The sequence below is a fragment of the Cellulomonas sp. ATA003 genome, from assembly GCF_031582905.1.
Lineage (GTDB): Bacteria > Actinomycetota > Actinomycetes > Actinomycetales > Cellulomonadaceae > Pengzhenrongella.
Window position 1 is genome coordinate 856694 of the sequence record NZ_CP133990.1, and the last position, 56874, is coordinate 913567.

General features: G+C 72.6%; 51 protein-coding genes and 8 pseudogenes (2 of these 59 only partly in view). 19 read left to right on the forward strand and 40 right to left on the reverse strand.

The genetic code is table 11. The features are described from left to right. On the forward strand, positions 1-2833 hold the 3' portion of the coding sequence (locus REH70_RS04290; protein WP_310752576.1) for a helicase-related protein. It extends 533 nt beyond the left edge of the window; the window shows 2833 of its 3366 coding nt (coding positions 534-3366); the start codon falls outside the window, past its left edge; the stop codon is at positions 2831-2833. A 5-nt stretch (positions 2834-2838) separates the two neighbouring features. Here the strand turns inward: REH70_RS04290 and REH70_RS04295 are convergent, their stop codons facing one another. Genes REH70_RS04295 through REH70_RS04305 form a run of 3 tightly spaced genes read right to left on the reverse strand, consistent with a single transcriptional unit; the run spans position 2839 to position 6619 of the window. Continuing rightward, positions 2839-4500: an Hsp70 family protein gene (locus REH70_RS04295; protein WP_310752578.1), complete on the reverse strand. Its 1662-nt coding sequence runs from the start codon at positions 4498-4500 to the stop codon at positions 2839-2841. A gap of 11 nt (positions 4501-4511) precedes the next feature. After that, on the reverse strand, positions 4512-5309 hold the full coding sequence (locus REH70_RS04300; protein ID WP_310752580.1) for a hypothetical protein: 798 nt from the start codon (positions 5307-5309) through the stop codon (positions 4512-4514). Positions 5310-5344: 35 nt separating this feature from the next. After that, entirely contained in the window at positions 5345-6619 is a 1275-nt protein-coding gene (locus REH70_RS04305) for a hypothetical protein (RefSeq protein ID WP_310752582.1), read from the reverse strand. Positions 6620-6794: 175 nt separating this feature from the next. Between REH70_RS04305 and REH70_RS04310 the strand changes: the two genes are divergently transcribed. Beyond that, complete coding sequence (locus REH70_RS04310) at positions 6795-8480, forward strand: NERD domain-containing protein (RefSeq protein ID WP_310752584.1); 1686 nt, start codon at positions 6795-6797, stop codon at positions 8478-8480. Between the two features lie 336 nt (positions 8481-8816). Here the strand turns inward: REH70_RS04310 and REH70_RS04315 are convergent, their stop codons facing one another. The 9 genes and pseudogenes from REH70_RS04315 to REH70_RS04360 all read right to left on the reverse strand — a co-directional run bounded on the left by REH70_RS04315 (position 8817) and on the right by REH70_RS04360 (position 16530). After that, on the reverse strand, positions 8817-9080 hold the full coding sequence (locus REH70_RS04315; protein WP_310752586.1) for a hypothetical protein: 264 nt from the start codon (positions 9078-9080) through the stop codon (positions 8817-8819). 69 nt (positions 9081-9149) lie between these two features. Beyond that, positions 9150-10043 (reverse strand): ABC transporter permease subunit, encoded by an 894-nt coding sequence (locus tag REH70_RS04320; protein ID WP_310752590.1) that lies wholly within the window; start codon positions 10041-10043, stop codon positions 9150-9152. Then, positions 10040-10977 (reverse strand): annotated as a pseudogene (locus REH70_RS04325) (ABC transporter ATP-binding protein). Before REH70_RS04325 ends, REH70_RS04320 begins: the two are co-directional and overlap by 4 nt. 99 nt (positions 10978-11076) lie before the next feature. Further along, positions 11077-12051, reverse strand: a pseudogene (locus tag REH70_RS04330) (NAD(P)-dependent alcohol dehydrogenase); the annotation flags it as partial. Continuing rightward, entirely contained in the window at positions 12020-12781 is a 762-nt protein-coding gene (locus tag REH70_RS04335) for a DUF4386 domain-containing protein (RefSeq protein WP_310752592.1), read from the reverse strand. The gene REH70_RS04335 and the pseudogene REH70_RS04330, both read right to left, overlap by 32 nt. Position 12782: 1 nt before the next feature. Next, on the reverse strand, positions 12783-13079 hold the full coding sequence (locus tag REH70_RS04340) for a hypothetical protein (RefSeq protein ID WP_310752594.1): 297 nt from the start codon (positions 13077-13079) through the stop codon (positions 12783-12785). Between the two features lie 118 nt (positions 13080-13197). Further along, positions 13198-13590 carry a LuxR C-terminal-related transcriptional regulator gene (locus tag REH70_RS20365; protein WP_396134723.1) on the reverse strand — a complete coding sequence of 131 codons (393 nt, stop codon included), beginning with the start codon at positions 13588-13590 and terminating at the stop codon, positions 13198-13200. After that, positions 13564-16117, reverse strand: a pseudogene (locus tag REH70_RS04355) (helix-turn-helix transcriptional regulator); the annotation flags it as partial. The pseudogene REH70_RS04355 and the gene REH70_RS20365, both read right to left, overlap by 27 nt. Positions 16118-16293: 176 nt before the next feature. After that, entirely contained in the window at positions 16294-16530 is a 237-nt protein-coding gene (locus REH70_RS04360; protein WP_310752598.1) for an FIMAH domain-containing protein, read from the reverse strand. Between the two features lie 248 nt (positions 16531-16778). Between REH70_RS04360 and REH70_RS04365 the strand changes: the two genes are divergently transcribed. Further along, positions 16779-17552, forward strand: coding sequence for a hypothetical protein (locus REH70_RS04365; protein ID WP_310752600.1), 774 nt, complete (start codon positions 16779-16781; stop codon positions 17550-17552). Between the two features lie 152 nt (positions 17553-17704). Beyond that, positions 17705-17914 (forward strand): annotated as a pseudogene (locus REH70_RS20370) (NERD domain-containing protein); the annotation flags it as partial. A 53-nt stretch (positions 17915-17967) separates the two neighbouring features. Here REH70_RS20370 and REH70_RS04370 read toward each other — a convergent pair. From REH70_RS04370 to REH70_RS04390, 5 genes are all read right to left on the reverse strand, one after another. After that, positions 17968-18222: a hypothetical protein gene (locus tag REH70_RS04370; RefSeq protein ID WP_310752602.1), complete on the reverse strand. Its 255-nt coding sequence runs from the start codon at positions 18220-18222 to the stop codon at positions 17968-17970. Between the two features lie 74 nt (positions 18223-18296). Beyond that, positions 18297-18800: a superoxide dismutase family protein gene (locus REH70_RS04375; RefSeq protein ID WP_310752605.1), complete on the reverse strand. Its 504-nt coding sequence runs from the start codon at positions 18798-18800 to the stop codon at positions 18297-18299. A gap of 494 nt (positions 18801-19294) precedes the next feature. Beyond that, a complete protein-coding gene (locus tag REH70_RS04380; RefSeq protein WP_310752607.1) occupies positions 19295-19579 on the reverse strand; it encodes a hypothetical protein in 285 nt (94 codons plus the stop codon). A 42-nt stretch (positions 19580-19621) separates the two neighbouring features. After that, on the reverse strand, positions 19622-20074 hold the full coding sequence (locus REH70_RS04385) for a hypothetical protein (protein ID WP_310752609.1): 453 nt from the start codon (positions 20072-20074) through the stop codon (positions 19622-19624). A 22-nt stretch (positions 20075-20096) separates the two neighbouring features. Further along, the gene (locus REH70_RS04390) at positions 20097-20741 is read right to left on the reverse strand and encodes a methyltransferase domain-containing protein (RefSeq protein WP_310752611.1); all 645 of its coding nucleotides are present in this window, start codon (positions 20739-20741) and stop codon (positions 20097-20099) included. 227 nt (positions 20742-20968) lie between these two features. On the opposite strand from REH70_RS04390, the gene REH70_RS04395 reads away from it, so the two are divergent. Continuing rightward, entirely contained in the window at positions 20969-21790 is an 822-nt protein-coding gene (locus REH70_RS04395) for a ThuA domain-containing protein (protein WP_310752613.1), read from the forward strand. Next, positions 21787-22950, forward strand: coding sequence for a Gfo/Idh/MocA family oxidoreductase (locus REH70_RS04400; protein WP_310752615.1), 1164 nt, complete (start codon positions 21787-21789; stop codon positions 22948-22950). The genes REH70_RS04395 and REH70_RS04400 overlap by 4 nt, the downstream gene beginning before the upstream one ends. Positions 22951-23026: 76 nt before the next feature. On the opposite strand, the gene REH70_RS04405 is transcribed toward REH70_RS04400, so the two are convergent. Beyond that, a complete protein-coding gene (locus REH70_RS04405) occupies positions 23027-23821 on the reverse strand; it encodes a MerR family transcriptional regulator (RefSeq protein ID WP_310752617.1) in 795 nt (264 codons plus the stop codon). 77 nt (positions 23822-23898) lie between these two features. Here REH70_RS04405 and REH70_RS04410 point away from each other — a divergent pair, with 77 nt between their 5' ends. Further along, on the forward strand, positions 23899-24252 hold the full coding sequence (locus REH70_RS04410; RefSeq protein ID WP_310752619.1) for a nuclear transport factor 2 family protein: 354 nt from the start codon (positions 23899-23901) through the stop codon (positions 24250-24252). Positions 24253-24559: 307 nt separating this feature from the next. Here REH70_RS04410 and REH70_RS04415 read toward each other — a convergent pair whose 3' ends face one another. Next, complete coding sequence (locus tag REH70_RS04415) at positions 24560-25816, reverse strand: calcium/sodium antiporter (RefSeq protein WP_310752621.1); 1257 nt, start codon at positions 25814-25816, stop codon at positions 24560-24562. Between the two features lie 94 nt (positions 25817-25910). Between REH70_RS04415 and REH70_RS04420 the strand changes: the two genes are divergently transcribed. Further along, positions 25911-26834, forward strand: a complete 924-nt coding sequence (locus tag REH70_RS04420; RefSeq protein WP_310752624.1) for a pseudouridine synthase — start codon at positions 25911-25913, stop codon at positions 26832-26834. 18 nt (positions 26835-26852) lie between these two features. On the opposite strand, the gene REH70_RS04425 is transcribed toward REH70_RS04420, so the two are convergent. From REH70_RS04425 to REH70_RS04435, 3 genes are all read right to left on the reverse strand, one after another. Continuing rightward, positions 26853-27395, reverse strand: coding sequence for a hypothetical protein (locus REH70_RS04425; protein ID WP_310752625.1), 543 nt, complete (start codon positions 27393-27395; stop codon positions 26853-26855). A 396-nt stretch (positions 27396-27791) separates the two neighbouring features. Next, positions 27792-29072, reverse strand: coding sequence for a M20/M25/M40 family metallo-hydrolase (locus REH70_RS04430; protein WP_310754138.1), 1281 nt, complete (start codon positions 29070-29072; stop codon positions 27792-27794). After that, positions 28975-30987 carry a cryptochrome/photolyase family protein gene (locus tag REH70_RS04435; RefSeq protein WP_310752627.1) on the reverse strand — a complete coding sequence of 671 codons (2013 nt, stop codon included), beginning with the start codon at positions 30985-30987 and terminating at the stop codon, positions 28975-28977. Before REH70_RS04435 ends, REH70_RS04430 begins: the two co-directional genes overlap by 98 nt. A gap of 115 nt (positions 30988-31102) precedes the next feature. On the opposite strand from REH70_RS04435, the gene REH70_RS04440 reads away from it, so the two are divergent. The 3 genes from REH70_RS04440 (at position 31103) to REH70_RS04450 (ending at position 34538) form a co-directional block, all read left to right on the forward strand. Next, positions 31103-31360 (forward strand): type II toxin-antitoxin system prevent-host-death family antitoxin, encoded by a 258-nt coding sequence (locus tag REH70_RS04440; protein ID WP_310752629.1) that lies wholly within the window; start codon positions 31103-31105, stop codon positions 31358-31360. Further along, complete coding sequence (locus tag REH70_RS04445; protein ID WP_310752631.1) at positions 31345-31743, forward strand: PIN domain-containing protein; 399 nt, start codon at positions 31345-31347, stop codon at positions 31741-31743. The genes REH70_RS04440 and REH70_RS04445 overlap by 16 nt, the downstream gene beginning before the upstream one ends. A gap of 416 nt (positions 31744-32159) precedes the next feature. Beyond that, positions 32160-34538, forward strand: coding sequence for a hypothetical protein (locus tag REH70_RS04450; RefSeq protein WP_310752633.1), 2379 nt, complete (start codon positions 32160-32162; stop codon positions 34536-34538). On the opposite strand, the pseudogene REH70_RS04455 reads toward REH70_RS04450, so the two are convergent. The 6 genes and pseudogenes from REH70_RS04455 to REH70_RS04480 all read right to left on the reverse strand — a co-directional run bounded on the left by REH70_RS04455 (position 34438) and on the right by REH70_RS04480 (position 40935). Then, positions 34438-35932: pseudogene (locus REH70_RS04455) on the reverse strand (amidase). The gene REH70_RS04450 and the pseudogene REH70_RS04455 sit on opposite strands and share 101 nt — an antisense overlap. A 50-nt stretch (positions 35933-35982) precedes the next feature. Then, the gene (locus REH70_RS04460; protein ID WP_310752635.1) at positions 35983-37266 is read right to left on the reverse strand and encodes an MFS transporter; all 1284 of its coding nucleotides are present in this window, start codon (positions 37264-37266) and stop codon (positions 35983-35985) included. Continuing rightward, positions 37259-38182, reverse strand: coding sequence for an ABC transporter substrate-binding protein (locus tag REH70_RS04465; protein ID WP_310752637.1), 924 nt, complete (start codon positions 38180-38182; stop codon positions 37259-37261). Before REH70_RS04465 ends, REH70_RS04460 begins: the two co-directional genes overlap by 8 nt. Positions 38183-38462: 280 nt before the next feature. Further along, a complete protein-coding gene (locus REH70_RS04470; protein ID WP_310752639.1) occupies positions 38463-39389 on the reverse strand; it encodes an ABC transporter permease in 927 nt (308 codons plus the stop codon). Continuing rightward, entirely contained in the window at positions 39386-40165 is a 780-nt protein-coding gene (locus tag REH70_RS04475; RefSeq protein WP_310752641.1) for an ABC transporter ATP-binding protein, read from the reverse strand. The genes REH70_RS04470 and REH70_RS04475 overlap by 4 nt, the downstream gene beginning before the upstream one ends. After that, the gene (locus tag REH70_RS04480; RefSeq protein WP_310752643.1) at positions 40162-40935 is read right to left on the reverse strand and encodes an isochorismatase family protein; all 774 of its coding nucleotides are present in this window, start codon (positions 40933-40935) and stop codon (positions 40162-40164) included. Before REH70_RS04480 ends, REH70_RS04475 begins: the two co-directional genes overlap by 4 nt. Before the next feature lie 225 nt (positions 40936-41160). Here REH70_RS04480 and REH70_RS04485 point away from each other — a divergent pair. Beyond that, positions 41161-41937, forward strand: a pseudogene (locus REH70_RS04485) (GntR family transcriptional regulator); the annotation flags it as partial. A gap of 56 nt (positions 41938-41993) precedes the next feature. Here the strand turns inward: REH70_RS04485 and REH70_RS20375 are convergent. Continuing rightward, positions 41994-42158 (reverse strand): hypothetical protein, encoded by a 165-nt coding sequence (locus REH70_RS20375; RefSeq protein WP_396134724.1) that lies wholly within the window; start codon positions 42156-42158, stop codon positions 41994-41996. 41 nt (positions 42159-42199) lie between these two features. Here REH70_RS20375 and REH70_RS04490 point away from each other — a divergent pair, with 41 nt between their 5' ends. The 5 genes from REH70_RS04490 to REH70_RS04510 all read left to right on the forward strand — a co-directional run bounded on the left by REH70_RS04490 (position 42200) and on the right by REH70_RS04510 (position 45455). Then, the gene (locus REH70_RS04490; RefSeq protein ID WP_310752647.1) at positions 42200-42478 is read left to right on the forward strand and encodes a type II toxin-antitoxin system Phd/YefM family antitoxin; all 279 of its coding nucleotides are present in this window, start codon (positions 42200-42202) and stop codon (positions 42476-42478) included. A gap of 26 nt (positions 42479-42504) precedes the next feature. Continuing rightward, positions 42505-42759 carry a type II toxin-antitoxin system RelE/ParE family toxin gene (locus REH70_RS04495; protein ID WP_310752649.1) on the forward strand — a complete coding sequence of 85 codons (255 nt, stop codon included), beginning with the start codon at positions 42505-42507 and terminating at the stop codon, positions 42757-42759. 35 nt (positions 42760-42794) lie between these two features. Further along, a complete protein-coding gene (locus tag REH70_RS04500; protein ID WP_310752651.1) occupies positions 42795-44126 on the forward strand; it encodes a plasmid pRiA4b ORF-3 family protein in 1332 nt (443 codons plus the stop codon). Positions 44127-44199: 73 nt separating this feature from the next. Beyond that, a complete protein-coding gene (locus tag REH70_RS04505) occupies positions 44200-45129 on the forward strand; it encodes an NADP-dependent oxidoreductase (protein WP_310752654.1) in 930 nt (309 codons plus the stop codon). 80 nt (positions 45130-45209) lie between these two features. Then, positions 45210-45455 carry a hypothetical protein gene (locus REH70_RS04510; RefSeq protein ID WP_310752656.1) on the forward strand — a complete coding sequence of 82 codons (246 nt, stop codon included), beginning with the start codon at positions 45210-45212 and terminating at the stop codon, positions 45453-45455. Between the two features lie 46 nt (positions 45456-45501). Here REH70_RS04510 and REH70_RS04515 read toward each other — a convergent pair whose 3' ends face one another. From REH70_RS04515 to REH70_RS04555, 10 genes and pseudogenes are all read right to left on the reverse strand, one after another. After that, positions 45502-46086 (reverse strand): zinc-binding dehydrogenase, encoded by a 585-nt coding sequence (locus REH70_RS04515; protein ID WP_310752658.1) that lies wholly within the window; start codon positions 46084-46086, stop codon positions 45502-45504. Between the two features lie 95 nt (positions 46087-46181). Further along, positions 46182-46337 (reverse strand): annotated as a pseudogene (locus REH70_RS20380) (alcohol dehydrogenase catalytic domain-containing protein); the annotation flags it as partial. Next, on the reverse strand, positions 46301-46528 hold the full coding sequence (locus REH70_RS04520) for a hypothetical protein (RefSeq protein WP_310752659.1): 228 nt from the start codon (positions 46526-46528) through the stop codon (positions 46301-46303). The pseudogene REH70_RS20380 and the gene REH70_RS04520, both read right to left, overlap by 37 nt. Before the next feature lie 59 nt (positions 46529-46587). Next, positions 46588-47652, reverse strand: coding sequence for an Lrp/AsnC family transcriptional regulator (locus REH70_RS04525; protein WP_310752661.1), 1065 nt, complete (start codon positions 47650-47652; stop codon positions 46588-46590). 11 nt (positions 47653-47663) lie between these two features. Next, positions 47664-48581: an alpha/beta hydrolase gene (locus tag REH70_RS04530; RefSeq protein ID WP_310752663.1), complete on the reverse strand. Its 918-nt coding sequence runs from the start codon at positions 48579-48581 to the stop codon at positions 47664-47666. 202 nt (positions 48582-48783) lie between these two features. After that, positions 48784-49890: pseudogene (locus tag REH70_RS04535) on the reverse strand (M24 family metallopeptidase); the annotation flags it as partial. Then, a complete protein-coding gene (locus tag REH70_RS04540; RefSeq protein ID WP_310752665.1) occupies positions 49880-50782 on the reverse strand; it encodes an ABC transporter permease in 903 nt (300 codons plus the stop codon). The pseudogene REH70_RS04535 and the gene REH70_RS04540, both read right to left, overlap by 11 nt. Further along, on the reverse strand, positions 50779-51741 hold the full coding sequence (locus REH70_RS04545; protein WP_310752666.1) for an ABC transporter permease: 963 nt from the start codon (positions 51739-51741) through the stop codon (positions 50779-50781). Before REH70_RS04545 ends, REH70_RS04540 begins: the two co-directional genes overlap by 4 nt. 43 nt (positions 51742-51784) lie before the next feature. Further along, complete coding sequence (locus tag REH70_RS04550) at positions 51785-53434, reverse strand: ABC transporter substrate-binding protein (RefSeq protein ID WP_310752667.1); 1650 nt, start codon at positions 53432-53434, stop codon at positions 51785-51787. After that, a complete protein-coding gene (locus REH70_RS04555; protein WP_310752669.1) occupies positions 53434-54642 on the reverse strand; it encodes a membrane dipeptidase in 1209 nt (402 codons plus the stop codon). Before REH70_RS04555 ends, REH70_RS04550 begins: the two co-directional genes overlap by 1 nt. A gap of 231 nt (positions 54643-54873) precedes the next feature. On the opposite strand from REH70_RS04555, the gene REH70_RS04560 reads away from it, so the two are divergent. Next, on the forward strand, positions 54874-55479 hold the full coding sequence (locus REH70_RS04560; RefSeq protein WP_310752671.1) for an ATP-binding cassette domain-containing protein: 606 nt from the start codon (positions 54874-54876) through the stop codon (positions 55477-55479). Continuing rightward, positions 55392-56648 (forward strand): ABC transporter ATP-binding protein, encoded by a 1257-nt coding sequence (locus REH70_RS04565; RefSeq protein ID WP_310752673.1) that lies wholly within the window; start codon positions 55392-55394, stop codon positions 56646-56648. The genes REH70_RS04560 and REH70_RS04565 overlap by 88 nt, the downstream gene beginning before the upstream one ends. A gap of 18 nt (positions 56649-56666) precedes the next feature. Here REH70_RS04565 and REH70_RS04570 read toward each other — a convergent pair whose 3' ends face one another. Further along, on the reverse strand, positions 56667-56874 hold the 3' end of the coding sequence (locus REH70_RS04570) for a DUF2252 domain-containing protein (RefSeq protein ID WP_310752675.1). 995 nt of this gene lie beyond the right edge of the window; only the last 208 of its 1203 coding nucleotides appear in the window; its start codon lies off the right edge, out of view; it ends in the stop codon at positions 56667-56669.

Below are 56874 nucleotides of genomic sequence, written 5' to 3' on the forward strand. Positions count from 1 at the left end.
TGACCCCAGATTCTGGCTCCAGCAAGCGCCGGCCTCGGCCGCGGATATTGCCCTGACGCTGACGTGGACCAAGTTGCGCAAGCCTCTGAGCAACGTGCTTTACTCGTTCCAGGCATCGAAGACCATCTTTCGGGCGTACCAGTTCATCCCCGCGTTGAAAATGCTTGGCTCGCCGACCGGGCGGCTCCTTATCGCCGACGAGGTCGGCCTCGGCAAGACCATCGAGGCCGGGATCGTTTGGTGCGAGTTGGAGCAGCGCTCGCCGCTGCGGCGGACACTCGTCGTCGTGCCGTCCTCTCTGACTCTCAAATGGCAGCGGGAGATGCGCCGAAGGTTCGACCGGCAACTCGACGTGATCAAGCCCCGCGAGCTCGATGGGCTTGCGGACCAGTTGCTCGACGGCGAGGACCCCGAGTTTCATGCCATCGTCTCCCTGGAGTCCCTTCGCGCGGCGACAGACACCTTGGAGCGGCTCACCAAAGTTCGCCCGCGATTCGACCTCGTCATCGTCGACGAGGCACACGCGCTTCGGAACGTCGGGACACGGTCGAACGTGCTTGGCGGGGTCCTATCTGACTGGGCGGACCACCTGTTGTTTCTGTCGGCCACGCCGATAAACCTCCGATCGGACGACCTCTACAACCTGTTGACCCTGCTCGACGACGGAATGTTTCCCGACGTCGACGTCTTCCGCCAGCAGCTCGAACCAAACACGCACCTCAACGCCGTCGCACGCCTCATCGCCGAAGACGCCGAGCCGGCGGCCGCCCGGATGCGCCTCAACGCCGTGGGCAGCACGTCGTTCGGCCAGACCATCACGGCCCGACCGGACTTCGAACGGCTCCGATCACTGCTCGAGTCAAGCCACGGCCTCTCGGACGCCGAGCGCTCCGAGGCGAAAGCCCTGGTCGCGGAGCTCAACACCCTCAGCACGGTCCTCGCCCGGACGCGCAAGGTCGATGTTCCCGACGCCAAGGCGGTCCGGGAGGTGCACGAGGTCCGCGTCGAGTGGACTGCTGCGGAGAAGGACTACTACGACAACATCGTCGGCTACTACATGAGCCGCGCTCTCGCTGCAGGGACGCCTCCAGGGTTCGCCATGCAGATGCCGCTGCGCCAGGCGGCGAGCTGCCTAGCGGCTAGCCAGGAAACGTTGCGCACGCGAGACGTCGCTCTGTTCCGGAGTTCCATTGATGACGCTGACCAGGAGCTCGAGGACCAAGAGTTCGAGGACCTGCACGGCGTCCCAGTGCTCGCCCGGTCACTCGGGCCAGACTCCAAATTCGAGACCCTGCTTACCAAGCTGCTCGACCTGCGCCGGCAGGGCATCAAGCAGGCGATGATCTTCTCCACCTTCCGAGGAACGATCTCCTACCTAACAAGCCGCCTGAGTGCCGAGTTCACCGTCCGAGCGATGCACGGCGGCGTGAAAATGGAGGACCGCCAAGCCATCATCGATGACTTCCGCGCCGGGAATTTCGAGGTTCTTGTGGTGAGCGAGGTCGGTTCGGAGGGCCTCGACTTCGAGTTCTGCAACGTCCTGGTCAACTACGACCTCCCGTGGAACCCGATGCGCGTCGAGCAGCGCATCGGTCGTCTGGACCGGTTCGGGCAGCAGCACGAGAAAATCCTCGTCATCAACATGCACATCCCCGGCACGATCGAGTCGGACATCATCGCGCGCCTATACAACCGCATCGACATCTTCCGCAACTCCATCGGAGACCTGGAGCCGATCCTGCGCGACGAGTTCCGGGATGTTGCCACCAGGTTACTGGACCCGGCATTGACCCCAGAGCAGCGGCTTCGCCGCGCGGACGAGGTCGCGCTAGCCATCGAGACCCGCAGCGCTCAAATCAGGAAGCTCGAGACGGAGCGAGCGACGCTGACAACGATCGACCAGCTCCGGGTTGACGGGATGACAGAATCCGGCCCTGCCGACGGCCGCTACGTCGGCGCGAGCGAGATCGAGTCCCTCATCGATCGGTTGGTCCGGTCGACCGGAGCGACACTCGGCCCCGCGCGTCGCAAGGGCGTGCATGTCCTGCGGGGCAACTCGGAACTGGCCGAGCGATTCTTCCAAGTCCGACGGCGCCAGCGGAAGGCCGACATCGGGAGCAAGTACCCCGTCGCCAACCTTGAGGGACGGCTGCGTGCGGGCGAGGCATTAGAGATGACGTACGACGCCGAGATCGCCAGCCGTCACGACGTCGAGCTGCTTTCGGCTCGGCATCCTCTCGTGGACGTAGCACTGGCAACGCTCGAGTCCGACGACCTCCACCTGCGCCGATTCGGTCGGGTGGCCGTACCCGGCGTGGCGCGCGGGCGGCGGTTCGCCGTCCAGGTCGACCTTGTCGAGACCACCGGCGTGCGGCCGACTCGCGAGCTCGTCGCCACCGCCATCGATGTCGACCAAGGCACCGTGTCGGATAGCGTCGGCAGCGCGGTATTAGCCGCTCTTGCCGCAGGCACGCTTCGCGACGCGCCAGCGGAGGGGTGGGACGGCGTCCGGCGCTTTCACCGGCAATTGGAGTCGGCTTCGTGGGCGCGCCTTGCGCCCGAGGAGGAGCGGCGCCGACTCGACAACGATGCCCTTGTCGCGGCGCGTGCCCAGTCCCGGCGCGAGTCGCTGCTCGTCAAAGAGCGCCGGGCGCAGGCAAGCCTCGAGACCGTACGCGCAGACGGCCGCGACCCGCGCGTGATCCGTATGAACGAGGGGCGCCTGCGCAACATTCGAGCGGAACTCGAAGCCCTGGAGTCGACCGCGGCGGCAGACCGGGACATGTCGATGTCCGTGCACACAGTCGCGCTGCTGGACGTCGCCGGAGCCTGAGGCGGCTACTTCGTGTCCCAGGCGCGCCGGTCGTCGGGTACCCAGCGTGTCTTCTCCACGCGAACGGAGAGCTTGCCGTGCCCGGCACGGAGTGCCGGCCAGCGCTCGATTCGTAGGCTCTGCTGCTCACCGCGGCCGTCAACGATGCCCATCGTCCCGTCTGGTGCCAAGGTGAATCGCGGGTTGCCGAAACCGAAATTCACGCGAAGGCCCTCGGTCTGGACACCGTTGGAGTCCCGCATGGCGACGACCGAACCGTCGAGCGCCACGACACGCAGCGTCGCGTATCCCGACCGCGGGAGCCTGCCTGCTTCGGCGGGCTCGTGCGCGGTCGCTCCGTCCGGCCACGAGTACGACAGCCGCATTTTGCTCTGCGCCTCCCACCATCGATAGAAGGGCGTGTGCGCCCGGTAGAGGGTGATCGGCGCGCGGCCCGGGATGTCGAGGACGAAGTCAAACCCAGGAAGGTGGAGGTTCACCTGCTCGTATGAGACATCCTCGGCCAGCCCCGTCGCGATCGCTTCCTGGGAGGTGAAGCCCGAGAATGTATGGATCTGCGATGCCGCGAGCCGGTCACTGAGGAAGCGCGCGACTCCAGGGATGCGTGACATCCCCCCGACGAGGACCACGTGGTGCACCGTCTGCAGCAGCTCGTCCATCGCCATGGCCCTGAGGCCGACCGTTGTCACGAGATCCTCGCGGGTGGTTCGGTGCTCCCAGGTGAGGAGAGCGGCTCGCAGAGTGGACTCCACGAGTCGCCAGGCGCGGTCCAACTGGGGCCGCAGGCAGTCGTCGAGCTGCCCGACCGTGTAGGTGAGCCGAGGCAGGTCGACATCGCGGTAGTCGAAGTAGACGTCCGCGACATCACTGTCTGTGAGCGCGATCTTCACTTCAGTTGCTGCGCGTGCGATGTACGCGCGGGCCACGGCCGGTTGAGGCAGATCCGCGACGGTCACGCCACGGTCGGCCAGCATGGACTCCAGGTCTTCGGCGATCGTCTCGTCGAGCTTGTCGCCGGCCTCGTCCACGCCGTTGGAGGCGAGCACGTAGATCTGGGGGTCGCGCGCCGGCCCGGTCGTGACGTCGAGAATGGCCACGTCGAGCGTGCCGCCGCCCATGTCGAAGATCAGGACCCGATCATTGTCGAGGTACCTGCGCGCCCGGTGCTGCTCATTGATCCACATAAGCCCGGCTGCGATCGGCTCGTCGATCAGGGTCGACGCACCCACGCCGAACCCGGCCTTCTTCGCGAGATCGAGAAGGCGGGTGCGCTGGTCGGCGTCCCACATCGCCGGGCAGCCGAGCCTGACCCTTCCCTCTTCGGTGATGTCCAGCTGGTTGTCGCGGCTCCGCTGGGCGACCTCGACAAGTATTGCGCTGATGACGTCGTCGGTCCTGGCGGTCACCGAGCCGTCCAGGCTGGTGATCGTCTCCTGCCGGCGTGTGATGGCACGCTTGACCGAGCGGATGAGCGTGCCAGGGCTTCGCCGCTCGGCGTGCTCACCCGCGAGGAATTCGCCGGCATCACCGGTGGTCACGACGGAGGCGAGCCACGGGTCGCTCTGGCCGATCGGCACGACGGCGGACCTTCCTGCGGCGTGGCCCTCGGCAACGAGCGTGGTGCTCGTGCCGAAGTCAATACCGACCGTGTACGAGTGTGCTGTCACGTCCAGTCTCCCTAGGCCACCTGCTCGACCAGCGCTCGGGCGAGCACGATCTCGCCGTCAGGTCCAGCCCATGTGTACCCGCAGTGTCTGACAACGACTGCCACTCCTGCCGGGGCAGTAGGCCCTACCAGGTCGTGCTTGTCCGGTTCGTACTCAAGCGTCGCGCCGACCTCACCCAAAGGCAGCAGTCCGTGCCGTGCAGTCATCGCGCGGACGCGCGCCGTGACGCGCTCGGCCGGCTGCTGGTCGATCGACTTCTCGACGTAAGTGGCCAGCGCCGCAAGCCCTCGCATGGCGTCGATCTGTGCCTGACGCGTCTGCGAATCACGGAGCCGGTCCGTGGCATCACCAGCCGTACGAAGTCGCTCCTCGGCCGCCTCCAGCCGCCGTTCTGCACGCTCGGCCCGCTCGCGAGCGACTCGCGCATCGTGGAGTGCCGCGTCCTGCCCCGAGTGTGCGCGGGCCGCATCTGCTTGGAGCGCCTTTCGGCCGGGCTCATCGCGGAGCGCCGACATCCACGTTCTCAGTACGCCGTCGTCGGCGGCGGCCCGGCCTAACGCTGCGTCCACCGTGGCGGGGAGTGCAGTCTTTGCGAGCACTACCGGCGCAGCGAGCAGATGCATGACCCGCCGGCGGGTGATCGCCTCCTCCAGGGCCGTTACGTACCGCGGGCGTACGACGGAGGACTGAACTGCCGGGTGATCGAGGAGCGGGCCGATGAGCCCGTCCGCTGCGGCTATCAGGTCATCGGTGGTGACGTCGCTCCACCACCGCGAGTCGCTGGCTGCCGCGGCATCGGCGGAGTTCACCGCAGCGATTAGCTGCGCCCGCCCGCCCGCTTTCGTTAGGGGAGCGCCGCGCTCCTGCGAATGAGCTTGTCCCTGTCGCTGACCGGCAGGCTGCTCCACCGGGCCGAGTTGACCCGCACTATCTTGGCGGCCGCGGCCACGAGCGCCTCGACCCGATCGTCGCCCTCCGGCAACGCTTCGGAGAGGGCAGCGCGGACGATCGAGCCGAGGTCCAACTGGTCCACCCGCTCGCTTCGCAAGACACGGTCGATCAGCCGACCGAATGCTACGAGACGGTCCTTTCCTCCCCGTTGATGCGCACTGCGCGCCTCGTCCGTGGCGCGGTCCAGTAACGCGCCCGCCCCACCCGCGCCGATCAGGTGGACGACGTCGACCTTGTCGATGAGCTTTGAGTTTCGCGCGATCCCGAGCATGAACATCTTCTGCCCGTTCTGGAGGCGGGGCCAGGCAACCTCAAGCACTTCATCTGCGATCGCCGCGAGGGCGGCGCCACTTTCCAGCGCACGAAGGCCCGCCGCGGCGCAGACGCGTCCGGCGTCCTGCCCCGTTAGAACTGCGAAGAGTGCCTGGATTGCCGTCGGCTGCTCCATGATGTGAGGCTCGAGGTCCGTGATCTTGACGTCGAGCGGACGCCCACGAGCGAGGCGGAGTAGGTCTTTCCCCGTGTCGCGGGCCCCGAACTCGCCAGTGCTCCCACGGTGCTCGTCGCCGCGTGCCGCGTCGGGAGTCTCGCGAGGCGGCTTCGACGCCGAGCCGACAGCTGCCTCCGGGATTGCTCGATCGACGGAGGGAGAAGTCAGTCGATCAACGGGCGCCGCTTCCGGGAGGGGCTTCGGAGCCTCGTCGAGTGGGGGTGGCGTCGCCGACGCTTGACGAAGCCGATAGGCGCGCTGGGCTCCGTCGCCGATGACCCGGACGTCGGGACGGGACTCGAGCGCTGCTCTGGCCTTCTTCCATGCGGAACGCGCGTCCACGGCGTTGATGCCTGCGGCCGTGAGCGACTCGATCAGTTGCCGAGACGTGCGAGCGCGCTCCTGGGCGACCATAAGGGCAGCGAAGACCTCCGACGGGTCGGCGACGAGCAACCGCTGGACCTCGTCCGGCTCCGTCGCAAGCCGGTGTTGCAGCCCGCCGGCGACCATGCCGAAGAAGCGGCCGCCGTCCGCGGAAATCCCGCCCGGCCGGACCTCCTCCTCCGTTCCGTCCGGCCACCTGACGAGCCAGGCGCCACCGCGCTCGGACACGACCTCGCCGATCCGACGAACGGCCCGGTCGGGGCCCCGTTCGACCATCACGCGCTCGCGATTCACAGCCGGGACTCTACCGATCGCGGCTGCACCACCAGGACTGTGCTCGCGGCACGTCACGGCGACGCCTGGGTGGGGACGGTGTCCGTAAGCCCGCGAAGGCGGTGCCGTGAGACGGCGGGCGGAACAGCGCGAGCGGTCGCTCGCGCCGAGCTCCTTTTCCGCTACACATGGACTCGTGCCGCGCCTCTTCCCCGAACACCCGCGCTTCCCCGCCGATTACGGTGCCGAGCGAGCCGTTTGGCAAGCGCTCCACGATCAGTTGCCCGATGACGCTGCTCTCTTCGCCGGTCGGCGGCTTCTCGCCAACGGGGAGGAGCGCGAGCTCGACCTGGTCGTCGCATGGCCGGGCGTCGGCATCGCGACGATAGAGGTCAAGGGTGGCCACATCACCCACGAGGCCGGCGCGTGGTTTCAGGGAAGTGGGTCGAACCGACACCGGATCTCTCCGGTTGAGCAGGTCCAGGATGCGCGGCACCTCCTGACGACGATGCTGAGCCGACGGCGCCTTGCCGCCGCCTACGCACGCACTGCGCACCTCGTCTCCTTTCCCCAGTTTCGCGTGCCCCGGGATTGGGAGATTGCCGAGGCGCCGCGGGAAATCGTCATCGACCGCGACGACCTTCCGACGGCCGCGCAGCGTGTCAAGCACGCCATCGAGCATCAAGGCGCCGGACATCGGCCTCTCGACACGCCCGCGCTCGAGGGGCTCGTCGACCTCCTGGCCGGCACCATGCCGACGCAACTGGAACTGCTGTCGGAGGCAGCAGCGCACGAGGACCGGGTCGAGCAGCTCACGCGGGACCAGGCGCGCATTCTCGACATGCTCCGTGACCACCCCCGGCTCCGTGTCATCGGCGGGGCGGGCAGCGGAAAGACTTGGTTAGCTCTCGAGCAGGCGCGGCGTCGGGCCAAGGCCGGCGAGCGCGTAGCACTCCTCTGCTACTCACGCGGCCTAGCTCGTTACCTCGAGCGAGTGACAGAAAATTGGCCGCGTCACCAGCGACCCGCGTACGTTGGGTTGTTCCACGACCTGCCGAGGAACTGGGGCGCCGAGGCAGGGGCCGACGACGACTCCGACTACTGGGAGATTCGGCTGCCCGCCATGCTTGGTAAGCTCGCCGCCGGACGCTCCCGATCCGAACTATTCGATAGCGTTGTCGTCGACGAAGCGCAGGACTTCGGTGAGCAGTGGTGGATCTCGCTCATGCAGTGCCTACGCGACCCGCACCACGGTGGCCTCTTCGTGTTCATGGACGAGGCGCAGCAAGTGTTCGGCCGGAGCGGCGCCGTCCCGATCGCCGCCCCGCCGATCGTGCTCGACGAGAATCTGCGGTCCACCAAGCAAATCGCCCAGGTCTTCGGTGCCTTCACCGACGACCACGTCCGACCGCGCGGTGGCGCCGGGCCTCGCGTGCGGCTCGTCGAGGCTTCTCCCAACGAGACGATCCGCGCGGGCGATAGCGCAGTCGAGGCCCTGCTCGACGAGGGGTGGCGACCCGGCCAGATCGCGCTCCTGACGACCGGGACGCGGCACGAGGCTCAGCGGATCGCCGTGGAGCACTCGAGCCATCAGGCCTACTGGGGCGCCTTCTTCGACGAGACGGACGTCTTCTATGGCCATGTCCTGGGCTTCAAGGGCTTGGAGCGCACAGTCGTCGTGCTTGTCGTCAACGGCTTCCGCGACGAGGAGCGCGCCCGCAAGCTGCTCTACACCGGGCTGTCGCGAGCGAGGGTGCTCTTGGTCGTGGTCGGACCGCGCCAGGAGATCGAGCGGCTGGGCGGCCCGGCCGTGGTGCGCCGCCTCCGTGATGCGGAGGAGTGGCCGCTGCAGGACGAGGACCACGCCGACAACGAGGCGTAACGGGCATCGTGTGGCGCGCTCGCGTAGGGAGAGGCAAGCCCGCCGGACCGGGGCAGCGGGGCGCCGACGGAGGCCCCGCGGCGCATGCCGACGCCCTCACCGCGACGCGGCTGGACCTGGGCAACCCTGACCTGCCGCCCAGGGCCCAAGGAACTGCACCGGGTTCTACGGTCATAGCCCGCTGATTCAAGAGCGGCTGGCGCGTCGCCCAGTTGGAGGCCGAGTGGTCTAGGCTCCCTTTCGGCCCGACGCGGTGAGCCGCACGTGCCGAGCCGCGGCGTAGGCGGGAGCCAGCCTCGACTACGGTTCGGCGGGGCGGCACGGGTGTTGACCGCGTCAACGGACGAGCCGATCGAGCCACACCGAACCCGTCGGTAGGCCCGTATTCCCGCTGGTCAGGGCTTCGAGAGGCGTGGTGCAGGACGACTCCAGCGGATTCGATTCCCGCCAACTCGACGCCACAGGGCCCACGAGATACCGGCCGATGCAGGCGACGGCGGCGGTGACGATGTTGCTGGCCGCGCGAGCAAGGCGAAGCGAACCGCTCTGGCTCTCCGAGGGAGCCACCCGGTCGACCGCCTGCTCGCTGAAGGCCTCCACCGGTTTCGGCTGAGGCCTTCAGTAGTGACGAGTAGTGCGGTGTGCCAGCTGCCCCGTCAGCAAAGGCTGTCACGCGTCCCGGCGGCGCAGGCTCACGGCCCCCGCGACGAGAGGGACGACGGCGTACAGAGCGATGGTGACGAGCCCCTCCTGAGCGCTGAGGGCGACCCCCTGCACGGAGGTGCCGCTCGCGGCGATGAAGGCCGAGGAGGCGGGCAGCGGCAGGTAGCTGACGAGGGTCTCGACCCAGTCCAGGCTGATGAAGCTCAGCAGCCCGGGGAGGACGAGCAGGACGGTCAGCGCGAGGGTGACCGTGGCCGCGGTGGACCGCAGCAGGGTGCCGAGGCCGAGCGAGAAGAGTGCGGCGGCGACGAGGAAGTAGACCGTGCCGCCGAGCACCCGCCAGGTGGCGGCATCGTCCAGGGCGGGGACGAGGTCGTACTCCGACAGAGCGGGCATGGTCACGAGGTAGGCCAGGACCGCGCCGATGAGCGTGACCGCGGTGGTGAGCACGACGAGGGCGATCCCCTTGGCCGCCAGGACGGGCAGGCGGGCGGGGACGGCGGCGAAGGTGGAGCGGATCATGCCGGTGGAGTACTCGCCGGTGATGAACAGCGCGCCGAGGACGGCGATGGTGAGCATGGCGATCTGGAAGCCGCCGGAGATCACCTCGGCACCGTGCATCTCCGCCAGGGCAGGTGCCATGACCGGGTCGTCGGCCATCGCGCCCAGGGAGCTCGCGGCGGCCAGGGAGATCAGGGTCATGAGCGCGGCGGTGACGCCCAGGGTCCACCACGTCGAGCGCAGCGAGAGCAGCTTGATCCACTCCCCGCGCATGACGCCGGCGAACGTGCTGTGGGGCGTGCCGTCGGCAGGGGCGACGGTCGAGGCGGTGCCGGCGATGCCGGCGATGCCGGCGGTGCCGGCGGTGACCTCTGGCGAGGTCGTGGCGAGCGTGCTCATCGGTCCTGACCCTTCACGGCGGTGGTGGCGGTGGGCTCGGAGCGGTACTCGACCGCGTCCTGGGTGAGGCTCATGTAGGCCTCCTCGAGGCTGGCGCTGCGGGGGGCCAGCTCGTGCAGCAGCAGGCCGTGGGCGAAGGCGAGCTCGCCCACGTGGTCGGCCGTCACGCCGCGGACCTCGAGCGTGCTGGGCCCGGGGAGGTGACGGCGGCGCCCTGGGCGGTGAGCAGCGCCGCGAGCTCGGTGGCGCGCGGGGACCGGACGCGCACGCCCCCGCCGGAGACGGAGTCGATGACGTCCTGGACGGGGCCGGCGGTGATGATGCGGCCCCGCCCGATGACCAGGAGATGGTCGGCGGTCTGCGCCATCTCGCTCATGAGGTGGGAGGACAGGAAGACGGTGCGGCCCTCGGCGGCCAGGCCCCGCACGAGCTGACGGACCCACTGCACGCCTTCGGGGTCGAGCCCGTTGACGGGCTCGTCGAGGATGAGCGTGCGGGGGTCGCCGAGCATCGCCGACGCGATCCCCAGGCGCTGGCCCATGCCGAGGGAGAACCCTCCGACGCGCCTGCCGGCCACCGTGTGCAGCCCGGTCATGTCGATGACCTCGTCCACCCGTGACGCCTTGATGTGGTGGGTGGCGGCCATGGTGCGCAGGTGGGACCGGGCGCTGCGCCCCGGGTGGACGGCCTTGGCGTCGAGCAGCGCGCCGACCTCGCGCAGCGGGGAGCGGTGGTGACCGTAGGGCTTGCCGTTGACGGTGACGCTGCCGGAGGTCGGCCGGTCCAGGCCCATGATCATGCGCATGGTGGTCGACTTGCCGGCGCCGTTGGGCCCGAGGAACCCGGTGACCGACCCCGGCGGGATGGTGAAGCTGACGGTGTCCACGGCCGTCGTGTCGCCGTAGCGCTTGGTGAGCTCGCGTGCCTCGATCATGACCGGTGTCCTTCGGGGTGGGGGTGGGTGTCGCGGCGGGCCTGCTGGTCCTCCTCGGCGGCGTGACCGCCGAGCGGGGTGGATGCGGACGACGACGCTGCCGCGCTTGCGGCCGGTGTCGGTGAGCCGGTGGGCGGTGGCGATGTCATCCAGGTCGACGGTCGCCTCGCGGACGGGCTGGAGGTGCCCGGCGTCGGCGAGGTCCATGAGGTGGGCGAGGTCGTCGGCGAGGTACGGCCCGGGGGTGACGACGACGCGGTGACCGGAGCGGCGGGTGTGCCAACCGGCGGTCAGCAGGCCGGCGAGGTCGGCGACGACGAGCAGGAGGGCGCCGCCCGGCGTGAGCAGGTGCCGGGCGCGGGGGTAGGGGAGGTTGCCCACGCAGTCGACGACGACGTCGTACCGGCCGGGCGCGGCCGTGACGTCCTGCCTCGTGTGGTCGACGACGCGGTCGGCGCCGAGCCGGGTCACCAGGTCGGCGTTGCGACCGCCGCAGACCGCGGTGACGTGTGCGCCCGCGTGCTTGGCGAGCTGGACCATCGCGGTGCCGACGGCGCCCGAGGCGCCGTTGACGAGGACCGTGGCCCCCCGTCGCAGGTCGACCTGCTTGAGGTAGGCGCGGGCGGTGATCCCGCCGAAGACGAGGGTGACGGCGTCCTCGACGTCCATCGCGACCGGCTTGAGCGCGATCGCGCCGCCCTGAGGCACCACGGCGTACTCGGCGTGCCCACCGAACCGGGCGCCGAGCATCGCGACGACGTCGTCGCCGGGCGTGAAGCGGGTGACGGCCGCCCCGACCGCGGCGACGGTCCCGGCGGCGTCCATGCCGAGCACGGGGCGCCGGGGTCGGCGCACCCCCAGCGTGAGCACGCTGGGAAGCCACAGGCCGGCCGGCACGTCCAGCGCGCGCGCCCGGCGGTCGGCGGTGCTGACGGTGCTGGCCCGGACCTGGATGAGGACGTCGTCGTCACCGACGACCGGCAGGGGGACGTCCTCGACGTGGACCACGTCGGGGGCCCGAACCGGTGGTGGACCGCGGCCCTCATCGGGGCACCGCCACGGCCGGCGCGCCACGGAGGGCAGGGGCGGTGAGGATCGGGACAGGCCGGAAGCCCTTGACCATGAGGTAGACGCCGAGGCTGAGCTCCCAGAAGAAGATCCCCGGCAGGGCGATCGCGCTGAGCACGCTGAGCTGCTCGTTGACCCCGAACATGGTGAGCAGGTTCGCGACGAGCAGGAGCGGGGCGCCGACCAGCCCCAGGAGCGGGATGACGCGCGGCACCAGCCCGGACCGGTACATCAGCGGCGCCAGCACGAGGGCGTTGGCGACCGCCATGCCCGGCCCGAGCAGGAAGGCCCAGTCGTGCACCGCGATGAGCCCGCTCGCCACGGCGACCTGCGCCCCGGGGTCGTCCACCCCGGCATCCCCGGCGGCCTGCTGACGGAGGGTCACGACCGCCAGCGTCGTCAGGATCGCCGTGAACAGCACCGAGGCCTCGATCAGGCGGGTGGCGACGAAGCCGAGCGCGAGCGTGCGGTTCTGCCGCTTCACGACGGGGTACAGGACGACCGCCGTGCCGACGCAGGCCAGGATGTTGACGATGTCGAGGACCGCGGCGAGGACGATCCGGTCGTCGACGCCCGCGCCGAGGACGTACGTCGGGTCCAGGGCAGGGCCGGTCAGGAGCGCGGCGGGGATGGAGCTGAGGAACGTCAGGACGTACAGGGCGCCACCCAGGAAGGCGGTCCGCCGCAGGAGGTCCGGCGAGGGAGGTGCCGGCAGCGCCGGCGCGTGCGTGGTCATGTCAGTGCCCTTCGGCGTGGGTGGAGGAGGTGGCCGGTGACGCGGGTGCGTCGTCGTGCTCGGCGGTGACCTGGGTGACGGAGACGATCGGCAGGCCGACGTCACGCACCTTCTGCAGCAGCCCGTGCAGCGCGGCCTGATCGGGGACGGCGCCCCGGATGGTGGTCGTGCCGTCGTCGGTGCTGACGACGTCCAGGCCGTCGAACCAGGCCGACCAGCGGGCTTCGAGGCGGCCCCGGACACGGATGGCGTAGGTCGGGTCGCCGGGGTGGCCGGTGGGTGCGGATGAGGAGGTCATGACGCCCTTCCTGCCTGCGTGGTGCGGTGTGCTCGCACGCTAGGAAGGAGGTGGGTGAGGGCGGATCACCACCCTTGGTGATCCTGTGGGTGATCCTCGAGGGCGCGCTCGCGGCGTCTTAGCGGGGACCCGGCGCGCCGGCCGAGGTGAGGAGCCCGAGCTCGTGAGCGCGGCGCACGGCTGCGCGGCGGCTGTTGACGCCGAGCTTGGTGTAGATGCTCTTGGTGTGCGTGCGCACCGTGTTGACGCTGACGACCAGGGTGCGGGCGATGTCGGGGCCGTCGAGATCCGAGGCGAGCAGGCGGACGACGTCGATCTCGCGGGCGCTGAGCGGGTCCACGAGGGCCCGGGTCGGTGCACCGGTCGGCGTCGTCGGGCGGGCTGCGGCCAGGATGCGGCGCGTGTGCGCCGGTGCGTCGGCTCGGGCGGCCAGGGCCCGGAGCAGGGCGAGCACGGGCGCGCCCTCGTCCAGGAGCAGGCGGACGTAGCCGGGGTCGTCCGCCCGGGTCACGGCGTCGGCCAGCGTCGTGACCGCTGCCCGGTCGTCGCCGGCGATCTGCTGAGCCACGGCGCGCAGCACGAGCACCTCCACGACGGTGCCCGCGCGTCCGCCGCCGGCGGCGGCCACCTCGAGGCGGTCCAGCAGCCGGGTGGCGTCGTGCAGCCGCGCGCGGTCGCCCTCGCGGGCCCGGGCCAGGAGGAGACGGACGACGGTGAGGTGCGCGAACTCGTGGACGTAGGCGAGGTCGTCGTCGGCGGTCACGTGTGCGGCGCGCGCCCACGCCTCGGCCGCCGCGAGGTCACCCGTGCGGATCCGGAGCCGTGCCCGGACCGCAGCCAGGGGCGCACGTCGGGGGAGAAGTCGGTGGTGAGCACGGGCTCGGCCTCGTCCAGGAGCAGCACCGCACCGGTGATGTCGCCGTCCGCCTCGCGCAGGCGCGCGGACTCCAGCAGCCAGCGGTAGGCGTTCTGCGGCAGGCCCGCGTGCTCGCCCAGGTCGTGCGCGGACTGCAGGTGAGCCCGGGCGGCGTCGAGGTCCCCCTGTTCACCCAGCACCCGGGCGAGGCCCACGTGCATGTCCGCGGTGCCGCGCAGGGAGGGTCCTGGGCGGTGCCCAGTCGCAGGCCCGCCGCGAAGGTGGCGGCGGCGTCCGCCAGGCGGCCCTGGGCCACCTCGATGTCGGCCCGCGCCAGGGAGCACCCGAGCACGTCGGGCAGGTTGCCCGCGCGGCGCAGGTGGTCGATGGAGTCGCTGTACCACCGGTGGGCGTCGTCGAGCCCCCCGCGGTACCAGTGCGCCAGGCCCAGCAGCCCCGCCGCGCTGCCCCGGACGACGTCGTTGTCCGGTCGCGCCAGCTCGAGCACGCGGTGGGCGTGCCCGAGCGTCGCCGTGAGGTCACCGGTCAGGAGCGCCTGGGCCGCGCGGTACATCGCCACCGCGGCGGGGAGGTCGGCGTACGCCGCGGCGTCCACGATCACCGGTCGCTCCTCCGCGGGGCCGGCGACATCGGTCCTGGCGGTCAGCCAGTGCTCCACCTCCGCCAGCCGGCGGTCGACGCCGTCGAGCTCTCCGCGGACCATCAGCGCGCCCACGTAGCCGACGTTCAGCACGGGCCGCACCCGCAGCACCTCGTCCGGGATCGCCTCCATCCGTGCGCGCAGCGTCGCCTCCTGCCGGTTCCGGCTCAGGGTCGGGAGGGCGAGCTCGAGGAGGTCGGCGGCGCGCTCGAGGTCGCCGCCGGCCACGGCGTGCCGGAACGCTTCGTCCGGCTCGCCGTGGGCCTCGTACCAGCGGCTGGCGCGGGCATGCAGCACGGGGACCAGGTCGGGCTCCTCGTCGAGCAGGCGTGCGCGCAGGACGTCGCCGAACAGGCGGTGGTAGCGGTAGGCGTGGCGTCGGTCGTCCAGCGGCACGACGAACAGGTTCTGCCGCTCGAGGGAGGCGAGCACGGCTCGCGACCCGTCGCGGCCCACGACGGCGTCGCACAGGGAGGCCTCCATGCGGCCGAGCACGCTGGTGTGCAGGAGGAATCGTCGGACCGGCTCGGGCTGGCGGGCCAGGACCTCCTCGAGCAGGTAGTCCACGACGAACCGGTCGTCGCCGGCGAAGCCGGCGATGAAGCCCGACACGTCCGGCCGCCCCTGCAGGGACAGCCCCGCCAGCTGCAGGGCGGCGATCCACCCCTCGGTACGGTCCGCCAGGGTTCCCACGTCCGAGGCGTTCAGCTCCAGCCCCATCACGTCGGTGAGGTAGGACGCGGCCTCGCCGGTCGTGAAGCGCAGGTCGCTCGCGCGGACCTCGACCAGGTCGCCGCGGGCTCGCCAGCGGGCCAGCGGCAGGGCAGGCTCGGTGCGCCCGGCGAGGACGACGTGCACGTGCTCCGGGAGGCGTTCGAGGAAGGTGGTGACCTGGCCGCGGACCTCGACCGACTCCACGACGTGGAAGTCGTCCAGCACGAGCAGCAGGTCCTCCCCGACGGCCGCGAGGTCGTTGAGCAGGACCGGAAGGACGGCATCGACGGGTGTCTGTGCCGCGGTGAGCAGCTCCTGCGCGCGGGCGGTGACCTGCGGTCGGACGGCGTGGAGGGCGGCGACGACGTAGCGCCAGAACACGACCGGGTCGTCGTCGGACGGGTCCAGCGACAGCCAGGCCGCTCCGGCGGTCGCCGGGTCGGTCTCCAGCCACTCGGTGAGCAGGGTCGTCTTGCCGAAGCCCGCGGGGGCGGAGACGACGGTCAGGGGCGCCAGCGCGGCGTCCGCGAGGCGGTGCAGGAGGCGGGGCCGTTCGACGTGGGCCCGGCGCCGCCGGGGGACGCGGATCTTGCTCTCGAGAACGAGGTCGGTCATCGCCGTCTCCGGTCGGCCCCTCCGCAGCGCCTCGGACGCGGGCCGGGTGCCGGGCGCCGACGCACCGGGGGAAGGCTCCGACCGTAGTCCTCGAGGCGGCAACGCGGCACGGGTCTGGGCCGATCGGACGACTGCATCGGTTCTTCGCCGGCGACCGGTGGGACCGCGCCGTGCGCGCGGCGCTGCGCACATGGCGCCGAGCGCTGGCTCCGTGGCGAGGCGGTGGTCGACGACGGCGTCGGGCGGTGACCATGGAGCGGGAGCGTCGGCGGGAGGTCGCCTGCCGGCCGGTGCGCCCGGCCGAGGACGGGTGACGAGGGGCTCCCCACCCGACGTGCGTCGGGTGGGGAGCCCCTCGTCGTGGCGGGTCAGGACAGCGTGTCGATGACCCCCTGGAGGCGCTCGGTGAGGTCCGCTCGCGCGGCCGGGGTCACCCGGTCCGTGCGCTGGGGCCGCTCGAGGCGGTCCAGCGCCTTGTCGAGCCGCATGACGACCTGCTTCGTCCGGTCACCGGCGAGGTGGTGCTCGGCCTGCCGGACGGCGGTGTCGAGCTGGCGGGCGACCGGACCGGCCACGTCACCACCGGCCACGTACCTGTCGAGCACGTCGCCCCTCAGGTAAGCCCGCCGGAGCGACCGGCTGGTGAACAGGGCGGTTCTCCTGGGTGGCGTGCACCGGAACGCCGCCACCTCCACCAGCACGCCGCCTTCGCGGGTCCTCAGCGTGCCCGCACTCACTCATGGCCCCTCACGAACCGGCGTGAAAGCCCCCGTGCCGGCCCGGTCGGTGCTAGCGTCCCGAGCGCCCAGGCGGGGACGAGCGTCACGCGTGCGTGACGTAGGGAGGTGACTCCGTGAGCATCGACACCCGGTCCCGAGCTCAGATGATCCCCGCGCGCGTCGTGGCCGTCGTCCTCGCCCTGTTCTCGGCGGTGATCCTCATGGGCCTCATCGACCTCTTCACGCTCCCCGGATGGGTGGATCAGAGCTTCGTCTGGGAGGTTCCGCTCGAGGCGAGCTGGGGGTCGCTCTTCACCTTCTTCCTCGCCGGCGGCTATGCCTGGGTGGCGATCAACCCTCGCGCTCCGTGGCCCGCCCTCGTGCAGCTGGCGATCAGCGGACTGGCGCTCCTGGTCGGCGCGACGGCCGGGGCGGACTGGCGACCGCTCGCCCTCGCGGTTGGCGTCGGCGTGTCGGCTCTCGTCCTCTGGCGGCTCGTGGGGAGGCCGGCTCCCGAGTTCGGCGGGCGTCCGTCGGTGCACTGGGCGGTGCTCGCCGTCGCGGCGCTCGGGGTGCCGCTCTGGTGGCCGTACGCGCTGACGGCCTTCGCACAGTCACGCGCGGGCGTCCTCGGCAGCATCACGCAGGGCATCGAGCACTGGCCGGTGCAGGGCGCCGTCGGGGTGGCCGTGGTCCTCGGATCGCTGGTCCTCGCGATCTGGGACGACGGACGTCCGCTGCTGCGGGTCGCGGTGAGCCTGACCGCGGTCTACATCGGCATGGCGGAGCTCGCCTACCCCGACCGGGCCGGCGCGATGGACGACCGGCTCTGGGGCATCGGCGTGACGCTGTGGGGGCTGCTCATCGCGCTGGTGTGCGTACCGCGCCGCGTCGACGAGACCTCCTGACGAGGCCGGCTGCCTCTGAGCCGGAGGAGTTGAAGGACATCCGCTGCGCCGCTTGACCTTGACGCAGGGTCAGCCCTCGACGCGGGGCTCATCAGGTCCCCACCGAGGACCACCATGCGCGGTGCTGCAGACGACGAACACCAAGGGGAACGATGCCCCGCCTCTACCCGGACGATCCACTCTTCCCGGCCGACAACGGCGCCGAGCGCGCCGTCTGGCAGGCGCTGCGAGACCAGCTCCCCGACGACGTCGCCCTCTTCGCCGGCCGGCGTCTGCTGGGTGACGGTGAGGAGCGCGAGCTGGACCTCGTCGTGGCGTGGCCAGGTGTCGGACTCGCGGCCATCGAGGTCAAGGGCGGCCACATCACGCACGAGGCGCCTCGACCGCGACGGCCTCGCCGAGGCCGCCCGGCGAGTCAAGCACGCGATCGAGCGAACAAGGGTCCGGCCACCGACCACTCGACGAGATCGAGCTCGAAGGCCTCATCGACTTCCTCGCCGGGGCCATGCCGGCCCAGCTGGAGCTTCTGTCCGAGGCGTCCGCCCACGAGGACCGGGTCGAGCAGCTCACGCGCGATCAAGCGTGCATCCTCGACATGCTCCGTGACCACACCCGTGCCCGTTCCTCGAGCGTCGGCGACACCTGTGGGGTCACCATCGAACGGGTGCATGACCGCATCCTCCGGCCCGTGATCGCGCGCCCGCCGGTGGAACCGAACCATAGGCAGCCGGCGCCGCGAACCGGTCAGAAGTGAACGGGCAGGCAGGCGATCCTGGCGCCCGCCCCGCCGTCCGGGGCGGTCGTCATGGCGTGGACGACGACGGAGTGGGCGGCGCCGTGGGCGATGGTGAAAGGGACGTCGGCGATCGCCAGAGCGGTGCCTCCGGGGGTGATGGAGAAGTCCAGCCAGACCTCCGTCTGGTCGGAGACGGTCACCGGCGGCTGCCCCGTCGAGTTGTAGTGCGGACCGGCTTCCATCGGGTCGCCGGCGACGCAGTGGCCGACGTGCACGTGGGCGCCGTACGCCTGTCCTGCTGAGTCGCGGTCGAGCCCACGCAGTCGCAGCACGACGGTGGTTCCTCGGGAGGTCCGCCAGGCGGACACCGAGCCGTGCGCGCCGTCCGTCGGTGTGGTCATGGTCGGCTGCAGATCGGTGAGCTGCCCGCGGTCGTGGACGAGCGGATCGTGCGCGACCGCCGGTGCGGTCACCGCGAGGGCTGGTGCGGCGAGTACAGCGACAGCGAGCATGCGAAGTGAACGACGGACGTGCATGGTGATGTCCCCCGGGTACGTACGAAGTCGGCGGCTGTGCCCTCTGTGGGCGGCCGCCGCGGCTCATGGCCAGTCAGATCTCGCGGCGAAAGGCGGCGGCACAATCTCGTCGCACCGCTGCGACGACGACCCGGGGCTCGCTGATGCTGCGCCGTCGCAGCAAGGAAGCGACCTTCAGTGATCGACATGACTCGACGGGCCCCGTTCTACTCCCATCCCGATGTGGACACAAGACTCGACTGCACCCACGACCCAGCTGTCGCGGAGCGTGCCGCGCCGCTGCTTTCAAGAATGCGATGGTTACCGGTCGCCGAGGGGGCACGCATTGTGGAGGATTATGGCCGGCGGGATGAAGGACGAATACATGCACGGCGCCTTCCTCGGCCGTGCGGGACGTGGGACCACCGGACCACATCACAAGACGGAAGGTGCTCCCCGCAATTCGCTCGTGCCGGCAGAGACGGGCTTGGTCAGCGCCGTCCCGCCTTGGCGAGCTTCTCGTCCCGCTCCTTCTGCTTCGCCGCGGTCATCGTCTGCTCGCCCTGGAGCGTGGTCCGGGCGATCCACTCGAGCACGCCGTCTGCGACCACCCCGTCGAGCACCCCGACGACGATCATGAGGGCCGTGACGGCCGAGGAACCGGTGCGCGCCGTCCACACGACCATGCCCACGGTCGGTGCCAGCGCCAGGCTGGTCGCGAAGATCGCGACCCACACGTGCAGCGCGATGTTGCCGTTGGCGTCGTTCGGGCCCACCGGACGTCGGGGTCTACTCCGGGAAGGCCCCGACGGCCGAGGTCAGGATCGCGGCGCCCGACGCCGCCCCGAGCGTCGCGGCGGTCGTCGCGACGAGGTACGGCACCGCCCACCAGGCGCCGCTGAGCACCAGGAACGGGACGGTGACCAGCAGAACGCGGGGAGGAAGACCAGCACCATCGCCCACTGCCGCCCGCGGACGTCGGAGCGCACCGAGGTCTCGTCCTGGCCGACGACGTTCTGCCAGACGGCGGATCCGTCCTGGCTGTCCACGTTGCAGCCGCTGAGCGCGAGCATGAACGCGACGATCAGCCCCGAGAAGGCGGCGACCGGTGCGGCGTCCCCGTTCAGCAGGGCGAGTGCGCCGATGACGGCGCCGGTCCAGACCGCCGTCGAGCTCTCGAGGGCCCGCCACGGGTCACGTCGCCTACCACGACGACCGAGTGCCGCACTGCTCCTGGTGGCCGGCCGAGGCGGCGCATGCGTGGTGGCCACCAAGGTTCGCCTCCGGCCGACCTCAGCTCGCCGGCCGATGCGCCTTGCCGAGGACGTGGGGGGCTGCGGGTGAGGCCTGCCCGGGAGGGAAGTGGAACCGGTCGACCTCGTCGATGACGAACCCCGCGGCCGAGATAGCGGCCTCGGTGTCCCGCCCGGTGTGGCAGCCGCCAACCAGGTGTGGCCACACGGTGGCGTCGACGACCCGCTGCACCGTCCGCAGACGACCACCGTCGGGCGCGGCGACGTGCTCGTAGAACCGCAGCTGCCCGCCCGGCCGCAGCACGCGCCACATCTCGGCGAGCACGGCGTCCTGGTCCCGGACGGAGCACAGGACCAGCGAGGCGACCACGGCGTCGACCGATCCGTCCGCCGCGGGGATGTTCTCGCCCGGAGCATCGACGACCTCTACTGCCACGGGCGCCTGGGCGGCTCCTTCGCCGGCCAGTCGACGCAGGTGCGGCTCGGGCTCCAGCGCCAGCACCGTGGACACCGTGGGCGGGTAGCGCACGAAGTTCAGCCCGTTCCCGGCGCCGACCTCGACCACCCGACCGGACAAGCCCGCCAGCAGCCGCTGCCGGTGCTCCCCGACGCCCTGGCGGTCCATCTCGGGCGACAGCCGGCTGTAGAGGCGGGCGAAGACGGGGTGACGACGAAGGGTTGGCACGGTGTGACCCTCCGGCTGCCGGACCGACGCGTCAAGCGTCCCACCGGGTCGCTGCTCCCGGGTGGTCTGCACCGGAACGCCTAGACCTCCGGCAGGACCGGCCGGCTCAGGACGCGACGCTCACGCCGAACCGCTGCGCGAGCCCCCGGAACTCCGTACCGTCCAGGGTCGCTGCCCGACGTGTCGGGTCCGGCGTGCCGACCCCACCGATCCCCTGGAGCCAAGTCGTGACCGAGCCCGGTACCCCCTCCGGCCGTCCCATCCGCGTCACGGTGTGGGGCGAGAACCGCCACGAGCAGGTGGAGCCGCGCGTGGCGGAGATCTACCCCCGCGGCATGCACGGGGCCATCGCTGAGGGGATCGAGGAGAACCTCGGTCCCGGCGTCGTCGTGCGCACGGCGACGCTGGACGACCCCGAGCACGGCCTCACCGAGGAGGTGCTCGCCGGCACCGACGTCCTCACCTGGTGGGGGCACGCCGCGCACGCAGAGGTGGCCGACGACGTCGTCGAGCGGGTGCACCGGCACGTGCTGTCCGGCATGGGCCTGATCGTGCTCCACTCCGGGCACTGGTCGAAGATCTTCACGAAGCTCATGGGGACCACGTGCACGCTGCGGTGGCGCGGCGCGCACGACCGGGAGCTGGTCTGGACGGTCAACCCCACGCACCCCATCGCACGCGGCATCCCGCACCCCATGATCATCCCGGAAGACGAGATGTACGGGGAGTTCTTCGACATCCCCGCACCGGACGAGCTGGTGTTCCTGTCGACCTTCACCGGCGGAGAGGTGTTCCGCTCCGGCTGCACCTTCCGGCGCGGTCACGGCAAGATCTTCTACTTCAAGCCGGGCGACCAGGAGTACCCCGTGTACCACCACGAGGGCGTGCGGCGCGTGATCTCCAACGCTGTGCAGTGGGCCATGACAGATCTGCCCGAGCGGGCCTATCCGACGCTGCTGCGCTACGACACGGAGGACTTCTTCACCGGTCACGGCTACGGCGGACCGGTGCCGGACGCACCCGGCGAGGCAGCGGAGTCCCCGGCATGAGCGCCGTTCCCACGTTCGCCACCGTCCCGTCCTCGCCGCAGGAGCCGCTGCCGGTCGTCGCCGTCGGCGCCGGGGCCATGGGGCGCGCCTGGCTGGCGACCCTCAGCGACTCGCCCGAGGTCGCGCTGGTCGGGATCGTCGACCTGGACCTGGACGCCGCCCGCCGCGCGGCGACCGGCCTCGGCCGGCCGGACCTGCCCGTCGGGTCGGACGCCGTGGCGCTCGCAGAGGGAACCGGCGCCCGGGCGGTCATCGACGTGACGGTCCCGGCCGCGCACCACCCGGTGACCACGGCGGCCCTGTTCGCCGGGCTGCCCGTGCTCGGGGAGAAGCCCGTCGCCGACACCCTCGCCCGCGCCCTGTCGCTGGCGGCCGCGGCGGAGACGACGGGGCAGCTGTTCATGGTCAGCCAGTCCCGCCGGTGGAACCCCCAGCTCGCCGCACTGAAGGGCATGGCCGACGACCTGGGTGACATCGGCGCCGTCACCACGGAGTTCTTCAAGGCCCCCCGCTTCGGGGGTTTCCGGGACGAGATGGCCCATCCCCTCCTCGTCGACATGGCGATCCACGCCTTCGACAGCGCCCGGTACCTGCTCGGCGCCGAGCCGGTCGCGGCGTACTGCGAGACGTGGAACCCGCCGTGGAGCTGGTACGCGGGCGACGCCAGCGCCAGCGTGCTGTTCGAGATGGAGGGCGGGGCCCGGTACGGCTACCACGGCAGCTGGTGCGCGCCCGGGGCCGAGACGTCGTGGAACGGCTCCTGGCGGGTCAGCGGCGCGCGGGGCACCGCACGGTGGGACGGCGACGACGAACCGGTGATGGACGCCGACGTCCCACCCACCGACCGGCCTCGCTCGCCGCACGAGGGGATCGCCGGGGCGCTGGGGGTCTTCTGCGCGGCGTTGCGCACCGGTGAGCCGCCGATGGGGGAGGTCCACGAGAACACCATGAGCCTGGCCATGGTCGAGGCGGCCGTGGAGTCGGCCGCGACCGGCCGGCGGGTCCTGGTCGACGACGTCCTCGCCCGCGCCCACGAGCGTGCGGTGGCCGAGGAGACCCATCCCCAGGTGCGCGAGGTCCTGCGGTCCTGGTCGTCGGTCCGCTCGGCGCTGGCGGGGACCGCTCACCGCGGGCCCGGTGGTCCGGCGGCAGGGGGCTGACCCCCGACCGACGCAACCGATCCGGCGGAGCGGCACCGCGGGCGAGGCGTCCGGGGGCCGCTCTCGGGGCCCGTCGTCAGGCGCGCGCAACCCGGAACACCGGCCAGCCGATCTCGGTCCGCCAGGCCGACGCGTCGGGCGTGTCCCGCGGCCCGACGAGGTACGCCTCCCGCACCGGCCCGGCGACAGCGAGCGTGTTGGCCACCACCCAGGCGCCCAGCTCGCCGTAGGTGACGTCGATGTCGTCGTGCTCGCCGACGTGGGTCGCGACGGCGAGCTCGACGGCGGGCAGCGTCACCGGGTGCACGCGTCCGGCTCGCGGTGGCCGCGCCGCCGGCCGGTACACGAGCACGTGCCCGTGCCCGTCCTCGAACAGCGCGTTGTCGTACAGCCCGCCCGGGACGCCGGCGGCGCCGACCACGGCGTCCAGCTCGGCCATCGCGCCGGCGTACCAGGCGAGGACGTCGTCGTGGGCGACGTCGTCCTCGACCGCGGCCACCGTCGTCGCCGGGACCGCGCGCAGCTCGACGTGCAGCGGCGCCGGCTCGGGCTGCAGGAGCCGGCGCAGCGACGCCACCGCGGCGCGGGTCCGGTCGAGCTCGGACTCCAGGCGCCGCAGGTGGTCGGTGACCAGGCTGGCCCGGGCGCCCGGGTCGGGGGACCGCAGGATGCGCTGCACGTCGGCGAGCGGGACGTCGAGCTCGCGCAGGCGGTGCACGACCTGCGCGGTCGGGATCTGATCGGCGCTGTAGTACCGGTAGCCGGTGGCGTCGTCCACGGCCGCCGGCTCCAGCAGGCCCGCGTCGTGGTACCGGCGCAGCGTCCGCACGCTCAGGTGTGTCAGGCGCGAGAACTCCCCGATGGCCAGCACGCCGCCATCGTGCCGCCTCCCCCGGGGGAGAGTCCAGTGCTTGACCCTCCCGCGTCGGCAGACCGCACGGTCGGGGCATGACCACTCCGACCAGCATCCGGCCCAGCGACCTCCCGTCCACGATCCGCGGCTACCTCACCGCGCACACGGCCCACGACGTCGACGCGGCGCTCCGGGCCTTCTCGCCGACCGCGGTCGTCGTCGACGACGGCGCGACCTACCGGGGGAGCGACGAGATCCGGCGCTTCCTGGCCAAGGCCGGCGTCGAGTTCAGCTACACGACCGAGCTCGTCGGCGCCGAGCGCGTCGATGACACGCACTGGGTCGCCACCCACCGCCTGGAGGGTGACTTCCCCGGCGGCGTCGTCGAGCTCGGCTACCGGTTCGCGATGGCCGACGGCCTCATCGCGGAGCTCGTCATCGCGCCATGACGCACGACGCGGAACCCCGCGAATACGGCGACTGCGGCGGCGTGGCGGACCGTCCCGTCCTGGACGCGGCTAGGACCTCGCGGTCCCGGCACATGCCCAACGCTTCATGGCAGAGCGGGCGTCGTCGCACGCCGTCGAGGTGGACGCCGCCCACGCGGTGACCGTCTCGCGTCCCGGCGTCGTCGCACGGCTGATCGACGACGCCGCCCGCGCGGCGGCCGTCTGACCGCGGTCGGTGACGCGTCAGGCGCGCCGCTCGAGGCGGAGACGGGGCGAGCAGGTGACGGCCAGGAACCGTCGCGTGAGGTCACCTCGGCCTGCTGGTGGGCCGGCGCCCCGGGGCGCCGGCCCGTCGGCGTCGTGCGCGGGACCTCGTCGCCCCGGCCGTTGATCCCAGGAGCGGCGTGGGGACCTCAGTCTCAGGGCGGGGTCGAGATCCCCGCGGATCCCGCTGCCCCGTCCGCAGCCCGACCTCGTACGAGGTGAACGCGATCAAGGTGACCGCCACCAGGGGCAGGACGAACCAGGCCATGACGGCGGTGAACCCTGCCAGGGCGTCGTGCGCGGTGGCGGCGAGGACGACGTAGCCCGTGTACGCCAGGTACAGGGCGACGAACAGCGCGCCCTCCCAGCGGGCCACCGCGAATCCGGTGAACGCGACCGGCAGCAGCGCGAGAGCGGCAGCGATCATCACCGGCATGTCGAAGGCCACCGCTGCACCGGCGACGGGGATGCCCTCGAGGGAGATGAGTGCGGGCAGGCCGAGGACCACGCCGACGTTGAAGATGTTGCTGCCCACGACGTTGCCCACCGCCAGGTCACGCTCCCCGCGGCGCACCGCGATGATCGAGGTCGCCAGCTCGGGCAGCGACGTCCCGACGGCCACCACGGTCAGCCCGACCACCAGGCTGCTCACCCCCAGACCGGTGGCGATGTTCACCGCCCCCTCGACGAGCACGGTGGCGCCGGCGACCAGCATCGCGATCCCCAGCACCACGAGCAGGAGCGACCGGCCGGTCGACGCCGGAGGCGGCGGCTCCTCGCGTCGACCGGTGGCGTCGGGGACGGACGAGCCCTCGGCCGGCACTGCGCCCCGTGCTGGGACGCGCGTCTCGCTCCGGCCGACGACGACGGTCCACACCGTGTGCGCGATGACGGCGCAGAAGAGGATGAGCCCGTCCACCGCGCTGATCCGCCCGTCCAGGGACACCAGCAGCAGCGCGATGCACAGGGCGACCATCACGGGCACGTCGAAGCGCACGAGTCGCTGCTTCACCGCGAGGGGGATGACGAGCGCGGAGACCCCGAGGATGAGCAGGACGTTGACGATGTTGCTGCCCACCACGTTGCCGACGGCCAGCCCGGGTTCGTCGCGCAGGACCGCCCCGACGGTCACCGCCAGCTCCGGGGCCGACGTCGCCGCCGAGACCACGGTGAGCCCGACCACCAGCGAGGAGATCCCCATGCGCCGGGCCAGGGCCGAGGCGCCGCGGACCAGCAGCTCCCCGCCGAGCACCAGCAGAACCAGCCCGGCCACGATGCGTGCCACGTCAAGGAATTCCACGGGGAGGGAGTCTACGAACCCGGCCCGGAGCGGGCCTCGTGGCGCCGACCCCGACGCGCGCTCCGCTCGCTCCACCTGCTCGTACCATCGCCGGGTGCCACCTCGCTCGCCGCTCCCGGCACGTCACGGACTCGCGGCCGCCCGGTTGCGCACGCCCGATCGGGACCCGAACGGCCCCGCTCCGTGGGCGACGATGGGCGCGTGGCTGCGGCACCGCCTGCCGGACCGCGTCGACGTGCCCGGGATGCTGGCGCAGGGCCGGTTCGTCCACGACGACGGCCGCCCCGTGCGGGAGGACGACCCCTACGCCCAGCAGCTCTTCGTCTGGTTCCACCGCGACCTGCGCGACGAGCCGCAGGTGCCGGGGGAGATCCACGTCGTGCACCGGGACGAGCGTCTCGTCGTCGTCGACAAGCCGCCGTTCCTCTCGACGATCCCGCGCGGCGGGCACGTCATGCAGAGCGTCGTCGTCCGTCTGCGCGCGGACCTCGGCCTGCCGGAGCTGTCGCCGCTGCACCGCCTCGACCGCGTGACATCCGGTCTGCTCATGCTCGCGACCGAGAGCACGTGGCGGGGGCCGTACCAGACGGCGTTCGAGCGCCGCGCGGTCGACAAGACGTACCGGGCACTCGCGCCGCTGCGGGCGGACCTGGAGCTGCCCGTCGTCGTGCGCAACCACCTCCACAAGGAGCGCGGCACCTGGTGCGCCGAGGTCGTGCCCGGGGCGCCCGTCAACGCCGAGACACTGGTCGAGCTGGAGCGGGAGGTCGGTGGTCAGGGGGTCTACCGGCTGACTCCCCGCACCGGACGCACGCACCAGCTGCGGATGCACCTGCTGGGGCTCGGCATCCCGATCGTCGCCGACCCGCTGTACCCCGTCGTGCAGGACGTCGCCGTCGACGACTTCCGCCGGCCCCTGCAGCTCCTCGCGGCCGAGGTGGCGTTCACCGACCCGGTGGACGGGCAGGACCGGCACTTCCGCAGCGTTCGGTCGCTGCCGCTCGCGCCGGAGGGCTGAGCCTCTGCTGCGCGGCGGTCACCACGCGCCCTCCATCTCGCCGGCATCCTCAGCGGTGAGGCGGTTCAGCTCCGCCTCGTCGAGGGCCCATTCGTCGGTCGTCGCGGTGAGGACCGCGTCGGCGACCACCGCGCCGATCTCCGCCACGTAGGCGCCGTCGTCGGCCCCGGATGCCGGGACGACGGTGACGACGACGCCATGCAGCATGGCGGCGACGTCCTTGACGTCCTGAGGCATGTGCGCGCCGATGCCGCGCATGGCCAGGGTCACGGTGGTGGGTTCGGGGCTGAACATGACGATCTGCTCGAGCTCTGTCTCCTGCTCGAGCGTGGCCGCCAGCTCGTCGGCGGGCATGGACCCGGGCGGGAGTCCGTCGTCGAGGGTGAGGTCGGGGTGCATGGCCGCCAGCACCTCCAGGCGCGCCAAGGCTCGCTGGAGCGTGTGGACCCGCTCGCCCAGGTCGGCGAGCGGTGTGGTGGGGTCGATCACGCCGAGCTCGTAGGTGAGCAGGGCGATGGAGTGCCGGACGGCGGTCACGGCGGCGTGGGCGGTGGTGGGCATGGTTCTCCTTCAGGGGTGGGTGGGGCCGAGCGGCCCTACGTACTCAAGGCACCGCGGCGCGGAACTCTCCGCGCGTTCGGCGGACAGACCTCCGGTGGGTGGTGGGGACGCCGGGACCCGAGCCGTCGGCGTCCTCATCTCCTGAGCCACCGAGGTCGAGAAGTTCCGGCGGCTTCTCTCAGTGATGAGCCACGACGCACCGTTCTCCGTCGCGTGCCCTCACCCTGAGTCACCACGACGTCATTTCGCGTCGGTTCACTGCGCCGGTCAGGTGAGGGATCGACCCGGGCGTGGCGCGCGCTCGGCCGAACGGGTGAAGCGGACCCCGTGCACGACGACAAGGGCCCGCGGAACCGTCACCGGCTCCGCGGGCCCTCGCCCGGTCAACGCGTCAGGTCAGCTCCCGGCCGCGTCGTGGTCGTGCTCGTCCCCGCCGCTCTCACCGACGAACGTGCCCGCCGGACCGGCCGGCGCCGGGACCGGGAAGTTCCCGGGCAGCCGGGTACCGCGGACGCCGTTGACCGGCTCGGTCGACGCGGCGTAGGTGAACACCGCGTACGCGACCGCGTCGGAGTTGACCTCGAGCGCGTGCCGGTCGATGTTCGCCAGGGAGTCGCAGGCGATGTGGTAGCACGGGTCGTACTGGGCGCCGGTGGTCCCGCCCCACACCGCCTGCTGCTCGGCGGTCTTGATCCCTTCGGCGCCGGTGAACAGGCCGCCGGACGGGATGCCGTTCTCGATGAACGCCTGGTAGTCGCTGCGACCGCTGTACGCGGAGTCGTCGTAGGGCTCACCGAGCAGCGTGTAGAACTCCTCGAACGTCTTCTCGATGTGCTCCGAGCCCTCCGGCACGACGACCGGCGCCGCGAAGCTCGACTGGTCGGCGTCGTAGATGCCGAAGTAGTAGTTCGGCGAGCCGATCATGTCGAAGTTCAGGTACAGCGCGATCTCGTCGAGCTCCGCCGGGGTGCGCTGCCCGACCCACTCGGTCGAGCCGATCAGCCCGAGCTCCTCGGCGCCCCACCAGGCGAGGCGGACGGTGTTCTTCGGGCGGGACTTGCCCATGTTCTCCGCGAGCTCGAGCAGCGCGGCCGATCCGCTCCCGTTGTCGTTGATGCCGGGACCGGCCGGGACGGAGTCCAGGTGGGCGCCGGCCATGACGACGTTGCCGTCCGTGCGGCCCGCGAGCTCGGCGACGACGTTGTGGGAGACGCGGTCCACGCTGGCGACCGACACCCGCGCCGTCGCGCCGTCCACGGCGAGCGCGGCGCCGGCGTCGAACGACGCGGTGGCGAGCGGGACGGCCGGGAAGTCGAAGGGTGCGGCGGTCACGTTGGTCAGCGGTCCCGACCGGTCCGGCCCGTCGCCCTGGTTGAAGACGATGACGGCCTCGGCGCCGGCCGCAGCCGCGAGGTTGGCCTTGACCGTGAACCCGCAGGTGCCGCGTTGGACGAGCGCGATGTCGGTGGTCCCGGCGAAGTCGAGGCCCGCGAAGTCCGACGCCTCGCAGCCGCTGGTGTTCGCGCGGTCGCCGGTGAGGTTGAGGTCGATGGGGATCACGGTGCCCGTGACGTCGCCCTCACCGCTGCTGACGAGGGGCGAGGCCTCGTACGTGGCCGCGGTGGGCGTCAGCTGCTGCACGACGACGTCCGTGCCGGGGTAGGTGAACGGCACCACCTCGACGTCCCAGCCCGCCGCCGACACCACGTCGACGACGTAGTCGACGCTCGCCTCGTAGCCCGGCGTCTGGTCGGCGCGGTTGCCGTCGTTGGCGTCCGCGATCGCCTGGAAGGCCTCCAGGTGCTCGAGGACCCCGTCGACGCGGACGCACTCGAGCAACCGGGCCGTCGTGGTGTTGGCGCGCTTGTCGCACCGGTCCAGCGGTGCCGCACCGGCCGGGAGCGCGGCAGCCAGCGACGCGGCGAGGAGTGAGCCCGTGGCGACGGCGGCGGTGCCGAGCGTCCAGGAGCGGGAACGTGTGGCCATGAGGGGTCCTCTCGGTGGGATCACCTGACTGGCGCAACGTAGTCCTGGCGCGGCCCCGGCATGACTGATTTGCTGCCGCGAGGTGACATCCAGTCACGGCGGCGTCGACCCGCGCTGCTCCTCCTGCTCGACGAGCGCGTCGCGGTCCCGCAGCCGCCCCAGCCCGGCGAGGGGCTGCCGCATCCGCCGGTTCGGCTCCAGGCGCTCGTGGTTGCGGTCGAGGAACCACCAGTAGCCGGCGCTGTAGGGGCAGGCGTCGTCGCCGACGCGGACGTCGGGCCGGTACCGGCAGCCGCCGCAGTAGTCGAGACATCTTGTGGATGTAGGCGCCGCCGGACGCGTACGGCTTGGTCGCCATGAAGCCGCCGTCGGCGTGCTGGCTCATGCCGACGACGTTGGGCGCCATCACCCACTCGTAGCCGTCGACGAAGCACTCGTGGAACCAGTCGGTGATCTCGGCCGGGTCGTAGCCCCGCTGCAGCGCCCAGTTGCCCAGGACCATCAGGCGCGGGATGTGGTGGACCCACGCCATGTCGCGCACCTGGCCGAGCACGTCTCGCAGGCAGCGCGCCTCGACGGCATCGGCGTCGAGGTCGCGGAACCACTGCGGAAGGGGCGCCCGGGCCCTGAGCGCGTTGGACTGCTTGTAGGTGGGGCCGGTGTGCCAGTAGACGTGCCAGACGTAGTCCCGCCAGCCCATGAGCTGCCGGACGTACCCCTCGACGCTGGCGAGCGGCGCCCGGCCGGACCGGAAGGCGTCCTCGGCGCGGTCGATCGCCTCGCGCGGGTCGAGCAGGCCCAGGTTCATCGCCGCCGACAGCATGGAGTGGGACATCCACGGGTCCGCGGCGAGCATGGCGTCCTCGTACCGTCCGAACGTCGGCAGCCGGTGCTCGACGAACCGGTCCAGCGCCGCCACGGCCTCGGCGCGGGTGACGGCGAACCGGCGCGGCCCGTCCCGTCCGACGAACCGGACGTCGCCGTCGGCCTCCCAGCGGTCCAGGTCGCGGCGGACCTCGGCGTCGATCTCGTCCTCCTGCGGCAGCCACGGCTCGGGGACGTCGAGCCGCCCGTCGTCCAGCTGCGCGGTCCGCGGCGGGGGCTCGCGGTTCTCGTGGTCGAGGTTCCACGTGCCGCCCGCCGGTCCGTCGCCGTCCATGAGGACGTCGTGGACCCGCCGCGCCGTCCGGTAGAAGTTCTCCATCAGCAGCCCGCCGCGCTGGCTGCCGGCCCAGCGCTCGAAGTCCGCCCGCGCGGTGACGAAGCCGCGGTGCGGCAGCACCTCGAGCCCCGGCTGCCGCTCGACGAAGGTCAGCGCACCGCGCGACGTCGGGGCGACGACGTCGAGCGGCTCGTCGACCTGTGCGAGCGCCGCGGCGTAGGTGTCGGCGCGGACGACGACGGCCCGGTCGCCCAGCTCGGCGGCGCGGTGCCGCAGCGCGGACAGCACGAGGTGGGCCTTCTGCCGGTGGAAGCGTCGCCGCCGGAACACCGCACGGGACTCGATGAGCAGGGCGGGCTGGTCGGGGTGGTCGAGGAAGTGCGGCCCGAGCTGGTCGGCGAACAGCCACCGGCGTCGCAGGGGCGGCTCGGAGGGGTCGGTCACGCGCTCATCCTCGGGCGTCGAGGACGACACCGCGCGGCCTGCCGACGAGGGATGCGTCGCCGGGCGAGACGATCGGACGAACGCGCCGCATCAGAGAATCAGATACACTGCACCGGTGCGCACCCTGACCGCCACCCACGCCTCGCGCGGTTTCTCCGAGCTCCTCGACCGGGTCGAGCGCGGGGAGTCGGTGCGCATCACGAGGGGCGGACACGTCATCGCCGAGCTGCGGCCCGTCGCACCCACCACCGGCCGCGCGCTCCGTGCGGCCCTCGCAGCCGCGCCCGATCTCGACGACGCCTTCTCCGCGGACGTCGCGGCGGCGACCGCGCTGCTCACCATCGAGGACGGCGACTCGTGGCGCGCCGACTGATCCTCGACACCAACACGCTGATCGCCTACGAGCGCCGACGCTTCGACATCGCCGCGCTGGACGACGACGACCTCGCGATCGCCGCCGTCACGGTGGCGGAGTTCCGGACCGGCATCGAGCTCGCCGACACCCCGGAACGCGCGGCCGACCGTGCGCGAGTGCTGGCTGCGGTGACTGCCACGATCTCCGTGCTCGACTACACGGAGGCAACCGCCGCGGAGCATGGTCGCCTGCTGGCGCACGTCCGCCGCGCCGGCACCCCGCGCGGCGCGCACGACCTGATCGTCGCCGCGCACGCCGTCGAGGACTCCCGTGCGGTGCTCTCGCTGGATGCGAGGGCCCGCTTCGGGGACCTCCCGGGAGTGCTCGCCCTGACGCCGTGAGGCCCCCGCACGTCGTCGGCCATGCGGTCTCCGGCGACCGGCGAGGCGACCGGTCGACATGCGGGGCGACGTCGTCGGGCATCGCTGATCGACGGGACGACGTCGCACGTCCGAAATGCCGGACGAGCATCCCCACGCTCTGCCACGCTCGGCGACGTCCGTCTGCACGCCCGAGGAGACAGCATGACCTCCGCAGACCTGCCGGTGCTGGCCCCCGGCACACCGCTCGAGACCTCGTCGCACCGCTCCGCCGCGGCCCGCAGGTCCCCCGGCACCGCCGCGGCCCGCAGCGCCCCCGGCACCGGGCGGTGGCAGCCCCGACTCGCCAGCCCCGTGGTCGGCCCGACCGTCCTCGCGACCGCCGTCGCGGGGAGCGCGTCGTCGTCGGCGGCGACTTCAGCTACGGCACCGCCGGAATGCCCACCGGGACCTTCAACCGGATCGCCCTGTGGGACGGCAGCGGCTGGCAGGCCCTCGGGGCCGGGCTCGACGGTCCGGTCCGTGCGGTCGCCGTCGTCGGCGACCACATCTACGCGGGCGGCGAGTTCACGACGGCCGGTGGTGTGCCCGCGGCCCGGCTCGCCCGCTGGGACGGCGGCGCGTGGTCCGCCGTCGGCGGCGGGGTCACCCACCCGGAGGCGGAGTACGACTGCGCCGTCCTCGCGCTCGCGAGCGACGGGGCGCGGCTCTACGTCGGCGGGACGTTCGCCCGCGCCGGGGACACCGACGTGCGCAGCCTCGCAGCGCTGGACCTCGCCACCGGGGAGTGGTCGGACCTCGGCGGCGGCGTCCTGCGTGCCGGGACCGCCGACCTCACGGACCCCGGAACCGTCCGCGCCCTGGCGCTCGCGGGGTCGGCCCTGCACGTCGGGGGCAGGTTCGACACCGTCGCCGGTCACGTCACGAACTCCTTCGCCACCCTCGACACGGCGACCGGGGTCTGGCGGACGTATGGCCCGGGCGTCTGCGACGAGGAGTTCACGGGCACGGTGCACGCGCTCGCGGTCGACCCGGCGACGGGCGACGTCGCCGTCGGCGGCTCCTTCACGTCGGCCAGCGGCGTGCACGCGTGGAACGTCGCGGTGCTGGATGCGGCGGCGGGCGGGTTCCGGAGGCTGGGCGACGTCACGAGCTACGGCGGCAAGTACGCCGAGGTGGCGGCGCTCGCCTTCGCCGGGGGGCGGCTGCACCTCGGCGGGTCGTTCACGTCCGTCGGTCCGCTCGAGGCGCAGCACTGGGTCGTCCACGACGGGACGTCCTGGACGGTGCCGGCCGTGCTCGACAACGTCGTGCGCACGCTGACGCCACACGGCCCGGACGGCGACGGCGCCGTGCTGGTCGGCGGGGATTTCGACGACGCCGCCGACGCCGCCACCCCCGACACCGGTTCCGCGCCGCTGCGGGTCCAGCACCTGGGCCTGCGGGGCCCGGCGGGGTGGCGGCTGCTCGGCCAGGGGCCGCACTCGGGCTACCTCAGCGGCGGCGAGGTGCAGTCGCTGCTCGCCGACGGCGACGCCGTGATCGCGGGTGGGCTGTTCGACCAGGCGGGCGCGGTGCGGCTGGGTTCGATCGGCCGCTGGGACGGCGCCGGCTGGGACGACCTCGCGGGCGGCGTGGGGGCCGACGTCGGCGACGGCCAGGTGTTCGCGCTGGCGCGGATCGGCGACGCCGTCTACGCCGCGGGCTCGTTCAGCTCCGCCGGGGGCGTCCCGGCGGCGAACGTCGCCCGGTGGGACGGCCGGCAGTGGTCGCCGCTCGGCACGGGCACCGACGGCGACGTGCACGCCCTCGCCGTCCTGGGTGGCCGGCTCTACGCGGGCGGCGAGTTCGCCACGGCCGGCGACGTGCTCGTGGGCGGCCTCGCCGTGTGGGACCCGGCGGCCGGGGCGTGGGGCGTCGTCGGCGGCGGTCCGCTGTACGACCACGCCGTGAACGCGCTGGCCGTGATCGGCGACCGCTACCTCGTCGTCGGCGGCTGGTTCAACGGGTTCAACCACGCCGGCGCGACGATCGTCGAGGGCCTGCACGGGCTGACGTTGTTCGACACCGCCGCGCCGCAGGACCCGGCGAACGTGCTGTCGGGCTACCTCGTGCTGCCGGGCGTCAGCCGCTACGGCGCCGCGGGGTGGGTCCGCGCGCTCGAGGTCGTCGGCGGCGACCTGCACGTCGGCGGGTGGTTCGACCAGGCCGGCATCCTGCGGGCCGCGGAGCCGCAGAGCCCGGGCTTCCCCGCCGCCAACCTCGCGGTGTGGCACTTCGCGACCACGGGGAGTGGGCGCCGCTGGGAGGCGCCGACGCGCAGGTCTACGCGCTCGCGGCCGACGGCGACGACCTGCTCGCCGCCGGGCAGTTCACCGCCGTGGGCGGCACGCCGTCCGGGCGCATCGCCCGGCTCGACCGCGCGACCGGGACGTGGGTGGCGCTGGGTGACGGGCTCGTCGACGGGTTGGGCGGGCCCGACGACGACGGGTACGTCGTCGGCCGCGCGCTCGCCGTCACGGCGGACGGGTTGTGGGTCGGTGGGGCATTCACCTCGGCGGGCGGCGTGCCGAGCAACAACCTGGCGCGCTGGGGTGAGGTGGGTGACCCCGACCCCCAGCCTGATCCCGATCCCGACGTCGACCCTGGCTCGGATGCCTGCGCGTAGCACCCGCCGGCGCCCGACCGCCCGACCACCCCGACCGCGGGGCCACCTCAGTCCGCGAGCGCGACCCCCGTCGTGCTCGCCGGCTCGCGCCGGTGCATCGTCGCCTGCTCGTACGCATACGCGTACCGCAGCATGTCGGCGTCGCTGAAGGGTCGTCCCAGGAAGGTGATCCCCACCGGCAGGTCCTCGGACGTGAAGCCCGCGGGCACCGACACCGACGGGACCTCGTACAGGAACGTGTTGAGGTGCGGGGCACCCTTCTGGTTCACGTAGGGCGGGTTGACGCCGTCGCGGATCAGGGTCGGGCTGTGCTCGGCGGTGACGTGCACGATCGCGTCCAGGTCGTGGTCCGTCATGAGCGTCAGCAGGTTCGTCAGGAGCTGGTCGCGGGCGACGGCGTACTGGGCGGCCGTGCCGGACCACGCCGGCGGCCGGCCGCCGCTGCGCCGCCACATGATCTGGTCGTACAGCGGGTGGGCGACGAAGTCCGCGTACGTCGGGTACGGCGGGTGGGCGCTGCGGCGCATCCACGTCTCGAACGACTCGGCGGTGCCGTCGAACGACCGCTGGGCCAGCAGGTCGTGGAGCCCGGGGATCGCGACCGGGTCGACGACGTGCGCCTCGGCTGCCGTCAGCTCCGCCACGGCGCGGTCGAACACCGCCGTGACCCGGGCGAAGTCTTCGGAGTCAGGCTCCGAGCCGAGGCCGATGCTGTCCCGGACGACGCCGATCCGGGCCCCCTTCAGCGCTCGGGCGTCGAGCTCGGCGGCGAACGACGAGGGCGCCTTGCCCACGCCGGCGGCCGTCGACGGGTCCTCGGGGTCGTACCCGACCATGGCGTCGAGCAGGCGCGCGGCGTCCTCGACGGTGCGGCTCATCGGTCCGAGCGAGCCGTTCGGGCTGGGCCAGCCGCCGTAGGCACCGACCCGACTGACCAGGCCGAGGGTCGGCCGCATCCCCACGGTGCAGTTCCACGCCGACGGCCGGCGGATCGAGGCGAGCCCCTCCTGCCCGATCGCGACCGTACCGAGGTTGGCCGCAACCGCTGCGGCCGACCCCGGACGAGCCGCCCGGGGTGCGCTCGAGGTCGTACGGGTTGCGGGTCGACCCGAACAGGGTGCCGTGGGTGTCGCCGCCGCCGAGCTCGCCCAGGGTGGTCTTGGCGAGCACCAGCGCCCCGGCCTCCTTGAGCCTGCGGATCACGGTCGCGTCCTGGTCCGGGAGGTACTCGGCGAACATCTGCGACCCGAGCGTGGTCGGCATGCCCACCGTGTCGACCTGGTCCTTGACCAGCACCGGCACCCCGTGCAGCGGACCGACGGGTCCGCCCGCAGGCAGGGCGGCGTCCAGCGCGTCGGCGTCGGCGAGGGCGTCGGGGGAGACGGTGATGACCGAGTTGAGCGTCGGGCCGCTGCGGTCGAGCACGTCGATGCGGTGCAGGTACCACTCGGTGACCTCGCGGCACGTCGCCTCACCGCGGCGGTACGCGTCCTGCAGCTCGCTGATGGTGACCTCGGACAGGGACAGGCGGGTGGTGGTCATGGCGGTCCTCCACGGGACAGGACGGCAGGGACGGGGACGGGCCGAGGTGGTCAACGCCGGACGGGTGCGGGGTGCGCACCGACCACCGGGACCGGCGGGACGGCGGCGTCGGGCATGGGCACCGGCACGGCCGGGACCGACCGGCGGCTGAGCACCGCGAACAGGCCTGCCGCCGCCACGGTCGTGGCGCCGAGCAGCACGACCGCTCCGGCGTCGGCTCCGGCCCCGAGCATCCAGCCCAGGACGAGCGGGCCGACGAGCGTCGCGAGGTCGCCGCAGGTGCGGTAGACACCCACCGCCATCCCACGCTTCTGCGGGGCGACGGCCTCGGCGAGGTAGGCGCCGGTGGCCGGACCGGTGAACGCCGTGGCCACACCGGTCAGCACGAGCGCGGCGAGGAAGACCGGCGCGGAGCCCGACCCCAGGAAGCCGAAGGTCAGCAGCCCGAGCAGGGCGGTCGACAGGACGACGACGCGTCGTCGGCCCCATCGGTCGGTGAGCACCCCGGCGACCCCGACCAGGGCCAGGCCCGCGATCGTCGTCGCCGCGATCGCGATGCCGAGCTGGGCTGGTGTCAGCCCCGCCTGCTCGTACGCCAGCACCGGGAACAGGTACTGCTGTCCGCCGAAGCGGACGAAGAAGATGCTGAACCCGACCACGGAGATCGAGACGAGCCCCGCCGTCCACAGTCGTGGCGCCGGCGCCCCCGGCGCGGTGACCGGATACGTGACCGGCTGCCACCGGGGGACGGGCCGCACGGCGCCGAGCACGGCCAGCACCACGAGGAGCGCGCCACCGACGACGAACGGGAGCCGGGCATCGATACCGACCAGGAGGCCACCGAGGACGGGGCCCAGGGCCCCGCCGGCGAGCTGGTAGGCCTGCAGAGCGCCCATCGTGCGGCCCAGTCGGTCGGGGTCGCTGTGGGTGAGCAGCGCCTGCCCGGTCGTGATGGCCATACCGCCGGCGAGACCGGTGACGAATCGGACGGCGACGAGCTGACCGACCGACGTCACCGCCGCCGTCGCGAGGGTGGCCACCGCGACCACGGCCACCGCGACGACGAGCAGGCGGCGCTGGTCCACTCGCTGGGCGAGCATCCCCGCCGGGAAGTCCATGAGCAACCGGCCCAGGCCGAACGCCGCGACCACCGTGCCGAGCGCCGCCGGACCGGCGCCGAGGCTGTCGGCGTAGACCGGCAGGACCGGGATGACCAGACCCCAGGTCATCTGCGTGCCGGCGATGACCGCGCAGATCAGCAGGATCCCGGCGGGGTGCCCGCCCGCGGCCGGACGCCGGGGGCGCCGGCGCCCGGCGCCCCCGGCCTCACTCACCGGCGCTGCCCACGGCGTCGACGAAGGTCATGTCGACGATGGCGTCGTACTGCACCGGGTCGCCGGAGTCCTTCAGCACCTCCGAGGCCCGGACCACGTCCAGGGCGGTCTCGACCGCCTCCTCCGAGACGGCGCCGCTCCACTCCCAGATCTCGTCCTCGTAGCTGCGCTCGAGGGTCGCCGCGAGGACGTCCGGCTCGAGCGTCGGGAACTCGGCCTGGGCGATCTCCATCGCCCGCTCCGGCTCGTCCCGGGTGAACTCCAGCGACTTGACCAGAGCCCGGGTGAAGGCCTGCACGGTCTCGGGGTCGGAGTCGATGGAGTCCTGCCGGACGTTGATCGTGGAGTACGCGTACGGCCCGAGCTCCTCCGGCACGTCGAGGAACGGCTCCTCCCAGATCCCCTCGGCGACGCCGCGCCCGAGGATCGGCTCGGACACCATCGCGACCTCGGCCTGCCCCTGCTGCACGATCGCGAGCGCCGCCGCGGCGTCCGCGGACTCGATGATCTGGACGTCGCTCACGTCGAGCCCGCTCTCCTGCAGCAGGTAGCGGGTGACCGAGTTGGGCGTCCCGCCGTAGGCGCCGGTGACGATGGTCTTGCCGTCGAGGAACGCCGCGAGGTCGCCGTCGTACTCCAGGCCGGGGGCCGCGACGAGGTAGTTGTTCCCGCGGTTGACCACGTTGGCGATCGCCTTGACGACGACGGCGCCCTCGCCGCGGGCCGCGGCGAACGCATTGTGCTCCGGCCCGCCGATGAAGGCCCACGCCTCACCCGTGAGGACGGCGTTGGTGTGCGCGCCGCCACCCTGGAGCGTGACCGTGGAGACGTCGAGGCCTTCGTCCGCGAAGAAGCCCTCCTGGATCCCGACGTACAGCGGCAGGTAGCCGGTGCCGTGGACGGGCTCGGCGATCACCAGCTCGACCGGCGATCCGTCGCTCGCGGCGGCCGGGGCTGCGGGCGCCGCGTCGGCCTGCGCCGCACCGGGTCGGTCGGGGAGCAGGCCGCCAGGAGCAGGAGCGGTGCGGTCAGCAGCGCGACGACGGCGCGGCGGCGCCGGCCGGGCGACGCGGCGCGGGGCGGGGACGTGCGGGTGGGACGGGACATGGGGGCTCCAAGGGGGAGGAGGGAGAGGCGCTGCGGACGTCGTCGGCCCTGGCGATGTCGGGTCGATCGGGCCGACGACGGCCCGCGGGCTACCGGGAGACGTGGAGCGAGGCGAGGAAGCGGCGCTCGAGCATGCCGGCGACGGAGTACAGGACCATCGACAGGGCGGCGAGCACGGCGATGCCGACCCAGATGAGCGAGATCTCGTACGTGGTGCCGGCGTACTGGATCATCCGACCGATGCCCTGGGTCGAGCCGATGTACTCACCGACGATCGCCCCGGCCAGCGCCAGACCGATCGTGACGCGCAGCCCGGAGATGATCCACGGGAGCGTCGTGGGCACGACGACCTTGGTGAAGACCTGCCACCGGGTGGCGCCGAGCGACGCGATCATCCGGGTGAGGTCGCCGTCGACGGCCTTGACGCCCGCGTAGGTGTTCAGCGCTTGCACGACGAGCACCAGCGCGGTCGCCATCGCGACCTTGGACGACATCCCGATGCCCAGGACGAGCACGACGATCGGGGCCAGGGCGAGCTTGGGCATGGCCTCGAAGGCGACGACGAAGGGCTCGGCGACCAGGGCGTAGCGGCGCGACCACCAGAACGACAGCCCGATCGCCACGCCACCGAGCGTGCCGATGGCGAACCCGGAGAGGGTCGCGGTGAAGGTGAACAGCGTGTCGGACAGGACGGTGCCCTCGGTCACCGCGACGACACCGGTCTGCCAGATCTGGGACGGCATGCTGTAGAAGAACGGGTCGATCAGCCCGGTCCGGGCCGCCAGCTCCCAGCCGCCGATGAGCGCGGCGAGCACGAGCAGCCGTGCGGTGAGCAGCCAGACCCGGCCGGCGGCTCGCTGCGGCTTGCTGATCAGCCCCTTGCGTGGCGGTGGGGCGAGCTGGGACAGGTCCTGCACGGTCGCCCGGACGTCCGGACGGGTGTCCCGCGGTGGCGTCGTGGGGGTCGGCCTGCCGGCCGGCGCGGCCGGCAGGCCGACGGGTGCTGTCGTGGTCATGCGGCGACCTCCTCGTGCTGGCGCTCGCCGAGGAGGCCGAGCGCGACCCGCTTGAGCTCGACGAACTGTGCCGAGGTGACGACCGACGGCTTGCGTGGCCGGTCGAGGGGGACGTCGAGCTTCGCGATCACGCGGCCGGGCCGCGGTGACATGACGTAGACGGTGTCGGAGAGGTATACGGCCTCGTCGACGTCGTGGGTCACGAACACCACCGTCTTGCCCAGGTCGTCCCAGAGGTCCAGCAGCCACTCCTGCATCTGGGCCCGGGTGAGGGCGTCGAGCGCACCGAACGGCTCGTCGAGCAGGATGACGTCGCGGTTGAACAGGATCGTGCGGAGCAGGGCGGCGCGCTGCCGCATGCCGCCGGAGAGCTGCGCCGGGTACCGGTCCTCGAACCCGCCGAGCCCGTACAGCGACAGGAAGCGGCGTGCCAGGGGCTCGCGTTCCTTGCGCCCCACGCCGGCGACCTCGAGGCCGAGCGCGACGTTGCCGAGGATCGTCCGCCACGGCAGGAGCAGGTCCTTCTGCAGCATGTAGCCGACCCGGCCCTGGTGGCCGGTGCAGTCCTCACCGTCGAGCCGGACCCGCCCGGCGGTCGGGTGGTCGAGCCCGGCGATGAGGTTGAACAGCGTGCTCTTGCCGCACCCGCTCGGCCCGATGATCGAGGTGAACGACCCGGACGGGATGTCCAGCGTGGTGCCGTCCAGCGCCACCACCGTCGAGCCCTCCGGCGACGGGAAGTGGCGCGTGAGCTCCTCGACCTGGAGCCGGCTCACGTGAGCGCCCCGGCGAGCTCGGCGACCGGCGACTCGGCGGCCGGTGACTCGGCGGGCGCGATCTGCCCGGCGAAGACTTCGTCGGGCAGGGTGGCGACGTAGTCGAGCGTCGTGTCGAGGGACACCACGTCGGCGTACTTGGCGTTCATGTCGAAGAGGTTGATCGCGTGCGAGGCCTGGCCGCGGTCGAAGCAGCCCTCCTCCACGACCGCGACGTTGATGTTGTGGTTGAACGCGTCGAGCACGGACGCCCGTACGCACCCGCTGGTCGTCGTCCCGACCACCAGGAGCGTGTCCACCTCGAGCTCCATGAGCAGGGCGAGCAGCCCGGTGCCGAAGAAGGCGCTCGGCTTGGACTTGCGGAACAGGACGTCGCGCTCCTGCGGTGCGATCTCGCGGACGATGTCCGTGCCGACGAAGCCGGGCACGTGCGGCTTCTCCCCGGCGCGGCTCGTGCGCCACAGACCGCGACCCAGGCCGTCCGGTCGGGGCTCCTCCCCGGTCGTGTAGAAGATCGGCAGCGAGTGCGCGCGGGCGGCGTCGAGCAGGGTCTTGATCGCCGCGACGCCCTCCCAGCCCTCCTCGCCGCAGCTGTTGCGCCACAGCGCGGCGGACTCGAGGATCGGCGCCGGCTCGTGCCCGACGAAGTCGTAGTTGACGTCGATGACGAGCACGGCGGGACGCGAGCCGAAGCCCCGCGTCGCCCCGTAGCCGGACGTCGCGTAGACGGCGCGATCACGCTCGGTGATGAAGGGGTCCCAGACGGCCATGGTGGTCTGCCTCTCGATCGTCGTGGCCCGCCGACCGGGGTGGTCGGCTGGCTGGTGACGAACGTAGGCAGGGCGCGTGTCTCGGCCGTTTCTCGGTCAGGTCCCGTCGGTTACGCCGCTCGGCCAGTCATCGTCCACGCCTTTGACCTGCGGTGATGCCGCCGAGACGACTCACAACGCCGTTGGGTTAACGCGTTCGTAAGACGGAGACGCCACACTCGCGTCATGTCCGCGACCGCAGGACGCCCGAGGCGCGCAACCGCTGACATCGGAGCGGGTCCTCCTGCGTCCCCTCCCGGCCGTCGGCGCCCGCCGGCGCCCGCCTCCCGCGCCGGCCGGCAGGACGTCGTCGACACGGCGGCGGCGGTCCGGGACCTCCTGCGCGCGGCTCTCCTGCGGGGGATGTACGACGAGCAGGCGCTGCCGGACGAGGGGGAGCTGCAGCACACGTACCGGGCGAGCCGGGGAGCGGTCCGTGCGGCACTGGAGCTGCTGCGCGATGAAGGGCTGGTCGAGCGGATGCGCGGGGCCGGGACGTTCGTCGCGGCGCGCAAGACGATGCACCGGGCCGACGGTCTGCACGGGCTGGACCGGCCGCCCGGTGCCGTCGTGCACGAGGTCCTGCTGCGGCAGGTGGTGCCCGCGCACGGCGTTCTGGTGGACATCCTGCGGGTGCCGCCCGCGAGCCCCGTCCTGCGCCTGGATCGCCGCACCCGGGTGGGGACGGAGCACGTCGCCCTGTGGACGTCCTACCTGCGGCTGCCACTGGCCGAGCCGCTCGCCGACCCCGCGGCCGACCTCGCCGGGGACTTCTACGACGCGGTCGAGCGTCTGCTGGGCCGGCGCCTGGGCCCCTCGGAGATGACCACCGAGGCGGTCCTCGCCGACGGGCTCGTGGCGCGGTCGCTGCACATCCCGGTGGGAGCGCCCGTCCTGCGGCTGGAGCGGGTCCTGCTCCTGCACGACGGCGAGCCGCTCGAGTTCGGCGTGGGGCGGTTCCGCGGCGACCGGCTCACGCTCCGAGCACTCGCCACCGGCACCAGCTCGACGCCGGCTGATCAGCCCGGCTCGCCCCGCGCCTTGCGCCGCACGATGACCACGAGGTCCACCAGGGCGATGACACCGAGGAGAGCGACCACCGCCACCACCACGGCGGGCGCGTCGGCGGCCGCGAGCAGCACGGCGGCCACCGTGCAGACGACCAGCCCGAAGCCGGCGAGCACGAGGCGCAAGGTTGGCCTGAGTCCTGGCTAGAATCAGCACGATGCAGACCATCCCGCTCAGCGACGCGAAGGACCGGCTCTCCGCACTGGTGGACGAGGTGCAGTCCACTCACGAGGCCGTGACCATCACACGCCACGGTCGCCCGGCAGTCGTCGTGATGGCGGTGGATGATCTCGAGTCGCTTCAGGAGACGTTGTTCTGGCTGTCCCAGCCGGGGATCCGCGACGACCTCGCCGAGGCTCAGCGGGAGATCGCCGAGGGTGGCGGACTGAGCTCGGACCAGGTGCGTGCCGAGCTGCGCCGCGCCCGGCGTCCGTGACAGAGGAGCGCCCGGATGGCTTCACGGTGCGGCTCACCGCACCCGCCGTCCGCGCCATCGGCCGGTTGGACCCGAAGGTCGCCGACGCGGTGCTGGCGTTCATCGACGGGCCTCTGGCCGACAACCCGAGCCGAGTCACCGAGCCGTTGACCGGTGAGCTCGCGGGCAAGCGCAGCGGCTACGTGGGCATCGCCTTCCGCGTGCTCGTCGCCATCGACGACGACGCGCGGATCGTCTGGGTGCTGAAGGTCGCCCACCGCGCCGACGTCTACCGGCCCTGACCGGCGAGGCGATCCGCCCGTGCTGGGATGTCCCCATGGCTGTCGACATGCTCCGCCTGCGCATCGAGCTCGAGGACGTCGAGCCGCCGATCTGGCGGGCGGTGCAGGTCCCGACCGACCTGACGCTGGACGACCTGCACACGGTGATCCAGGTGGCGATGGGCTGGACGGACAGCCACCTGCACCGGTTCACCGTCGGCGAGCCGTGGGATCCCGCTGCCCGGAGCTTCGTCACGGCGGAGGACATCGCCGAGGGGGAGCGGGGTGAGCCCGAGAGCGGCGTCGCGATCGGTGCGGTGCTCCGCGAGGCCGGCGACGAGCTGCGCTACACCTACGACTTCGGCGACGGGTGGAACCACGTCGTGCGGCTGGAGGGGACGACGTCGTCGGCGGACGGTGCGCCTCGGTGCGTCGCCGGGCAGCGCGCCTGCCCACCGGAGGACTGCGGCGGCGCACCGGGGTACGAGGAGCTGGTCCACCGGTGGAGCCCGTCACGGCGCGCGCTCGCGGACCGCTTCGACGTCGCCGAGGCGCAGCGGCTGCTCCAGCTCGTGCTCGCCGGGCCCCACGGGGACGGCTCCGCGGCGCCCCTGCCGGGTGCCCCGGCGACCTCCGACCTCCCGTCGCCGGTGGACTCGCTGCCCGAGCCGTTGCGTGACCTGCTGGCCCGTGCCGGAGGACCGCACCGGGCGGCGTTGGTCAGCCTCGTGGAGGCGGCGCGGGTGGACCGGCCGGCACTGGTGGACGTCGCGACGGCGGCGCGGATGGTGGCGCCGGTGGCGTGGATGGTCGGGCACGTCAGGGTGCGCGGGGTGCCGCTGACGTCGGCGGGCTACCTACGGCCCGACGACGTGCAGGCGGTCGCGCACGCGCTGCGGATCGACCGGGAGTGGATCGGCACGCTCAACCGCGAGGCGCACACGGTGCCGGTGCTGCTCTTCCGCGAAGCCCTGCAGCGCGCCGGGGTGCTGCGGCTCGCCCGGGGACGCCTGCATGCGACCCGCACCGCGGCCGCGCTCGTCGACGACCCGGTCGGCCTGTGGCGGCACCTCGCCGAGCGGCTGCCCGTCGGCCAGGGCGCCGCGCGCGACGCCGGCCTGCTCGTCCTGCTCCGCATCGCCGGGCACGACGGCGGGTCGTCCCCCGTCGACGAGGCCGCGGCGATGGCCGCTCTCGGGTGGCGGCACCGCGACGGCGGCGCGCTCGTCCCGGGCGACGTGAGCGGGCTCGCGGAGCACACGGTGGCCGTGCTGCGTCGGTGTGGTGCCTTCGGTGACCCGGGCGCGGGCGCGGGCGTAGGCCGGTCGACCGTCCCGACGCCCGAGGGGTCGGCCCTCGCGCGCGCCGCGCTGCAGAGCTGGCGCTGAGGCCCGCAGCGCGACGCCTGCCCGTGCGGCTCCTGGCCGTGCGGGGCCGGTGGCGTCGACCTAGCGTGGCCGCATGCAAGCCATCGGTGTCACCACGGTCGGCGGTCCGGGGCAGCTGCAGGTCCTCGAGCTGCCGGAGCCGGAGCCGGGCCCCGGCGAGCTGCGCATCGCCGTCCGGGCGGCCGCGGTGAACCCCACGGACGTGGGACTGCGGGAAGGCATGGGGATCCCCGACGGGCTGGCGCCGCCGTACGTCCCCGGGATGGACGCCGCCGGTGTCGTGGACGCGATCGGCGCGGGCGTCGAGCTGTCCGTCGGCGACCGGGTCTGCGCCGTCGTGAACCCGCGCCGGCCGCAGGGCGGCGCGTACGCGGAGAAGGTCGTCGTCCCGGCCACGTCCGTCGCGCGGCTGCCGGACGGGATGGACCTCGTCGAGGCCGCGACCCTGCCGCCCAACGGGCTCACCGCGGTGCGTGCGCTGGAGGTCCTCGACCTGCCGTTCGCCGGGACGGTCGCGCTCACCGGTGCCGCCGGAGCGGTCGGCGGGTACGCGATCCAGCTCGCCGCCCACCGCGGGTTCCGCGTCGTGGCGGACGCGTCCGAGCAGGACCGGGACCTCGTCACCGGGCTGGGTGCGCACACCGTGGTGCCGCGCGGACCGGGCTTCGGCGAGGCGGTCCGCGCGGTGGAGCCCGGCGGCGTCGACGGGGTCATCGACGCGGCGCTCCTCGGGACCGACGTCCTGGCGGGCGTGCGGGACGGCGGCGTGATCGCGGCCGTCCGCCCGTTCGACGGCGAGCCCGACCGCGGGATCCGGGTCTACCTCGTCACGCCGGCCGACTACCTGCACCGCGGTGACGACCTCGCCGAGCTCGTGCGCCTCGCCGACCAGGGCGTCGTCACGCTGCGGGTGGCGGCGACGCTGCCGGCCGACGGGGCCGCGGAGGCCCACCGCCGCCTCGCGGCCGGCGGGGTGCGCGGTCGTCTCGTCCTGACGTTCTGAGCCCGGGCTGGGCGCGCGGGACCGGGCCAGCGGAGGCAGGCTGGACGCGTCGCCATCGGTCCACGCGTGAGGAGTTCGACATGCCCAGCTTCCTGGTCTCCGGCACCGCCGTCCCGACGTCCGTGACGGGGGACGTGTCCGGCATCGACGACGCCGTGGCGGGCGAGGAGGGCGTCACGGTCGAGACCGCGACACGCGGCGTCGACGACGGCGAGGTCCAGTTCACCCTGCGCATCACCGCGCCCGACGCCGACGGCGCGCTGCAGATCGGGCGGCGGATCGGTGACCGCCTGAGCCCGGGGTCGAGCGTCACGCTCGTGGAGTGACGCTCCCGTCTCCCCCGGAGGGTCGCCGGGCGCCGCGCCCGCCACGTCACGGCTCGACGAGGACCTTGCCGAACTGGTGGCGGCCCTCGAGCACGCGGAGAGCGTCCTCGACCCGCTCCAGCGGGTGCACGGAGTCGACGACCGGCTCGAGGCGCCCGGCGCACACGAGCTCCCAGACGGCGTCGAGGTCACCGCGTCCACCCATCGGCGCGCCGAGGATCGACCGGTGGGACTGGTACAGCTCGCGGATCGAGAGGTCGGGACTGTCACCCGTCGTCGCACCGTACGCGCACAGCCGACCGCCCATCGCGAGGGCGTCGATGCTCGCGCGCCACGAGGCCGCACCGGCGCCGTCGAGCACGACGTCGACGCCGCGGCCACCGGTCCGCCCTCGCACCCACGCGGCGACGTCGTCCCGGGTGTAGTCGACGCCGCCCGCGGCGCCCAGCGCGACGGCGCGCTCGATCTTCCAGTCGGCGCTGCTCGACACGAAGACCGTGGCCCCGGCGAGCAGCGCGACCTGCAGGCCCGCGGTGGCGACGCCCCCGCCGATGCCGGTGACGAGCACGGTCTCGCCGGGCCGCAGCCGCCCCGCGGTGACGAGGGCGCGCCACGCGGTCGTGAACGCCACCGGCGACGCGGCGGCCCGGCGCGCGTCGAATCCGGCGGGCAGGGGAGGAGGCTCCGCGCGGGCGCGACGGCGTACTCCGCGAGCCCGCCCCAGCACTGCTCGCCGAGGTTGCCGTACGCGGGACACATCGACGTCTCGCCCACCCGGCAGGCGCGGCAGGTGCCGCAGCACAGCGTCGGCTCGACGAGCACGACGTCGCCCGGGGACCAGGCGGTCACCCCGGCGCCGGTCGCCACGACCGTCCCGACCACCTCGGCGGCCGGGACGAGGGGTACCGCACCGGCCGCATCCCGGGCCCCCGTGACCCGCCCCGCAGGAACAGGTCCTTGCGGTTGAGCGCCGTCGCGCGGACCCGCAGCAGGACCTGCCCGGAGCTCGGCTCGGGGACCGGCACCCGCTCCAGACCGGCGTGACCCGGCTCTCGGACGACGTAGGCGAGCATGTCGCCGGGGACCGCCGGAACGGCGGGGACCGCGGGGACCACGGAAACCGCGGGGGCCGTCACCGCAGCGTGTCCGCCGGCAGGGCCACCGGCACCGGGTGCGGCAGGTCCGTGCCGTCCTGCTCGAGCTGCGCACGCCACCACGGCGTCTCGACACCACCGCGCTTGAGGAACACGAGCTCCATCGCCGCGTTCCACCCCTGCACGCCCTCGAGCTGGGCGAGCGTCGACAGGAAGAACCGGTGGAGCTCGGCGGCGGACGTCGTGATGACCTCGCAGAACAGGGAGTTGTCGTCGAGCAGGGCGGCCAGGTACCGGACCGACCGGTGGGCCGCCAGGGCGCGCGCGACGGCGTCGAGCCGCGACGGCGCCACCTGGACGGTCACCAGCGTCTCGGTCCCCATGCCCAGCGCCGCCGAGCGCGCGAGCGTGACGATGTCGACCCATCCCGCCGACCGCATCCGGTCGAACCGGCGCCGGACGCTGCTCTCGTTGAGCCCGACGGAGTCCGCCACGGCCTGGAACGTGTCGCGGCCGTCCTGCTGGAGCCGGTCGAGGATGGCCCAGTCCGCGGCGTCCAGGTGCGGCACGTCCGTCGGCTCCGCGCGGCCGAGCTCGCTCGGGTCGACCGCGTCCGGCAGCTGCGGGTCGCGCCCGGACAGCTGCCGGCTCCAGTCGTGCGTCACCTTGTACACGGACAGGATGAGGTCGCTGCGCGAGCGCTCGACGCCGTCCACGCCGTGCAGGTCGGTCATCAGCCCGGGGTAGCGGCTGACGCCGCCGTAGACGACCAGCTCGGCGAAGATGTCGAACTTGCCGGTGACGATGGTGCAGAACCGGACGTCCGGACGCGCCACCAGCGCCGCCGCGACGTCGGCGTGCGTCCCGGGCGTGCAGTTGATGCGCACCAGGAAGTTGTCGTAGGCGCCGTGCGCACCCAGGGCCGGCACCGCGGTGACCTTGACGACGCCGTCGGCCAGCAGCTGCTGGCCGCGGCGCGCCACGGTCGTGATGGGGCTGTCGACGGCTTCGGCCACCTTGCGCCAGGAGGCCCGTCCGTCCTGCTGCAGGGCGACGACGATCCGGGTGTCCAGGTCGTCGAGCTGCGCGAGCTGTCGGCTCACCCGCGCCCCGTTCAGTGCCCGCCGCCCGCCGGGCGGTGCGGCGGGTACACCTCATGCAGGAAGGCGCGCACGGTCGCGGTCCAGTCCTCCGCCTCCTCGATCTGCGGGGAGTGCCCGGACTTCTCGAAGATCGCCAGGCGCGCGTCCGGGACGAGGTCGACGATCGTCTCGCTGCAGGCCACCGGGGTGATCCAGTCGGTGCGACCGACCGTCACGAGGGTGGGTGCGGTGATCTGCGGGAGGAGCGGCTTGAGGTCGTACCCGGGCAGGTTCACGGCGAAAGCGTAGTTGTGGGCCTTGTACCGGTACGGCGTGGCCTCGACCTTGCGCTCGACGGCCGCCGGGTCGTAGACGAAGTCGTACAGCGGGAGGATCTCGCGCCAGCAGTCCCGCAGGTCGTCGTCGTCCCGGACCTCGCCGCGGTCGATGCGGTCGAACTTCTCCATGTCGATCGTCACGCGGTCCGACTGCAGCGCGTTCTCGCGGGCCAGGTGCGCGTTGCCGTTGTCGGCGGAGGTGTCCCGCAGCACGAGGGCCTCCACCCGGTCCGGGTAGCGGATCGCGTACTCCATCGCCATGAACCCGCCGTAGGAGCCCCCGGCGATCGCGACGGTCTCGGCGCCGGCCCACTCCCGCAGCGCGTCCAGGTCGGCGGCCCACTGCTCGTGGCTGAACGTGCCCGAGCCCTCGGAGTCCCCGCTGCCGCGGGCGTCGAACACCACGACGCGGTACTCGTCCGCGAGCCGGCCGAACGACGCCCGCGGCTCCGCGCGCGAGCCGAGGCCCGGCGCCCCGTGGTGGGTGAGGATCACCGGCGCCCCCTCGGGCCCCAGCACCTCCACGGCCAGCTCGTTGCCGTTGATCCGGACCCGCTGGGCCCCGGTGGTGGCGCGGGCGAACTCGGGGGAGACGTCGGGCTGGGTGCTCATGCGAAGGGCTCCAGGGTCGAGGGGGTCGGGCGGGGAGAGACGGAAGAGCGAGCGGCGAGCGGCGCGGTGATGCGCGGCGGTCAGAGCGGGACGACGCAGTCGTCGAGGTCGCGGGGGAGGACGTGAGCGGCTCGGAGCCGGTGTCGGTGACGAGCATGCTGTCGCTGATCCGGTAGCCGGCGTGGCCGGGGACGTAGATGCCTGGCTCGTTGGAGACCACCATGCCCGGCTGCAGGACGGTCGGGTCGCCGTCCTCGAGCCACGGCGGCTCGTGCATGCCGACCCCGATGCCGTGACCCTGCCGGTGCCGCAGGTACTGCCCGAGCCCGCGCTCGCGGATGACGGACAGGCACCGGGCGTTGCTGTCCCGGCACTCCACCCCGGGGGCGATCGCCCGGCCGCCCTCGGCCTGGGCGTCGCGGACGGCGTCGTGGTAGCGGCGCTGGTCCGCCGAGGGCTCGCCCAGGACGAACGTCCGCTCGCCCTCGACGAACCGCCCGCCGACCGCGCACCCGAGAGACAGCATGAACGTGTCGCCGGGTCGCAGCCGGTAGCCGGACGGCAGGCCGTGCGGGATCGCCGAGTTCGGGCCGGCGTAGACCAGACCGCCGGCGAGCGGTGACACCACGACGACGTCCGCGTGCTCGGCGTACATCAGCCCGGTCCCGGTGCGGGTCACGTGCGCGGCGAGCTCGGCCTCGCTCGGCAGCGCGCCTCCGGCCGCGACGGCGTCGGTCACCAGGGCGATGCCGGCGGCGAGCATGAGGTCGGTGATCCGGGCGGCCTCGCGGTGCAGCGCGATCTCGGCCGGCACCTTGACGGAGCGCGCGTGCGTGACGAGCTCGGTCGGCACCCAGGCGACGTCGTCGCCGAAGGCCCGGCTGGCCAGGGCGAGGCGGTGCTGGGTCATCGACGTGGTCAGCCCGACGCGCCGCGACCCGAGGGAGCCGGCTGCCCGGGCGAGCGCCGCGAACGGGCTCTCGAGGCCGGGGTACTCGGGGTAGGACACCAGCTCGGCGCGCGCGCCCTGCTCCTCGGCGTGCTGGCGCTCGAGCTCGGGGACCAGCAGCAGCGTCCGGCCGGACGTCTCCACCAGGGCGGCGACGGGCCGCTCGCACGGGTGGTGGAAGAAGCCGGTGAGGTAGGCGACGTCGTCGGGGTCGTCGGTGAGGACGGCGTCGAAGCCGGCCTCCTCGGCGCGGGCCCGGACGCCCGCCTGCAGGTGGTCGAGGACGTCCGGCGTCAGGCGCGGGGCGAAGCCCGCCGGGGAGGGGGCCCCGGTGGACGGGGTGAGCGTGTCAGCGGTCATGGTTCCTCGGGTTGCGGGCGTCGTTGTACGCGATGGACAGGAGGGTCGCGGAGAGCACGAGGGCGAGGATCGCCAGCGAGGGGAAGAGCGTCATCCACCACGCGCTCACCATGGCTCCGGACTGCTGGGCCTCGTAGAGGATGCGTCCCCAGGACCAGACGGTGGGGTCGCCGAGCCCGAGGAACGCCAGGCCGGCGGCCGAGAGCACCGCACGCGAGGCGGTCACCACGACCGAGACGACGATGACCGGGGTGACGGCGGGGATGACGTGCCGGCCGATGATCCAGCCGTGCCGGTTCGTCATCAGCCGGGCGGCGTCGACGTAGGGCAGGTGCACGACCGACAGCGCCTGGGACCGCACGAGCCGGGTGACCTCGGGCCAGGAGAACGCGGCGATCACCAGGATGATCGTCGTCGTGCTGGGACCGGCGAGCGCGGCGACGAGGATCATGAGGGGCAGCACCGGCAGGGACAGCGTGAGGTCCACGACGACGCCGACCACGGCGTCCACCGCGGGCACGTAGGCGCCGACGACCGCGATGAGGGTGCCGACCACGATCGCGATGACCGACGCGGCGGCGGCCACGAGGAGGGACTGCCGCGCGCCCCACACGACCTCCGCGTAGACGTCGCGCCCGAGGGCGTCGGTGCCGAACCAGTGCGCGCCGCTCGGCGGGTGCAGCACGTCGACGCTGAAGGACGCGGGGGGCTCGGACAGCAGCGGGGCCGCGACCGCGGCGACCGCCAGCCCGAGCAGGATGACCAGGGAGGCCATCCCCAGGGGCTGGCGGCGGAACGCGTGCCACGTGCCGCGTCCGGCGCGTGTGCCGCCGGTGGCGACCGGCTCGTTCGCGGGGACCAGCAGCTCGGTGTCGGGCAGGGGAGCCGTCATGACGCCTTCACTCTCGGGTCGAGGAATCCGTAGGCGATGTCGGTGAGCGTGTTGGCCGCCACCACGGTGACCGCGAGCAGGAGGAACGCGCCCTGCAGCACGGGGAAGTCGAGCTGGGTGACGGCCTCGTAGATCCCGCGGCCGACGCCCGGGTAGGCGAAGACCGTCTCGGTGAGGACCGCCCCGCCGACGAGGAAGCCGAGCTGCAGGCCGATGAGCGTGGTGGCCGGCAGGAGCGCGTTGCGCAGCGCGTGCTTCCACAGGATCCGCCGGTACGGCAGGCCGTTGGCCCGGGCGAGGACGGTGTAGTCCTCGTTCAGCGCGTCCACGACGGTCGCGCGCATGGTCAGGGCGTACGAGCCGAGCTGGATGAGCGTCAGCGAGACCGCCGGCAGGACGAGGTGCGACAGCACCGACCCGTACCACTCGAACCCGTAGACGTTCTGGCTGTACGCACCGCCGATCGGCAGCCAGCCCAGCTCCAGCCCGAACAGGTAGAGCAGGAGGATGCCGACGCTCGGCACGAACAGGGACTGCCCGGTGACGCCGACGACCTGGACGGCCTTGTCGATCAGGCCGCCCTTGTGGGCCGCCGCGATCACGCCGAGCGGGATGCCGATCACCACCGTGAGGAGCATCGCGGTCGCGGTCAGCAGCAGGGTCCACGGGATGCGCTCGAGCAGGATGTCGATCACGGGCAGGGACTGGGTGAACGACGTCCCGAGGTTCCCCTGCAGCAGCTGGCCCAGGTAGAGCACGTACTGCACGGGCAGGGGCTGGTCGAGGCCGTACTGGGTGAGCAGGGCCGCCCGCTGGTCCTCCGTCATGTTCGTGGCGGCGACGGCCAGAGCCGGGTCCCCGGGCAGAAGCCGCAGGAGGAGGAACGTCACGGTGACGGCGAACCAGACCGTGAGCAGGCCTCGTCCGAGGCGGCGCAGGACGAACAGGGCGATGGACATGGGCGGGCGGCCCTCTCTCAGCCGGTCGGGGTCGGGCCGGCCGTCAGCCGTCGGCCTTGCGGGCACTGGCGACGGACTCCGCGTGGACGATCGAGAGCAGCTCGCTGGGCTTGACGATGAAGCCCGACCACTCCGAGCTGTGCGCCACGTAGAGGTTCTGCGTGTACATGATGTTGTCGTAGACCTGCTCGTGGACGATCTGCGCGGCCTGCCGCATCAGGTCGATCGTCTCGTCACGGTCGGTGGTGACACCGGCCTGGGCGATGAGGTCGTTGAGCTCGGGGTCGTCGACGTGGGTGTAGTTGATCGCCCCGCCGGGGAGGTACGACAGCCGGAAGTTCGTGACCGGGTCGTCCATGATCGCGAAGTTGCCGGCGTAGATGTCGTAGTCGCCGGCGTTCGTCTGCGCGAGGTAGGTGTTGCGCTCCAGGCCCTGGAGCTCGATCGCGATGCCGGCCTGCGCCGCGCTGTCCTTGACGAGCTGGGCCCACTGGCTCGTGACGGCGTCCTGCAGGGAGTACAGGAGCCGGAACGTCACGGGGAACATCCCGTCGGCGCCGGCGGTGTAGCCGGCGTCCTCCATCAGCTGGCGGGACATCTCCGGGTCGAACGCGTACTCCTCGATGGACGGGTCGTAGTAGTCGGCGAGCACCGGCATGAGCGGGCTCGACCCGGTCGAGACGGCCTGGCCCTGGAGGACGACCTGACGGATCGTCTCGTAGTCCGCGGCGTGCGCGAGCGCCTGCCGCACCTCCGTCTTCGCCAGGTCCGGGTGGTCCATGTTGTAGACCATGTGCGCGTACCCCAGGCCGGGGACCTCGACGACCTCGAGGCCCTCGGTGCCGCGCAGCTGCTCCACCTGGGCCGGCGGCAGGGCGTTGGCGATGACGTCGACCTCACCGCTCTGCAGCGCGAGGATCTCGGTGTTCACGTCCGGCAGGACGCGGTACACGATCTGCGCCGGGATCGGCACGCCACCCTCGACGAGCGGGTAGCTGTCGGTGCGCTCGAGCGTGTAGCTCTGGCCCACCTGGACGTCGGTCAGCAGGTACGGGCCGGCGCTGACCCAGCCGCCGTCGCTGCCGTCGTTCGCGAACGTCGCGACCGAGCCGGCCGGCTCGAAGACGTGCTGCGGCACGACGTTGCCCCAGAACCCGATCTCGTCCACCAGCGAGGCGTCCGGCTCGGTGAGCTCGAACTCGACGCGGGTGTCGGAGACCGCCTCGGCGGACTCTTCGACGAACGTACCCATCTGGCCGTAGAAGGTCCCGGCGGGCTTGTCGCGCTTGACCGCGTTGAGCGTGTAGGCGACGTCCTCGGCGGTGAGCGGCTCGCCGTCGCTCCACACGAAGTCGTCGCGGATCTCGTAGAAGCCGGTGAGCTCGTCGACGTAGCCCCAGTCGGTCGCGAGGAACTCCTCCTTCGAGCCGTCCTCGGTGATCGACAGCAGGTGGGGGTACATGAGGTTGGTGACCCAGTAGTCGCTGCGGCTGTTGCCGATCAGCGGGTTGTAGTTCACGACGTCGGTCGTGGTCGCGATGGTCAGGGTGTCGTCACCCGCCACGGCTCCGCCGGCGGCGCTCTCCTCGGAGGTCTCGGCGGCCTCCTCGGGGGCCTCGGGCGCGCAGGCGGTGAGGACGAGTGCGGTGGCGGCTGCGAGGGCCGCCCCGGCGAGCGCTGAGGGACGACGCATCAGAACCAGACCTCCTCGAGAACGCGGACGATGTTGCCGCCGACGACCATGCGGATCTCGTCGTCGGAGTACCCGTGCTGGACGAGCCAGCCGATGATGTTGGTGAAGCACTCGGCCGGGTTCTCCAGGCCGTCGACGTAGGGGACCTCCTCGTACTCGACCCCGGCGTGGGCCTGGCCCAGCGAGAGGTTCGACGCGAACGCCTTGTGCAGGCCGACGTGGTCGCCGAAGAGCGTGTCGGGGCCGAACGCGACGTGCTCGATGCCGACGAGGTCGACGCAGTACACGAAGTGGTCCATGACCGACTCGAGGCTGTGCCGCGGGTGCTCGGGCGACAGCGTGGTGTGCGGTGCGGCCTCCAGGCCGATGACGCCGCCGCGGCGTGCGCACTCCACGATCGTCTCGTCGGTCTTCATGCGGTTCGTCGGCCAGACGGCACGCGCACCCGCGTGGGTGATGAAGACGGGCTTGGTGGACGCCTTGATGGTGTCCAGGCACGTCCGGTCGCCGGAGTGGGAGATGTCGATCGCGATGCCGAGCTTGTTCATCCGGGCGACGGCGCGCTCCCCGAAGTACGTCAGGCCACCGTCACCGCGCTCCTTGAGGCCGCTGCCGAGCGTGTTGGCCTCCGAGTAGGCGATGCCCATCTGGCGCACGCCGAACCCGTACAGGACGTCGAGCCGGTCGACCTCGTTCTCGATCATGGTCGAGGCCTCGAGCGCGAAGACGTGCGCGACGCGTCCGGTCTCGGCCGCGAGGCGGATGTCCGCGAGCGACTCGCCCTTGATGACGAAGTCCTGGTGGGCGAGGTCGGCCATCCGGACGCCCAGGTCGAAGAGCACGTCCTGGTACTTCCAGCCGGCGTCGCTGGAGATGCAGCACGTCCCGTCCATGCCGTTGTCGAACACGGCGGTCAGGCCGGAGCGGGACAGGCCCTCGTAGCCGGTGGGTTCGCGGCCCTGGCGGATGTGGTCGCGGAGCTGGCCCATGTCCTTGGGGAAGACCTGCACGTGCTCGTGCAGGGAGATGACCGTCTCCTCGGTGAGCAGGCGCCGGGCGCGCTCGGCCTGCTCGGTGGTCAGGTCCAGGCCGGCGTACTCCGGCACACGGCCGATCTGCTTGTCGTACTCGAAGACGCGGTAGTCGACGCCGGCCTCCAGGTACTCGTACGCGGTGTAGCCCGTGTACCGCTTCGCGGGTTCGAGCACGGGGGTCCTCCTTGGGTCGCGGGCGGTGCCCGCCGGGCCGGCGCGGGGGCGGCGGAGGCGGGCGCGTCCGGGATGGGTGGCGGGGTGAGTCGAGCGAGCTATCGGGACGAACCGGCTCACGGACCTCACTGTTGAGATTTTTCGGCGTCACGTCAACGAAAACGCCTCAGATCGGCAAGAGTTAACACGCCGGAAACATCACGGTGACGTGGACGGTGCACCATGGGCGACATGGCGACCTCCACCTCCGAGCTCCCCGGCGCCCGTGCGTCGCGTCCGCCGGTCCTGCGCGTGCGCGGCCTCGACGTCCGGTTCACGCCGACCGGCCGCGCACCCGTGGTCGCCGCCACCGGCGTCGACCTCGACGTCCGGGCCGGCGAGCTGGTCGCGCTCCTCGGCGAGTCCGGGTCGGGGAAGACCGTCACCGCGCGTGCCGTCATGGGCATCCAGGACCCGGCCGCCACGGTGACCGCACGCGAGCTGTCGCTCTCCGGGGTGGACCTCCTCGGCATGGACGAGGCGGCGCGCCGGCGGATCCGGGGCGAGCGGATGAGCATGGTCCTGCAGGACGCGCTGTCGTCCCTCAACCCGGTGCTCACCGTGGGCGACCAGATCGGCGAGGTCTTCCGCGTCCACCGCGGGCTGTCCCGCCGGCAGGCCCGGGCCCGGGCGGTCGAGCTGCTGGACCTGGTCGGCATCGCGCGCCCGGGGAGCGGGTCGACAACTACCCGCACCAGTTCTCCGGCGGCATGCGCCAGCGCATCCTCATCGCGATGGCGATCGCGCTCGAGCCCGAGCTGCTCATCGCCGACGAGCCCACCACGGCTCTCGACGTGACCGTCCAGGCGCAGATCCTGCGTCTGCTCGACGACCTGCGGCGCCGCCTGGACATGGCGGTCCTGCTCATCACCCACGACATCGGCGTCGTCACCGAGGTGGCCGACCGGCTCGCGGTCATGTATCGCGGCGAGGTCGTCGAGCAGGGCGACGCGGACGCGATCTTCGCCGCCCCGCAGGCCCCCTACACCCGCACGCTGCTCGGGTCGGCGCCCACGCCCGCGCCGCCGCGCGTCCTGCCCGATGCCGTCGTCGCGTCCGTCGCCACCACCACGACCGGCGCCCCGGCCACGACCGGCGCCCCGGCCGGGACGGGCGGCGCCGTGCCCGCCGACGACGTCGTCCTGCGCGCGACCGGGATCTCCCGCGTCTTCCACACCGGCTCGCGGCTGTCCCGGACGAGCGTGCACGCCGTCGACGGCGTCGACCTCACGCTGCGGCGCGGGGAGACGCTGGCTGTGGTGGGGGAGTCGGGCAGCGGCAAGTCCACGCTGGCGCGGATCCTCGTGGGGCTGGAGAGCGCCGACGAGGGCACGGTCGAGTTCCGGGGCACGGACGTGACCCGTCGGACGCACGGGCGCCGCGGGGCTCGCGCCGGGATCCCCATGGTGTTCCAGGATCCCTACACGTCGCTCGACCCCCGCATGCGGGTCCGCGACCTCGTGACCGAGCCGATGACCGTCCGGCGCACCGGGACGCGCGACGAGCGCTACGCGCGCGCGGCCGAGGTGCTCGACCTCGTCGGGCTCGGGGCGGAGGCGATGGACCGGTTCGCGCACCAGTTCTCCGGCGGGCAGCGCCAGCGCATCGGGATCGCCCGGGCGCTGGTGCGTGACCCGGACGTCCTCGTCTGCGACGAGCCGGTCTCGGCGCTCGACGTCACCATCCAGGCGCAGGTGGTGGACCTGCTCGTCGAGCTGCAGGAGCGACTGGGCGTCGGCATCGTGTTCATCTCGCACGACCTGTCCGTCGTGCAGAACCTCGCGCACCGCGTGCTGGTCATGCACCACGGCAAGCAGGTCGAGACCGGCGATGTCGAGCAGATCTTCGAGCGCCCGCGTGAGCAGTACACCCGTGACCTGCTCGCCTCCATCCCGCCGTTGACCCGGGCCGAGCGCGGCAAGCTCACCGGGGCCCGCTCCGCCGCGCCGTCGGGCTCGGCCGCGTAGGGCGGGCCGCCGCCGCCCTCACGGCCGGAACGCGCTCCCGACCCCCTCGAGGGCGCCGTCGGACACCGGCAGCTCACCACGCCGGACCGCCGCGACGAGCCGGGCGTGGTCGGCCTCGGTCTGGTCGGCGTAGGCCCGGGCGAAGCGGGCCATCGCCGCGTCGAGCTTGTCCGAGCGGCCGGCGTAGCCCGCGATCATCGACGCGCCGCTGGTGCGGGCGTGCCCC

What these genes read in the sequence shown, in the direction of transcription:
- REH70_RS04320 (WP_310752590.1), bottom strand. Translation starts at nt 10,043, where the DNA reads ATGAGCACGCTCGCCACGACCTCGCCAGAGGTCACCGCCGGCACCGCC.
- REH70_RS04335 (WP_310752592.1), bottom strand. Translation starts at nt 12,781, where the DNA reads ATGACCACGCACGCGCCGGCGCTGCCGGCACCTCCCTCGCCGGACCTC.
- REH70_RS04340 (WP_310752594.1), bottom strand. Translation starts at nt 13,079, where the DNA reads ATGACCTCCTCATCCGCACCCACCGGCCACCCCGGCGACCCGACCTAC.
- REH70_RS04370 (WP_310752602.1), bottom strand. Translation starts at nt 18,222, where the DNA reads ATGCACCCGTTCGATGGTGACCCCACAGGTGTCGCCGACGCTCGAGGA.
- REH70_RS04375 (WP_310752605.1), bottom strand. Translation starts at nt 18,800, where the DNA reads ATGCTCGCTGTCGCTGTACTCGCCGCACCAGCCCTCGCGGTGACCGCA.
- REH70_RS04400 (WP_310752615.1), top strand. Translation starts at nt 21,787, where the DNA reads ATGAGCGCCGTTCCCACGTTCGCCACCGTCCCGTCCTCGCCGCAGGAG.
- REH70_RS04410 (WP_310752619.1), top strand. Translation starts at nt 23,899, where the DNA reads ATGACCACTCCGACCAGCATCCGGCCCAGCGACCTCCCGTCCACGATC.
- REH70_RS04425 (WP_310752625.1), bottom strand. Translation starts at nt 27,395, where the DNA reads ATGCCCACCACCGCCCACGCCGCCGTGACCGCCGTCCGGCACTCCATC.
- REH70_RS04450 (WP_310752633.1), top strand. Translation starts at nt 32,160, where the DNA reads ATGCCCACCGGGACCTTCAACCGGATCGCCCTGTGGGACGGCAGCGGC.
- REH70_RS04470 (WP_310752639.1), bottom strand. Translation starts at nt 39,389, where the DNA reads ATGACCACGACAGCACCCGTCGGCCTGCCGGCCGCGCCGGCCGGCAGG.
- REH70_RS04480 (WP_310752643.1), bottom strand. Translation starts at nt 40,935, where the DNA reads ATGGCCGTCTGGGACCCCTTCATCACCGAGCGTGATCGCGCCGTCTAC.
- REH70_RS04490 (WP_310752647.1), top strand. Translation starts at nt 42,200, where the DNA reads ATGCAGACCATCCCGCTCAGCGACGCGAAGGACCGGCTCTCCGCACTG.
- REH70_RS04500 (WP_310752651.1), top strand. Translation starts at nt 42,795, where the DNA reads ATGGCTGTCGACATGCTCCGCCTGCGCATCGAGCTCGAGGACGTCGAG.
- REH70_RS04505 (WP_310752654.1), top strand. Translation starts at nt 44,200, where the DNA reads ATGCAAGCCATCGGTGTCACCACGGTCGGCGGTCCGGGGCAGCTGCAG.
- REH70_RS04510 (WP_310752656.1), top strand. Translation starts at nt 45,210, where the DNA reads ATGCCCAGCTTCCTGGTCTCCGGCACCGCCGTCCCGACGTCCGTGACG.
- REH70_RS04520 (WP_310752659.1), bottom strand. Translation starts at nt 46,528, where the DNA reads ATGCTCGCCTACGTCGTCCGAGAGCCGGGTCACGCCGGTCTGGAGCGG.
- REH70_RS04530 (WP_310752663.1), bottom strand. Translation starts at nt 48,581, where the DNA reads ATGAGCACCCAGCCCGACGTCTCCCCCGAGTTCGCCCGCGCCACCACC.
- REH70_RS04540 (WP_310752665.1), bottom strand. Translation starts at nt 50,782, where the DNA reads ATGACGGCTCCCCTGCCCGACACCGAGCTGCTGGTCCCCGCGAACGAG.
- REH70_RS04545 (WP_310752666.1), bottom strand. Translation starts at nt 51,741, where the DNA reads ATGTCCATCGCCCTGTTCGTCCTGCGCCGCCTCGGACGAGGCCTGCTC.
- REH70_RS04550 (WP_310752667.1), bottom strand. Translation starts at nt 53,434, where the DNA reads ATGCGTCGTCCCTCAGCGCTCGCCGGGGCGGCCCTCGCAGCCGCCACC.
- REH70_RS04560 (WP_310752671.1), top strand. Translation starts at nt 54,874, where the DNA reads ATGGCGACCTCCACCTCCGAGCTCCCCGGCGCCCGTGCGTCGCGTCCG.
- REH70_RS04565 (WP_310752673.1), top strand. Translation starts at nt 55,392, where the DNA reads ATGCGCCAGCGCATCCTCATCGCGATGGCGATCGCGCTCGAGCCCGAG.